Source organism: Lachnoclostridium sp. (assembly GCF_031997925.1).
Lineage (GTDB): Bacteria > Bacillota > Clostridia > Lachnospirales > Lachnospiraceae > Lachnoclostridium.
Genome location: NZ_DAMADT010000002.1, coordinates 216101 through 273771, shown reverse-complemented (window position 1 = coordinate 273771; position 57671 = coordinate 216101). Strand labels below are relative to the sequence as shown.

The window sequence follows — 57671 nt, the reverse complement described above, 5'->3', positions numbered from 1 at the left end:
TAGAAAATATCACCGATTATGAAGTTATGACCCGCGACAATAGAATAGGTGAAATTACTAACGTTGCTACTAGTATATCAAATAAATATACGGATAACCCTGAAATAAGAAAACAATATTCGGATTATATAAGCCTATTAAGAATTTATCAAGGAAAAGAAATAGACTTTCTAAAGACTGGTTACCGCTGGCAGATGAGTAAAGCCCTTAGAAATCATTCCACCCAATTACCTTGGTTCTTATTATATAACTATCCTAAAAAGTTAGAAACCTATGAGAAGTTAAAAGATAAAAATAAAAATATCAAAAATCCCGAAGATAAGATCAAATTAAATTCTTACCATTCGCCATCACCAATGAACGAGTTATGTGAGTATGTCTGTGACTGGGAAAAGAAACGTTTATTATCGGATAACTCCATCGAGAATACGAAGCCACTAATTATCAACCATAACCTAAACCTAACAGATAAAAAAATAGTTCGTATTGTTAGACATTATATTAATAATTACGCCATGGATTTAAAGAACCACCTTAATATGAACCAAGAAAAGAAACTTAACGATTATAATCATGACGCATTAATTAATCAATATAAGAAAACACTGTTGGATGAATTATCACTAAACGAAGAACTAATTGCAAATTATGTAATTAGTGTTTCTTATAATAATCCTTCTATAAGTAAAAGCCTTGCATGGTCTGCCTTTGGTGACTATATAATTAAAAATTTATATGCAAACACACATGAAGAATATGAATTATCTATCGTAGAAATTCCTTCAGAGCTTGATAATTCTTATGAATATCTTGGTAAATATTATAATTTTAAGGAGTGTGAGGAAAATATATAACATAAGTAATAAATTTTTTTATGAAATTATCGAAGATTATAAAGAAGGTAACCTTATTATAAGGAATGAAATATTACAATCTTTCACGGCTTCCATATGGAGTAGTTCAAATAAAAGAAGAATTTATAAGAAAACTATCAATTTTAAAGTACGAGGTGATTTAATCCATTCTGAACTTGGACAAGTATTTGATATGTGGTCTGAGGTAGAATATACAGGTTATAAATCCATGACAGATAAAACTGATTATATCAGCTTAATTCGTCAAAAGATTAATAATCTTTATACAAGATTCTTTGATTCCGAAGTTATCTTACATAGTGAATACATGAATTTACTTAATACGCCTAAAAGGTTATATTATCGTTGGATATCGGGAGAAAAGTTTTCTAAAAATTATGTTACTGTTACTATTGATGATGCTATCAATAAATCAATAGAAGTTAAAGAAAAATATAGGAAACAAAAAATGAGCCTTTCATGGACTGACTATAAAGCACTTATCAAAGATCTACTAATGAAAATATTTCAAAATTGTATACTTCTTGATGATTATTCTAATGTATTTACTCAAGATATGAATATTGATAACTGGAATGAAGATAACTTCTATATTAAGTATGTTTGCAAATATTTAGAGAACGAACTTAAACAATATCAAAAAAAATACTATGGTGTAAAACAACATAAAATATATGGACGTTGTAAAGAGTGCGGTGATATGTTTGAAAAAACGGGAAGAAATCATATTTATTGCAATGGATGTAAAAGAATAAAGCAATTAGAATGGCAAAAAAAATCAATGAGAGAATACAGAAAAAGCTTATGTGAAGTTCTTTAAAAACAGCTCAACTATAGCTATTAACAGCATTTAAGCCACTTTTTTTGAGAACATATATACAGTAGTGAGAAATAAAGCAACTCACGATGCAATTTGTTAGTTTCAAAACATTTCTCATTTTTCATATCTTCTTTTTCATATCAAGCCTGTACAAATTGATGTACAGGCTTTTTCAAATCTAATAAAAATACTTAAAGAAAGCGAGTGTATCACTATTTTACTAATTAGAAAGCATGAAGCGGATTATTTAAGAAAATATGGCATTTATGTTCCGATGTGTAACAAGACCTATTCTGGCAAAGGAAAAAATTATTATTGTGTTGAGAATAAAAATAATTTATTGCTATTAAAAAAATATCGTGAATTAATTGCTACAGGTTCATAGAAGGGTGCAGCTCTTCTACTACTAATTAAAATGTAGGTGAAGCAAATGTATGAGGAAATAATAAACAATATCCCTATAACAACTGATGAGATTAATTTATTGATACAACTTCTAGAATATAAATTAGAAAATTGTATTTCAATTGGAGAAGAAATTGTTGTGTCTGAATTACTAACCAAACTAAACGTTGAGGTGTAGACACTTACTAATTTAAGATGATGTAATTTTGAACATCGTGTAACGTTATTATAAAAAATATAAATCTATTACAAGAAGGGGTTATATGAAATTAGATTATGGAACTTTACTTAGTTTTGATCCACTACCATTACAATGTGGATGTAGTATTATATCACCTACTTTAAAAGAAATATCAAAAATAGGATTCCAAACTTATAATAGTTATTTATCATTAATGATTCTTAATCTAGATAATTATTTTCAAGCTATCACTAATGAATCAGAGTATTTTAGTAGATATGAGAAAGAGGAAAAAGATATTATACTAAAAATAAAAAATGATTATAACTCATTATCAGATACTGAAAAAGAAGAAATTACACTCTTGGATATATTATCTTTTGATAAACAAATGATGAAAAATATAGTTGAAGCACTAGCTTTCTTTCTTTGCTGCAAATTAGATTACTCCTTTGACAATAGAGTATTTATTATTAAAAATAACAACCAAGATGATGAAGCATTTCCACATTATCTTTATCAATCAATTGCAGAATTAATACTACAACGTAATGGGATTACTCAAAAAACGAAAGATGAGAAACCAAAATTTAAAAATAAGCTAGCTGAAAAATTATATTATCGTTCCATGCAAGCAGAAAATAATTTTGACAGAGTTAAAAATGTAGATAACAATATGGAACTTGCAAATATCATTTCTGCTGTAGCCGCTTATCACCCTTCCATTAACATGATAAATATATGGGATATGACAGTATATCAGTTATATGACCAGTTTCAACGTCTCCAAAACAATAATGTTTATAAAATCCAATCAATTTCTGTTGCTACTTGGGGTGATGAGAAAAACAAATTTGATGCTACGCAATGGTTTAAGAATCTAAATAATCAATAATAATAAGGCTTCTTGAGACTTTTCTCTCATGAGTCTTTTTATTTTATAAAAAATAAAAATTAGGAGGAATAGATATGACAAATATTAACAAGGCAAATCGTACATGTTGCGATGTAGACATTAGGGTTTTAAAAACAATGGCTCCATACTTATTTTTTGAGGATGCAAAGGTAACAACTTTTGGTTTCACAGCAGATGAAACATATGCAATGTCGAAAGGTGCTAAGAAAATTGCCTTTACCAATCCAATGGATGCTACGATTACAATTGAAGCACAGATTAAACCATTTAAGTTATATGCGCTTATGTCTGATGGTACTGTAGATACTAGTGCTATTATCGCAGATAAACAAACAATTACTGCTACTACTGACGGTTCTTTAACTTTACCAACTGGTGTTAAGGCTGGAACAGTTTTTGTTTATGCAGATGGAGATTTTGGTGGTACTCCAATTAAAGGTTCTGTAGAAAGTACTACTTTTAAAGCAGCTGAGGCAGCAGATATCGTTAAAGGAGCTTCTTATGAAGTTGGTTATTTAGTAACTAAGACTTCCGGCGTACAAAAGATTTCATTTAACAATATGAAAAATCCACTTGATTATTATTGCACAATGAAGACAGTAGAAAAAGATGAGTCTGGAGTTATTACCCCTTATATCATCACAGGTTATAAATGTAAACCTAAGAAATCTATGGATTTAAGTTTTTCATCTGAAGGCGATGCTGCAACTGTTAAGATTGAATTCTCCTGTCTAGAAGATAGAGATGGAAATGTTGCTGATATTGTTGAATATACAGAACCAGAGGAAATCTAACAACATCTTTTTAATCAATATTTACTAAGTTTATTATTGTTAAATAAATTAGTTAGACATTAATTATATTGTAGTTTTCTAAGAACATAAAGGAATATTACTATACAATATAATTTGTACAGTGGTATTCCTTTTTTTACATAAAAAGAAGGTGACACTATTTCAAATTTAAAATTAAAAACGATAAACGATTTGTTTGATTGTTATGGGGAAGATAATCTTATTCCCATCGATGTTATAAAACAAATAATATTTTATACTTCCAAAGGCGTGCAGCCAGTATATACATGTGAATCAGAGTTCCAGGAGAAAAAAGGTAAATTAGTCTGCTGGTTTTTAAAATCAGAAACACAATGGGTCTATAGAAAATGGAGTGAAAATAAACCAAAGGTTGGATGATTTTCTTTATGAAAGGAGGTTGGCCATGAAAGAAGTTTTAAATTTACTGCCTGTACTTTTGGTTGCTATGTTAGCAAATATTGCTACAGGACTTTATTACAACATTGGTGTTAGAGATTACACCTTTGATAAGAAGAAGTTAATGAATGGAATTGCAAAAGCAGTTATCATCACTATTACTTTTATTAGCCTAGCATTTTGTAGCGAAGCTGTGAATCTAGTGAATGTTGGAGTTCAACCTTCTTTTGCTATCTATTCTGCAATAACCATATATGCAAGCAAAGCATTTATTTCCTTAACTAAAATATTAGGAATAAAGAGTAATTTTGAAACAAAATAATGGGGAACATTTATGGATGATAAATACTTAGATTTAGCGGTCAAATTAGAAAGTGTTGATTCAAGATGTAAATCAAATACGCGTAGAATTGAAAACCTTGAAATAAATATGAAAGAAACAAATAATATGCAGATAACACTTATAAAACTTGCTAATGGTGTTGAAACAATGGGTAATCAACTGATGAGTGTTAAAGAAGACATACAAGATGTTAAAACGGGGCAACGTGAATTAAGTGACAAAGTGACAGTTTTAGAAAATAAGCCCGCTCAAGAGACCAAAAAGAAATGGGATAATATTACTGATAAACTGCTTTGGCTTTTTATTGCAGGGGTGGCAGGTTTTCTATTTGCGCAAATGTTTCCTACTATATTCTAGCTAATATATCTTTAAAGGTATTTTATATAGATTATATTATACTAAAAACTATTATATTGTTATATATTGAAAGGAAAATTTAGATATGATTAAAAAATTAAAATTGCATTTTAAAATGAAGATGTTAACAAAACAAATGAAATATGAACTACTCTCTCATTTATACTTATTTATTTCTAAAAAAGAAGAGTATTTTAATGTTATTCATGAACTAGCAACTTTACCACCAGATGTTTTAAAAGACAAATTATTATCTCTTTTAGAAAATGATAATAACAAAGATTATGTAGAATAAATCATTTATATCTTTGATATTAGCAAATAATGATATAGCAAATTAATATATACCTTATAAAACTCTCTTTATGCTTATAAAACTTACTTTTACTTAACAATAATATTATTATGATTACTTTTTCTGAATTTAACTTGCATTTTTACAATCTTACTATTGATTTTTGTCGTATTATGGTTTATGATACCATCATAGGTAATTATTACTAGTTGGAGGTGTTAAAAATGCAAGATGAATTCGATTACATCATTTTAGAAAACGCATCTTATAAAAACAAAAATTTTTATATGTTAACTTCTGCTACAAATATAAAATTCACATACAGGCCATTATATGAAAGTTTTATTTTAGAGGCTTTATGTGGTTTTTTTTCCTTTTCCAGAAGAAGAAGAGCGAACGAACAAATTGGTTATAATCAAGTACTGCTTTTTCACTATATCTCAACTAATGAAATAAAAGAATTACCTTTTTACAAGTTTTGTGAAAAAGATTTTACTGAAGGAAAAGTATCTATTGATAAGCAAAAGATCTTTAGTGTTGAAAAGTATTTCGAAAAAAGAATAAATTGCAAATCTGAACTTTTAATTGATTTAATTAGGGAATATGAATATCAGCTTTGCAACCAATTTAATGAAACAAATCATAATATCCTAAAATCAGAGAGAATCTGTGGTTATAATGAGGAACTAGCATTTGAATACTTATGTAAACAACTAGACTTAAATAAATATCCTAAAGGTATTTTTGATCATTTTGTTATTGATAATTATTAATAGAAAAAATCTCTATTTAAAATCACGGCAATGATTTCAAATAGAGACCTTATTGTGTTACTATCATACTCATCGTTAGCATAGCACAATTAATAAGTAAAATCAATATACGAAAGGAGTTTGTGCTATGTCACGTATAATTGTTATCGATATTTCTGGTTGCTATGCATCTATAATCGATGAAGAGTATTGCGTTAACGAAGATGATATAAAAGATATACGTAGCAAATATCCATCAGAAAAATACTGCATAATAAAAGTTGCATATTAAAAAAGATCCTAATTATCAAGAGAGTTTCTATTATTAGAAACTCTCTTTTACTATATAATGGCCTCTGCTCTCCCACTGAGGGCCTTCACATTTCAAATGAAAGGAGAGTTTATGGGAAATAATGACTTAATTATTAAAGTGCAAGCAGTTCTTGATGAAAAAGAATCGATACAAAATATTGAGAAATCATTAAGTAGCACTATGGAAAAAATACAACCTAAATTAAAAGATTTATCAGTTTTTTTTAAAAATGCTATATTATATGAAATAAGTAATAGCTCATTAAAAGATGTCGGTAGGGCAAATTATACAGTCGTACCTCAACTATGAATATGCCGACAGTAATGTAATTCTTGTACAAAGTATAAGTTTAGGCATTACATGATAGTAAAATATAATACTATCTTAAACGAGAGATATGGCGTACTGAAACTACGCACACATTAACAATTTTGTGACTGGGAAATGCGTAAACACTCTACTACTCTCCTATTATGGCGACATAATAGGCTTTAGTGACAACGTAGAACTTCGCATGGTCAGCAGGTGACAGTTCTTATTGAGAACTAACCCCACAGACTGATAGGCTCGCACCTTTACCTTTAGGTGAATAGACAGTCGGAACTGAACTGAATGTGACAGGAAATTGTTAGTAGATTTCTTATCATCTACTTTCACATTGTTTGGAGCTCATATTATCAGAGTTAAGATAAGAAGATAATAACAAAATTTAAAACAGACTTCTCGCATCTGTTTTATTAATTTACTTATAAACATACCAAATACAAATACATCCAAACATTAATACTACAGTTTGATATTCAAATTATTAGATGATAACAAAAAAAGAAATGCTAATAATATTCAATTAATTAATAAACCTTATAAAGATATAAAAAGAGATTATAAGAGCGGGCATGGTCCATTATCATCTTTATTTATTAATCAAATAAGTAAAAATGATATTGAATATATTGAACAGTATACTCAATTATTATCAAAAGGAGTACCAACCGGACAAGCATGGAGTAAAACCATAGCAAAATGTTCTGTAGCTGCAAAACAACATGTATTGTCAAGTAAAAACCAAATCAGTTCCCTTACCAAATTAACTACATCTATGAAGGGTACTACCTTAGCTTCAAAAGCTGGAAGTGTAGCCTTGAAAGCAATGGCAGGAATAGGTGGTATGCTTGCATCATTTGCTATTGACGCAGCTATTTCTAAAATATCAGAAGCTATTTATAAAATGGTACATGCAGAAGAAATAGCAATGGAAAAATCAAAAGAATTAACAGCTACTTATATTTCTCAGAAAGATTCTTTAGATGATTATATTACTAGATATAAAAATTTAATAGATGAACTTGATAATGAATCTTTATCTACTACTCAATTAAAATCAGTCAAAGAAGAATTATTGGTTTTACAGAAGGATATAACCAAATCATATGGTGATGAAGCTCGTGGCATAGATCTTTTGAATGGTAAGTATGAAAATCAACTATTATTATTACGTGATTTAGACAGGGAAAACGCCAAAGACTATGTTGCTCTAAATGAAGAACATGTAGAAAGTGACAAAAAATATCTTAATAAAAAAATTAGTGGCACTCTATCATACGCTATTGATCTATCACCCCAAGTAGAATCACTTCTAAAAACTAAAGATTATTTATCGGTAGACGATGTATATGACACTTCATATTTCAAAATCAATTATAAGACGTCTAGACTAAATTCATATGAACAGTTAAAAAATTTATATCATGAACTCGATAATAATTTTGGTGATGATAAAACTGCTAAAGAACTAAAATCTTTTATTAGCAAAGAATTGAACACCTTCAATAAGGAAAAAATTGAGACAAGTATATCAAATGTTAAAACATATACAGAAGCTTATATTAAAGCTAATGATGCCTCAGCTGAACTATATTACGGAGCTTTAGAAGCTGTAGAAAAGTATAATCAAGCAGTATACAGTGGTAAAGGAGTTAAAGAATCTTATAATAAATTTAATGAAATAAAAAACAAAGTGTCAGAGCATATAGAACTTTTCCCTGATTCAATAGAAGTATTTGACAATATTTTTAATCAAGCTATAAATATAAAGCCTGATATCTCTAACATAGATAATTTAAAAGAAGATATAAGAAATACTTATGATCAATTGGCTACATTAGATTCTATAATTAATGGTGTCCAAAATAATCAAAGCTTATCAACTTCTGAGGTTAGAAATCTTATTGATCTATACCCACAACTAGCAGACTCAATAATTGAGACATCTGATGGCTATTCAATAGAAATATCTAAATTAGAGGAATTAAGAGAGCAGATTCATAAAACTAAAGAAGCGCAAGTTGATGCTCAAATAGATGAAACATTATTAACTATCGAAACTACAAAAGATAGAATTACAGCTTATAAATCTGAAATTGAATCTCTAAAAGATTTGCAAACTAAAACATCTAATGGTATATTAAGTAAGCTTTTAGGTAGCTTAATACAAAAATCTATTGATGATAATACACTTTTGCTAGATGAAGCAACAGAAGATCTTGAAGCTCTTGAAAAAAAATATGCTGGCTTATCTGTAATTAAAAAATTATTAGGACTTACAGATAAAGAGGATAACCCTAATAAACCTGGAGATCCAGATAGTTATAATGAAGACAAACTGAAAGAACCCAAACAGATTGATTGGACAGCCAACTCTATTCAAAACCTAAGAACTGAACTGGATAAACTTAATTCTGAATTAGATAATACCACATCTTGGTCTAAACAATTAAAAATTCAAAAACAAATTATTGACAGTACAAAAGAATTATCAAATGCTTATGCGGAGTCTTTAGGTGATTACAAATCATACTATGATAAAGTATCAAAAGGGTTACCAGGGAATTATAAAAAAGCCATAGAAAGTGGTAAACACTATTCTGTCGAAGATTTTAAAGGTAAAGATAGAGAAATACAATTTGAAAAAGTAGAAAAAGCTCAAAATGCTTGGAGAGACTATAAGCAAGCGGAATTAGATTATAACAATTCTATTTATAAACAACAAGAAGAGCAAGATAAACTACTTCAATTACAGATAAACAAATATGATGCTATTATTGATAAGAATAATTCCAAATTAAATAATAGTACACACTCATATAAAGAACAGAATAAAATTCAACGAAACCTTCTCGACGCTCAGAAAAAATCATATGAATTACAAATAAAGTTAGCCAAAACTGATGAAGAAAGAGTTAAATTACAATCAGACCTAAAGAATCTCATTAGTGAAAATGCTAAACAGCAATTTGATAATATCGAAAAATATTATTCAAATAAATTATCATTAAACAATTCAAAGCAACAACTTTTGCAATCACAAATAGATTCTGCTAGTGAAAAAGGCTATCAAGTAGGTAAAAGTTTTTATGAAAAGCAAAAGACCTTATACAAAGATTATAAGGACAAACTCTTAAGCGAAAAAGAAGCATTACAAGGAACACTTGATGACAAAGTAAAAACAGGCCAAATAAAAAAATATAGCCAAGAATGGTATGACATGGTTAATACTATTTATGGTGTTAACCATGCAATACAAGAAACTAGCACATCAATTGATAAATGTAATAATTCCTTGCGTCAATTATCATGGGATAGATTTGATAATCTATTGACTAAATTTCAATCTATAACCTCTGAATCTGATTTTCTAATTAACTTATTAAGTAACGAGAAATTGGTAAACGATGAGGGTGGCCTTAATGATAAAGGTCTTGCAACTATTGGGCAACATGGAATAAATTATAATACTTATATGGCTGAATCAGATGAGATAGCCAAAGAGTTAAAAACATTAGATAAAAACTCCTCAGATATAAATGTACAACAAAGAATACAAGACTTAACCAAATCAAGGTATGATGCTATCCAAGCAGCACAAACAGAAAAACAATCAATTCTTTCTTTGGTTAAAGAGGGGGTACAAGCTGAGATTGATGCTTTTTCTGAATTAATTTCTAAGAAGAAAGAAGCCTTGGACTCAGAGAAGAATTTATACGAATATCAAAAAACAATTGCTAATAGTAAAAAGTCCATAACACTAATTCAAAAGCAAATAAATTCATTATCTGGTGATGATTCTGATGAGGCTAAGAAAAAGTTACGAGAATTAAGGGCAAGTTTATCTGATGCACAAACTCAATTAGACGATACAGTATATAATAAAAACATAGAGAATCAAAAGGAATATCTAGACAATCAATTAAACTCATATAAAGATTCCATGGAAACCTATTTGAGTGATAATGAAACTATGTTTAATGATGCCATAAAGCAAATCAATAGTAAAAGCGATACAATCGCTGAAACAATTAATACTACTGCTAAAAATGTTGGCTATACGATATCCTCTGAAATAACAAATGCTTGGACAAAATCAGGTGAAACCATTAGTAATTATAATAAAACTTTTACAACAAATTCAGTTACCATCATAGAAACTATCAATAATATAAAAAATGCATGGCAAAAAGCTAATGAGGAGTATGATAAATATGCAAAAAATACTGTTAAATCATTAGATAAGTCAAATAGTTCCACTGTATCAGCAGAAAATCAAACTTATAAAGATATTCTTGGTTCTGATAAGGTTTCTACCTCTTCTAATGGTCAAACTGCTTTAAATCAGTATGTCACAAGCTTAGGTTATGCAAAACTTAGTTATCAAGATATGTATGAGCTCGGAAGTGTTTTAGGTGTCTCTGGAATAAAAACAATCAATGATGTTGATGGCAGTAAAAAAACAAATAGCACAAATCGAACAGCTCTTTTAAATGCATTAAAACATAAACTAATTGAAGATTTTTTAGGTAAAAAATCCTATTCGTATGATAAAAAATCAGATGATTTTATTAAGACAACAAAACTTAATCAATACTTAATGGAAAGTGGTTACAAAAAATTAACTCCAAGTCAGCAAGTACAACTGGCAAAATTATTAGGAATTCCTGACATAGATTTAGGTAATTATCTTCGAGATGTTAATTCAAAAAAAATAGTAGAAGGCTTAAAGAATTCCTCGTTTGTTACTGGTGGGATTGTATCAGAAATAAACCAAGTTGTTAAAAGTAATGGAGATGATGCTTTAGCAACAGTACAAAAGAAGGAATTAATATTAGATACTGCTTCAACCAATTATTTTAAAGAGTTTGTAAAAGTTACACCAGAATATTTAGATACTATGAATTCTGTTCTGTCGAATTCTTTTTATTTAAATCCAGTAAAACCAAGTGCCAGACTGATTGAAAGCATTATTCCTAAATCAATAGGTGATTTAAATTTGACAATTAACGCACCGAATGTAACGGATACGGATTCTCTAATTAAAGAATTAAAATCACCACGTATCCAATCAATAATACAACATACCGCATGGGATACTGCTCTTGGCAAAGGACAATTAAATGTTACTAAATATTAAAACCAAAGGCTATCTAGATCTTTCTAGATAGCCTTTTATTACAGGAGGCTATATGGATATTAATTTAAAATTAGAAATCTTGGAAAAAGAAAATGAAAAGCTTCAGGAAGAAAATAATTTATTAATAGAAGAGCTTAAGACAATTTCAGCAAATGGACCCTCTGCAACTGTTGAATTATTAAATCAATATAAGGAATCTTACTACGAACTTCTTTCAAAAATGAAAAGTTATGAAAATGATTATCTTGCATTGTTAAATGAACTTGCTGAAATAAAGGATGATTACAAAAATCAAATAGAGAGCTTAACTAGGTAAAAAATAGGAGAAAATTTATGGCAATTTATGCAGATAAAATTATCTATGACAACAAATCAAGTTCTGATTTTGGACTTTTGGTATGTACCTTCGAATCTAATCATGTTGAAAATATAACAAGTTCTGTTATCGAATTGTCTACTTACAAATCGCCATTATCAAATAAATGGTATAAGTCTGGTTACAATTATACTGAGCCACTTCAATTTACAATTGAATTTGTAAAGACTAACTCAAATGCTTTTACAAAAGAAGAAGTTAGTAATATTAATAGGTGGTTGGTACGTACCGATGGATATCATTGGTTACAATTCTACTGCAAGGAGATGGGGGATTTATTTTTCAATTGCACTGCAATAAAATCTGAAGAAATTAATATTGGTAATTCCATCTATGGTCTTAAATATTTATTTTTAACTGACTCCCCATATGCATATACAAACTTAATTACTTATGACCTGGAATTTTCAAAAATACAGCAAAGTTTCACTATTACTGATTATTCAGATGAAATTGGACATATTTATCCACAGTTAGTAATTGATATAATGAAAGATGGTAATCTTGAATTACATAATAGTATCGAAAATCGCACTATGATAATAAATAATTGTAAAAATGGTGAGCAAATTACTGTTGACGGGGAAAATAAAATTATTAAAAGTTCAATAGTAACACACAAGATCTATGATGACTTTAATTGGAAGTATTTCAGAATTGCTAATCGATTTATTTTAAGAGAAAATATAGTATCCTCTTCCTTAGACTGCAAAGTTCATATGCAATGGAGACCTATTAGGAAGGTAGGTGTTTAATGAATAACAATACTCTTCAGTTCGATATTAATAATAATATCGAAAGACCTGATGTTTATTTAAGAAATAGAAATTTAGTAACGATCGGATGTTTAAATTCTATCGAAGAATTAAAGGTAACCAAAAATCTTAATGCTTTTCATGAACTCTCATTCTCAATCCCTAAATTAGTCAATGATTTAGAAAATCCTTTTTGGGATAAGATTAATGATTTAAGTATTGTCTTTATTCCTCAATTCGGTAATTTTGAAATAACTGTTTCAAACAACACGACAGGAATAATCGAAAAAAAGAACATATCTGGTAAATCACTTGAAGTTGAATTAGACCATGTAAAATTATATGATTTACAGATTAATAGTTCTGATATAGAAGATGACGACTACTCTTCTATCAAACTTTATAATCCTTTTGATGTTAATCATAGTTTGCTTCATATCATCTTAAAGAAGGTTCCATCTTGGAAAATGCTTCATGTAGATGATAGCCTGAAAGACAAGCAAAGGACATTTGATATCAATGATGTTAGTATCTATAGTTTTCTAACTAGTACATTAGCAGCCGAACTAAATTGTATTTTCATTTTCGATTCATTTAATAGGTCTATATCATGCTATAGTTTAGATAACTATGGTTTTGACACTAATATTTTTATTGACTGCGAAAATTATGCCAGCGAAATTACTGTCAATGCTCCAGCAGAACAGATATTTAACTGGTTTAAGGTGTATGGTGGTGATGATATTATAAGTATTCGTGAAGTTAATCCCAATGGTACCGATTATGTTACTGTTTTAGGTGAGAATACTTTATCCGACATGACACCTGAGTTAGTCAATAAATTATCGGACTATGATAAAGTATATAAATCAAGACAAGATGAATTTATTGAAATAATGAAAAACATTCAAGCACAAGAAGATATCATCTGGGATCTAAAATATAAATATCCAGAAAATACTCCTTCTGATAACGACTACAGTTCTTATGGCCTTAATTATCTAGTGTCACTTCAAGATTCATTTCAGAGCGTAGAAGACTCTTACCTCACAATGGGTTATGGTAGTAAACAAAGTCAGCATTATCCCCTTTATGATAAAAACCATGATAAATTATTAGATATTAAAAGAGAGATTGAAATCAGAAATTCTGAAATTGAAGCCCAAAGTATTGTTAGAGATCAATATTTTATATACCGTAACGCTATTCAAGAGCAATTAGATCTAGAAAAATATTTGGGTACTACTCTCTTTTTAGAGTTAAGCAATTATAAACGTGAATCAACCTATAAAAATGAATATTTTACTGTCACAGACTATACTACTGACTCAGAACGCATCGAGATGGAAATAGAATTAATGAATCGTGCTATTGAAGACTTAAGGAAAGCATGTAATCCTCAACCTACTTTAACAAGTACGATTAGTAATCTTCTAGCAAAAACAGAATTTCAAGATATGGCTCTTAAAGACTTCCAACTCGGTAACTTCATTCATGTTGGCATTAATGATGACTATATCGCTAAAATTCGTCTGATAAAAATTGAGTATGATTTTAATAACATATCTGATATCAATGTGGAATTTAGCGATATGTTTACTAGCTTGATGAATGATGCACAGAAGATCTTACAGCAAGCACAAAGCGCGTCTGAAAGTTACAAAATAGTATCACAACAAATGAGTAATGCTTCTGACGAGCTGGGATTTGTTGCAAAGCTTAGAAAAGATGGTTTGGATACTGCTCTTACACAAATTACAGCTAGCACAGATCAAAGTACAACCATAGATGAACACGGAATTTTACTAAGACAGTGGAATAAAGACAAGTTAGATTGGGAAGATCAACAACTTAAATTAATTAATAATTTATTATGCTTCACAAATGATAGCTGGCGTTCTGTTCAATCAGCACTTGGTTATGTAAATGTGAATAACCAGATGGTATATGGCTTAATAACCGATGCATTTGTAGGTAAATGGATTTTTACAGAAAATGCTTTTATCGGAAACGAAGAAAATACTATGACCTTTGATAAATCCGGGTTCCGGGCATACAGTTCTGATTTTAAAACACTATTCTCGATAAATCCAAATAAAAAAGATGGGTTATTGGAAATATGGAATAATTTCAATACTCCTGCTGCTACCCGTACAGTATGGATTGATGCTTCTGGTAATGCATGGTTTCAAGGAAATATAACGGCCAGTTCTATCACATCTTCGAAATTCATATGTTCGAATAATAAAAATACTGTGATAATTGATCCTTCGGATCCTAGTAGTATATTTACCATATTAAAAGGCTCTGATAAACAAATTTACTTCGATGTTGAAGGAAATGCAGTATTTAAAGGTAGAATGACCATAGGATCTATATTTTCTGAAAATTGGATTACATCTGGTGGTTCAGAAACTGGTAAACCTGAAGGAAAAGAAGGAACCTATATCAATCTTAATGATGGGACCTTCCACTTTGGTGGTACACATCTTGAATTAACCGAAAAGTACCTACAATGTAATGGAGTTGGTGATTACACTTGGATGGGGAAAAATTTTGGAAAAGCAAATATATATACCAAGGTTACAGATGGTAGAATTTCGTTGAAGCACCTTGGAAACGAAGGGTATGATTTAAATATTACACCAACAGGGATAGCTACTACTATCACTGCACACCCTGACAGTACAAGTATTATTGATATGTATTCGCAAGTCTATGGTAAAGGTCGCTTTGGGCTAACACTACAAACAAACGGTAGTCCGATTGGATTAAAGAGTAGACACGGATCTATATTAATTAATCCACATGCTGAAACGTTTGGAAATGATCCAGCCTTGTTTTGGTTTTCGCGTGAAGGTGCAAACGGAATAATCAATTTAGGATATTACTCAGAAGATAATTATTCCACTTTTAGTGGGTTTAAATTTAGTGGTAATGGAGAGAAGAGTTTAGTAACGGTTCTAGGAGCTGGTAGTATCACGGGAGATCTAAAATGTAGAAATATCGAGATCGATTCTGGTACTTTGTCAGGGAAAGATATAGCAACACAAGATTGGACAAAAGATGAATTGGACAGGCTCGAGACCGAATACCTAAGAGAGATTAATTACTGGAAAGATCGATGTCAAACTGCAGAAAGTGATCTAAGAAATATGACTAGGGATAGAGATAATTTGCAATCAACAAATAAGAGTTTGAATTCAACGATTACTAGTTTGGAATCACAACTTGCTGCATGGCAACAACACCAATGTCCTACTTACCCTACTAAAGGGTAATCCCTGTAATTTCCGTCACAAAGGAGTAAAGTTGATGTATTAAAAAGAGTTTCAGAAAAAGAATGTAAAGTACTTTATTCGATGCGATTTATACTAATTCCTACAAATGATTAAAACTCAAAACGAGAACATTCTAAAATTATAATTATTTCTAGTATTCGGTCGGTAATATAACAAAATATATGTTTTAGGCTACTGCAAAGTGAAAGAACCATTTCTGATATTATAGATTCTCCTAAAACTATAATATAGATTACGGTCATCTTAATAAACAGTAGCCTTATTAGTTAAATAAATGAGAAATCAATATAAAGGAGAATTTATGGATAACGAATTATTAAATGCAATCGGTTATAAAAAAGACACAATTGAAACTATTGGGCAACTGCTAGATCTCTTACCGGTTAGATCATATACCGAAACTCAAGCGAAGTCTAAAATTTACGAATTACTTATGAATCCTGACTATAATTTTGAGTCAAAAGAAGATAATCAATAACTAACAATGGAAAGGTAGGTTGTAATGACTAACGATATAATAAAACTCGATGTACATAAGTCATATGGATATCAAATAATAACAGCGAAACAATATGATGCTAATAGTCGTTCAGTCACTATTGAGCTTTTTGATAATGATAATATACGAAATATTGATTCGAATGAAACTATCAAAATAAGATGTACAAAACCCGATGATACTTGGATTATAAATAACGCTAACAGCACGAAAGGTAATAAAGCTACCTTTATATTAACAAAAGAAATGCTTAGTGCTGCTGGAACAATTGCTGCAGATATTGGAATATATAAAAACGTTGGTACTAATAATCCTGAAGATGATGAATTAATTTCAACTTTTCTCTTTTTTATCCATGTTGAAGAATCTGGATATGATGAAAATAAAGTTATGTCATCTAATGAAACATTGTCACTCCTCGAGTTAATTGCAGAACAAAGAATATTAAATAAGAAAACAGTAGAATTAAATACTCGCTCTCAAGAATTAATCATACAAATGGAGCAGTTACTATCACTTAGAAAAATGATGGATAAAAAATATGATTAAATACATGCAATTAATTCATAAAGAACAAAGTTTTAAATATAAAGGGAGGTGTGTGATTAATGATCAATACAAAAAAAATAACTTATGATATTATCGATAGAACAATATTAGAGCCAGAAAATGCAACCACTTTTGCTGTTATGGGTGATAATGTATCTCATAAGATGATTTTTAGAATAGCACGATTTATAGATAGTGTCGACTTGTCACAAAAGCTAATTTATGTTTGCTATAAGAACAGCATCGGGGCAACCGGGGAATCCCCCGCCACTATTTCTAGATTAACTAATACTATTCTAGAGATAGATTGGAAAATACCAAATGAATTAACATCAACTCATGGGGATGTAGAATTTTATTTAGAATTTAGAAAGTTAGATGATCAAAATAATAAAATCTATGTATTAAAAACAAAGCCTGTTACTAGGCAAATCGAAAAGTCATTTATGGTAGAAAATACTGCAACTGAAGCTGATTTTTCTTTTGAAAAAGCATTTTTAGATGATAATTCCTCTCACCTGACACGTAGCGATTTAGTAGATAGTGAATTACCATTTAGAGTTGTTGACAGAGATATTATAATAAATTCATCCAGAGTAATTGCGATTTTAAATGATAATATGAGTCAAATTTTATCCTTTCGTCTCAAAAGAGTAGTCGATGGTATTGACCGCGCTGATAAAACATTCTGTTTTAAATATATTAATGCTAATGGTGAGTCTGATATCGCTATTGCAACTAATATTAACAATTTTGAAGATGATATCATTATTAGTTGGGCATTAGATCGAAAGGTTACAAGATATGCTGGAACGATTACCTTTTCAATCTGTATCCTAGGTAATTTATCTGATGGGACATTCTATTCATGGAATACGAAACCATCTACTTTTGAAGTTGAAACTGGTTTAGATATTGAATCACAATTAGTAACACCTGTTAATAGTTGGTTTGATTCTTGGGTAATAGAAGCAGACAACATTTTAAAGCAATCCTCTCAATTTGCTAATCAAGCAAAAGAATTTTTCCAGAAAGCTGAATTAGCCAAAAAAGATATTGAAGAATTAGTAAATGCAACAAAAGATCATGCAATAGCAGCTGGTACTTCTGCTAAAGAAGCAAAGGAAACTATCTACGAAATTGTAGGTCTATATGTAACTAGAAGTGATAAAGATATTGATAACTCTGAGATTTTTAAAAAAGTTAACTACTATCGTCCTGATAGAACTTTATATATGAGTAGTACATTAAGTACAGCTAGAGATAAATTTGATCAACGTATTGAGGTTAAGTATGATATTGATGGTACCTCCGTTGTTAGTACAGATACTTACTCGATTCTCAGAGATGAAGATGATTCTGTTACTGGCCATTTTAGCAGCCTTAATCAGCTTCAATATCATGGCTTAGTATAATAGCAGAAAGAAGGGAGTTGCAAAATGAATAAAACAGAAAACCAATCTGCTATCGATGAGATTAGTAACGAATCAAACATTTTACATTCAAGTAATAACATTGGTAATTCATTCAGTACTGCTATAAATGATAACGACTTAATATTTACAATAGTCAATAAGACTATAAAAACTCCTGTTGGAATGCGTGATATCTTAGTACAGGGAGATAAAAATTCAAGAAGAATTCATTTTATTTTAAATCGATATTATGATGGAGTTGATTTGACTCAAAAAGATGTCTACATAAATTTCATCAACGCAAAATCAGAAACTGGTTCTGATAAAATACATGATATAACGATCAGTGAAAATAAGTTAAAGTTTGATTGGTTCATAGATAGTACTTTAACTTCCTTAGAAGGGAAAGTTTCGATTCAGGTTGAACTATGTGAGCATGACGATATCGGTGATATAATTTATAGATATCAAACTAAGCCATGTGATCTAGAAATTAGTAAAACAATAATTTCTAACGGTGATGCTGAGCAGATCGATTATTACTTAGACATAAAATTTCTAAATGAATATACTACTCCTATCATTTATGAAGAGATGGTTTCATCATCGGAACCTATCACGATAGATAATCGTACAATGATTATGCCTTCATTAAATGATATTGCTGTGACTCAGGATACTCGATGTAAGTTATTAACGTTTAAATTTAGTAGATACATCGATAATGTAGATTTATCTGAAAAGACGATTTGTATTAAATATAAGTTGAAGGATGGAACAGGTGATAGAAGCTTTGCATGTAACCAAAAAGTCACGGATACTATCCTACAATTTGATTGGCTATTGGATTCCAAAGTAACATCATTCGAAGGTGAAGTTGAATTTGCCATTCAATTTATTGGTTATAACGAAAAAAATGAATTCTATTGCTACAATACACTACCTTCTCCTCTATACATCTCCAAGGGTCTTGATGTTGATGGTATGATTGAGGAGCCTTCCCCTTCCTGGATTCAGAGTTGGAATATATTAGCTGATAATTACTTAAGAAGTTATTTAAAATATATTAAAGATATTCAGAACAATGTTGCACTTGCTCTAAAAAGTGCTGAAGAAGCCACTCTAGCAATGGAAAGAGCGAGGCTTAGTGAAATCTCCGCAGAAAATGATGCTAATATCGCATGGCAGCAAGCTGATAGAGCAGAACGTATGGCGGATATTACAGCAGGTTTTAACCAGACAGTAATCAATATAATGAAAGAATTCACTGAGAAATATAAAATCTTTTCAACTGAATATGAAAACATTCGCAAAAAGGATGAGCTTATTTCAGAAAATGATTTATCTGAATCATTAAAACAAACAATTGACGGTAAGGCGGACAAAGATCATCAACATAGTGCTTCCGATATCATTGTTGATGAAAACCATATGTTTGTAACTAACGCCCAACTATCAGATCTGAAAAATGCAAGACTAAAAACTATTCCTATTAAAGAATCTGATTTAGATGCTGATCTAGCAAATAAGATTAATAGTGGATCAGGCGGAAGTGGTGGTCTCCCACCTGTTCAAATAAATGGTGCTCAAATTGATGATACTAATGCATCCTTCTCAAAAGTGTATTCCAGTAAAACTACGGAAAATAAAATAGCTACTGCTATTGGCAGCGCTATCAGTGGCATGGAAGGCTTATCAGATAATAACTTTACAGATGCAGAAAAACGGAAGCTTGCTAGAATAGATGATAATGCTAACTATTTTACATTAACAACGATAAGCGCATCTATTGTGGAAGAAACGCAAGACAGAAAATTTGTAAGCCCAACTGAAAAGGCGGTATTCTCAGATAAATATACAAAATCAGAAGTTGATAATTTAATTTCATCATTATCATCAGGTATGGTATGGAAACCAGATGTTCCTACCTATGAAGATATTTTTAAAACATATCCCCACCCGATAAAGGATTGGGCGGTATCTACTGCGAATGGTGATACCTATTTATATGATGGAACAGCATGGATTAAGATTGGTAGTGGAAAAACACCTCTTGCTACTTCTAATTCGAATGGTTTAATGAGTTCACTTGATAAGAGTAAACTTGATAATATTGAGAAGAATGCAAATAACTATGTACATCCAAAAACACATAGTGCCGACATGATAGTTCCTACAAATGATAAACAGTTTGTATCTACTGCTGAAAAGCAAGCTATTTTAAATATGCAAACTACTATTAATGATTCATTAAAACCTTATAGAAAAAATTCCGTAAAGATTTTGGAAACCGATTTGGACCAGACTCTATTAGATAAATTAGCAAACGCTGGTGGAACTATTATTAATGATAATGTATCTTCATTAAGCCAAACCTATAGCTCTGCTATTATAGATGCTAAATTAAAAGCTGTTACAGACGATTATAATGAGAAAATGCTAAATATTGTTAATGATGTAGCAACAAAAGCTGATATTGATAAGTTATTCGTGTAGGGAAGAGTACTCTTCCCTTTTGTTATAAAAAGGGGTAGATAATGAACAATAATAAATGGATTGATTTAAACATATTAACTTATACAGTTAATAAATTAAAAGAGCTAATAAATAAAAAAGCTGATATGAAGCATGGACATTTAGCAAGTGAAATCACTGAAGAAACTAACAGGAAGTTTGTTACCACCTCTGAAAAAGAAAAAATCCATGTAATTCAAACAGATGGTGATGGAAGTTCTATTTTGTATAGTGATGGTACTTATAAAAAAGCTTCAAGTGCAAATGTAATTCATGATGGAATTGTAGCTGATGATACTACTTATAGTTCTAAAAAAATTGATACTGATTTCTCGAAAAAAACTCATACTCACAAAGAGTTCGACAAATTAAATGCTGATTCACATACTCATTCAAATAAGAATGTACTTGATGATATCTCACTTGAACGATTTAGTAGCTGGGACTACAAAACTCAGAAGATTATTACTGTTGGTCAGGGTAACATGTTTCTTGCAGATGATGGTGAATATAAAGAAATAAGTGGTGGAGGTATTGGAGAAGGGGGAGTATCAAGCTGGAGCGATTTGGCTGATAAACCTTTTGAGAGTATTGATCCTAAGACATTAAATGTCGATAGTCGAAGTAAAACACTGTCAGCAAATCGAGTCGAAATAACATTAGCTGAATATGATAAGTTGCTACAAAACAACCAGATCAATGAAAATATGATGTATTTAATTACTGATGATAATAATTATAGTAATTATATAGATGATTTCTGGTATGGGACTAGATTGAAATACGAAGAGATGAAAAAGGCTGGGACTCTAAATCCAAATACCACCTATTTCACGACTGATGATGGAGATTATTTATTAAAAAATAATATTTTATTTTCTGATGAACAAATTAATTTTATAAAAAATTTAGTCCAAACAATCATTAACAAACAAGCAAATTAAAGGATGGTGATTTCCAATGGGTATATTTAAAGGAAATAAACAGATTTCTGGTATGAGAGATGAATTAACTAAAATATCTGTTATAGATGATATTACACCATCTTTATATACCACATATTCCTCAAGAAAAACTGAAGATAGATTAATTGAGATAGAAAATGCTGTTATCTCAGATCAAACTAAAAATGCAAAGATGTGGCAAAAGACATTCTTAAATGTAGTTAATAATGATTCCTTATATATGGATTCTACTGAAGAATTCTCATTAGACAATTCTATCATACAACCATATAAATTTATTGAAGGCGAGAAAAATATTGTTGGAACTTTAAAACGGTTTGATAATGGAATGGCTGATAACTTTATATATGATACTGATTCAATAAATTTTGAAAATAAAATGCAAGTAAAGGATACGTATTTTTTAGGTTTCACTCAGAATCAAGATAACTGTGAGTCAGAAGATGTTATCACAGAAGATTTTTTAGATATTGATACTATTCTATTAGATCAATATAGCGCTAATGAAGAATATATTAGCTTCCCAAAAGCCATTAAAGCTAGTTCTAGTTATAGTAATATAGAAGCTTACGATCTAACCCTCATGACTGAAAGAGGTAAGTATACAGGGCCTTTAACAGGTTGGTGTGCAAAAGCTGTTCTTAATGCTAGTGCATATATTCAATTTGAGTATTCTCAGTTATATCAACTAAAATCTTTTGAGATTATTGCATCGATGGTGGCTGGTGGTTATGAGCCCATTAAAGATTTTAGAATTGTAGCTAGTCTAACAAATACTTTTGATAACGCAGTAACTTTATATAACGGTATCTATACAAAAACAGGAAGTTATGAGAGCTTTGCTATTCCTTCAAATAAAAAATATTATAAATATTATAGAATTTATCTTGATAGTTTCTACCCGAATAATGGTGGTAATGGTATGAATATAGGGGGGGTTTATGCAAGTGGGACTAGTATGCCATCTACTAAATTTCTTATAATGAAAAATGATATATACTATTCTATAAATGAAGAATTTTATAATACTTCTTTAAATAATTATAACCCAATATCAGAACCTGATTTTAATAATGGATTTATGATTAATGACCTATATCGTTCAATAACTATTGAAAATGAAACATTTCGGCCAATAGATAAATTTATCACTTTTAAATTAATTTCATTAGAAAATCTTTGTAGTTCATCTTTAATGATAAATGGTATAAAAAATGGTAAGAATCTTGTAGTTGCTAATGATGATATATTAACAAGTTTAGCTCATAGCATCAATTATTTTAAAATGTATCAAAATTCAGTTGGTATAGGTTCAATGAAAGTTGTCTTTTCTATTGATAAAGGTGTCACATGGAAAACATGGAAAATAGTCGATAATAGTTTTGAAAATTTAGATATTGTGATACCTAATAAGCGTTATACAGAAATGTCAGATGACGAAAAAAGTCAATATAATAAATCGACAGATATAATTTTTGAAAAAGGTATACCATCTGGATTAATACAAAACTTAGATTTTAATTCAACTCTTACATCAAACACAATTAGGTTCGCTTATGTATTATATCGACCTACATATAATGATTTTGTATCTACAGATAAGCTTGATTGGAGTTTTAATGCGAAAGGACATATGAAAGCAATGAACTACGAAGAGTTTGAAGCAGAAGTTTTTGAGAATCAGGTAAGAATTAAAACATTTATTGATTCACCACTAATAAAAGTTAATTTAATGGCATAATAGGAGGTTTTTTAATGGCAATTTTTCGTGGAAAAAAACTAATTTCCTCCATAAGTGGAGTTAGTTTAAAAATACCTCAAATAAAAGATGATATTATTAGTACAGCTTCCAATATCTCATCTACTGAATTAGAATGCAGATTTTATGATTTTGAATATTCCATTAATTCTTCTGAAACTGGATGTGTGTATTGGCAAAAGAATTTCATAGATGTCCTAGCTGACCAAACTCTTGCGATTACAATTAGCAATGGTAAGCTTAAAAAATATATTCTACAAATCTTTAAATTTGTAGATGGAGACACTAACATTGTCCAAACCATTAAATTATTCAATAATACTGATGCAAAAAACTTTAATTTTAATAAAGAAAATATTTCTTTTGATAACGGTATGAAAATCAAAGATAAGTATAGTTTATCAGTAAACCATAATGAGTCAGAAGATTTTTTTGAAAGTGAAATTATATCTTTTGATAGTTATAAAAACATACATTCAATGGAGGTAATTTAAATGGCTATATATTATGTAGATTCTGAGAATGGACAAGATGCAAATATTGGCTCTGATGAACAGCCCTGTAAAACTTTAATGTGTGTACTAAATAAAATAACAAAAATTACTGAAAATACCTCAATACATCTAGGAGCTGGTACTTATACTTGTGATGCAACAATTATTACTAAAATTAATGCTAATATATCTTTAACGATTATTGGAATGAATCAGGAGACTATTCTTAAACCTACAACTCCATGGGGTAATAATAATGTCATTGGTGTTTCAAGATCTACTATATCAATAAGAAATCTAATCTATGATATGAGTAACATACTTGGTACTAATACTCAATTTATGAACACTAACTTAAATATGAATAATGTAGTATTAATGAATATTCAACCAGAAACATATGCTACATTTATACCCTATAATACCGCAATATATAATTTTACTAATTGTATTTTTCTAGGAAATAACAGTGCATTGATGCGAACTACTAATGGCTCTATTAATTTATACAATTGCTATGGTAGAGTTGTAAATGGTTATAACACTACACAATCTACGTGGAATATATCTAATAATTATATTACTATGAATCCGCAAGTTGATTCTATGTACAATATTACCGACATTAGTATTCCTAATACTGTTGGTTTATATACTGGTAAATATGCATGGATACGCATATTGATTAAAAAAGATAATCTTTATTTTAGTATTTTGGATGAATTTTACGATACTAAAACCAAAACATATACACCACTGTCGGAGCTAGATTTTACGAAAAGTTTTAATGCTAATCTATTAACAAAGAAAATTATGATAAATAATGAATCTTTCTATCCTATGAATAAGTTCAATAATTTTAAAGTTATATCACCAAATATGATAAATCAAGTTAATATATTTGGTTTAAAAACACAAACTGAACTAATTGTTGCATCAGATGACATAAACATCTCTTTAGCTACTAATATAGATAATTTTAATTTACTTCATAATATTTCGGGTGATGGTAATATTAGAATTGCTTTATCTATCGATAAAGGAAATACGTGGTTATCATGGGATGGAACAAAATTTGTTGAATTAAATTGTAAAATTCCAAATAAGAGTTATGAGACATTTAATGAGGATGATATTTTAGCATGGAATAACGCAAGAGAAATTATAACTATATCTGGTATCTTACTGGAAAACTTCAATAGTTTAAATTTTAATTTATTGCAATCTAAAACTATTAGATTTGCTTATGTATTAATAAGACCATTATATAGTGATAATGTAGAAACAACACAATTAAAATGGCAATTTGATGCAAAAGGTTCATTAAAGTTAATGAAACCTTCTGAATATGAGATTAATGTTTATGAAAATAAAGCTGAAATAACGTCACTATTAGATAGTAAATTGATTAAAGTAAATATGATGATATAGAAAGGTGGTGCTTTTATGTCAATTGCAATAGGTAAAGTTAGAATTGCAAATACTGATGATGGTTCAAAAAAATATGAATTTTTAACTACCAATGGTACTGGAGACTACTACTTAGCCGATGATGGTTATTATTATAAAATTGATAATGTAGGCATTAATGATAATTTGCCAAATACAAAGGAAACATACAGCTCTGAAATGATTGAAGAAAGATTAAGGAGTTCAATTGATTCACTAGTTCTACCTACACAAAATGATGCCCCTACTGTATGGCAAAAGACATTTCTAAATGTAAAAGCTGGTGATATTCTAGAGATGACAACTTCAGACTCCTATAAGATGGATAAAGCCTTCACTCAGGTATATAAACATATTAATGGCCAAACTAATAAAACAGATATATTACATAATTTTAGTATTGATGAGATTGGTCAGTTTTTCTATGATGAAGATAATGTTGTTCTATCTAATGAAGATGGAGGAATAATGAAAATTAAAGATTCATTCCAAATATCTAATATCCTTAATCAAGATGGATATTATGAAAGCGAATTAATATCTAAGAATGACTTTATTGACTTTTATTCAATAACAGTTGAAGGAAGGTTGTAAGATGAAAAAGTATTATATCGATATTATAAATGGATCTGATGAGATTGGTGATGGTAGCCCCAAATACCCCTACAAAACATTAAATGCCCCATTATTAAATGAGGATACAACATTAGTTATTAAGAGTGGGACTTATGAGTTATATCCAACTTTTCTCAAAAAAATTTCACCCTATACTGTTGTAAATATTGAAGGGCAAGGCTTTGATACAATAATAGATATTGTAGGGAAATCTGATGATTGGAAAGCTATTGGTAAGAATACAACAGCTTTAATTTTTAATAGATTAAAATTTAGTAATAGAAAAATTATTTTAAATTATTATGGTGCTGAGATCACAACTTATACTAAATTATACTTTAATAATGTATTATTTTTTGATTTTAAAAGACAGTTAATTGACCATAGTGAACCTTGTTTTGGTTCTAGTAATAATGCAGTATATATGAATAATTGTACTTCGATCTCTAAGGAGTTTATATTATCGCCTAATTATAAAAATGAATTTATAATAAAAAACTCTTATGGTAACTTTTCCACGCATTATGCTTATGGTACACAGCCTACATTAATCAACTCTATTGTTACTACTTCTAAGTATGAACTAGATGACTATTATAATTTAACAAATGAAGATCACAAAGAACTTGGTATTGGTGTATATAAAGGTGACTATAGTTGGCACTTTACTAACTTTATATTGCAAATGAACAATAAATTTTATTCTTTACAAAATGAATACTTTAATTTCGAAACTGAAATGTACGATCCTATTTCAAAGGCAGATATTCTTAAGAATGGGTTAGATTACTATTCTATTTCAAGTATAAAAGATTTTACTGAAGAAAAAATCATTTCTGGTGATTATTCCAATATAACTCCGATCATGACTAGTAATGTACTACCTACCCCATATGTTATTTCAACTGATAGTCAGTATAGTACAAGTTATGCACCTTGGAAAGCATTTGTTGGTAATAGCACAACTGTAACTGATTACTGGAGATCAGCGAATGGTAAGATAGCGACATGGATACAAATTGACATGGGAAGTGCCACTATAACTAACGTAGTTAACTTATCATGTAGAAATGTTACAGACCTAAAAGCTCTTCCAAAAAATTTTACTTTGCAATGTTCTAACGATGGTACAAAATTTGAGGATATAAAATCTTTTATAAATGAGATAAATTGGACACTAGGACAAAGAACGTTTTACTTAGATACTGAAGTTAATTTCAGATATTATAGAATACAAATTTCAGAAAATAATGGTGCTTCCTATTCCGCAATTGGAGGAATTGAATTTGGATATGTAAATCACAAACCAATTATTATTAGACCAATTGATAAATTTGATAATTTTAAAATCATAGCAGATACAAATAACATTATCAAACTTAGAGGAATTAAATCAGATAAAGAATTAGTGATTGAGTCTGGTGATGTTAAAATTTCAATGGCTAAAGAGATTTTAGATGTCACTTTGCAATCAGAATATAAAGATACAAGCGATATACGAATCGCTTTTTCCACAGATAAAGGTGTCACGTGGTTTACCTATGATGGATCAAAAAAAGTAAACTTAGACTGTATTATTCCAATGAAGAGTTATAGTGATATGACTGTCGAAGAGAAGGTTTTATATAATATTGCTAAAGATACAATTGCTCAAAATGGTATGTCAGTAAACACGTTCAATTCGCTGGATTTCAATGATATAAAAACATACCAAATTAGATTTGCTTATGTATTTACTAGAAAGCAATATAATAACGCTTCAAAGCTGAAACATCTTGGATGTACTTATAATGAAAAGGGCTTTATGCAAGAAATGAAAGACAATGAATATGCATTACACGTCTATGATCATAAATTGAGGGTAATTACCAATGCCAAACAAGATATGGTAAAAGTAAGCATTTTAACTTAGGAGGGAAGTTACTTGGGAATTTTAATTAAAATGAACGATTTAATCTATGATGCTTCAGATATCTCCTATAACGTCGAATCTAAATCATATAATAGTATCGCAAACAGTGATTCAAAAATACCTGAATTACTAAACTCTTCTAAGCTAACATATCAAGGCTTAAATGAACCAAAAATAATCTCTAACTCAGAAACAAATGTTACACCAAAAATGACTAGTAATACTACTCCATCCCCATTCACGGTTACAGCAAGTAGTTCATATAATTCTACATATCCTCCTTGGAAGGCATTTAGTCATACAAACGTAGACGCATATGATTCTTGGGTGACCGCTAACGGTCAAACGACAGGATGGTTAACCATTGATATGGGGTCAAAGGTTAAAATTAATACATTCAAGATAACAAGTAGAAATTACTCTGATAGTAACCAAACATCGCCCAAAGACTTCTCTTTATTAGGGTCTAATGATGGGATAGAGTTTGCCACTCTAAAAGTTGTTACAAATGAAGTTACTTGGGGTATGAATATGTCAAAATCATATCTATTAAATGAAGATGTTGATTACAGATATTATAAACTAAATATAACCGCTATTAATGGTCGTAGCTATGTAGCTATTGGTTTACTAGAATTCTTATATAAGGAGGTTATAGAGCGATTTAGACCAATTGAGAAGTTTGATGATTTTACTATTATTAGTCCTACCGACGATAATTTATTGATTAATGCTATCAAATATGATAAACAATTAATCCTATCGAATAAGGATTATAAATATGATGAAGAATTAATAAATACTATAAATCAAATAAAATTAGCATGCTCAGGAAATTTGAAAGTTGTATTTTCAACAGATACCGGTTCAACATGGAAATCTATATATAATAATTCTATTATAAATTTGAATTGTAAAATCCCCAATAAGGATTATACATCGCAAACTCTTGAAGAGAAAGCATTATGGAGCAACGCAATATCAGAAATAGAATTAAAAGGTATGGATAAAAATTTACTTAGTATTATTGATTTTAATGGTATGTCGTTTGCCACAATAAGATTTGCCTTTTTATTAAAAAGTCCAACATATAAAGATAAGGCCATGTTTCAAAATATTAGTATCATCTATGATGAGAAATCTCATTTATTAAAAGCTACGAAACAAGAATATGATACTATGTTATATGATTATGGTGTAAAAATCAGGATGCTGATTGATAGTCCATTAGTAAAAGTTAATACTTTACTTAAGGAAATAAATAAAAATAATCATGAAGATACACGCATACTTTTAGATACACCTATATTATCTATACGTGAGAATGGTGATTTAATTGAAATGTCTTGGAACTCAATCCCTAACGCTAGTTATTATAACGTGTATGTTAATGGGAAATTAGTACAAACAACATCCGATCTTACTTATTCACATAAATTACATCATAAACAGGGTTTGGTATTATTCTGTATAAGAGCATATTCAAATGATACAAAATATAAACCATCAAATTATAGCAATATGGAAGCTTTAGATTACAGTGGTTATCTAGCAACATTACTTGATAATGGAACAAAATCTTATGTTGCTATTATAAAAGATGGAGTTAAATACAAATTCAAAGTTAGAAAATAAAAGAGGTTAGTTATCTAATCTCTTTTATTTTAATTAAAGAAAGGTGATTATTTATGGCGGATAGCTATGTTACAATAGGTGATTTACAATTACTCAATTCACTTGATGATAGTTATAAATTACTTATTGATGATTCTAAAAATGGAGACACTAAATCAGCGCTTGTCAGTGTTTTGAAAGAATACTTAATCAATGATATTAAGCCAAATATAAACAAAGATACAAATACGTGGTTTGTAGGCGGTGTAGATACCGGTATATCAGCTAATGGTATAGATAATATTGAAATTGTTAGTGATACCGATACGGAATACATACTTAAATTTACAACCAAAGGTGAAGAAATTATTACGCCAAATTTAAAAGCTAGTGGCGGAAACGCAGTTTCTATTGATATCAAAACTGATACAGAATCAGAATATGTTTTAACAATTAACGATAGTAATAAAGAAATAATAACTCCAAACTTAAAGCCTTATATTCCAAGCGAAATAAAAAAGGCACTAATTATGCCAGAATTTGATGATATTTTGTTGGCTTCTGCATTGTCGAGTCAAGGATTAATTAAACATCAAAAACCAATTTATATTTTCGATGCAAAAGAAAACTATAATATTACTAATGGTAAAATTTATAATGTCTACGGAGAACAAATTGTTTATGGAAACTATATTAAAGAATTAGATGCTATAAATAATCGATATTATGTTAATTTGGGACAGCAACAAAGAGCTATTGTAGTACCGAGATTATATCAAAAATATACCAATGAGTTTACCATTATGAGCTATACTAGATTAGCATCTGCAACTACAACCACTATCATATTTTCTTCAACTCAAAATGGTGGAATTAGTTTAAATTATTATACTTCTAACAATACATTTAAATTAAATTTTAGATTAAACGGATCTTATTATCCTGCTCTTTCTACAATTACACCACCGAAAGATTTTGACGTTTATAAGTGGCATTTGTATACAGTATCTTATACTGCGAAAAACAATGTAAGATTTTATATTGATGAAAAACTTGTTATTGAAGTAACGATCCCATATGTTATAGAACATGCAGCAACTACAAGTATTATGATAGGTGGTGAGCCAATTGAAAATGATGTCATAGACTCTACATTAAAATATGATCATATTATACATTGTTCTTACTTCTGTTTTTACAATAGGCAACTGTCATTTGAAGAAATTAAAATAATCAGTGATAACAAATCATTTCAAACAGTTTTAAATACAGATTATGACTATAAAGAAGAAATAAAAGTTGACAATGTTAAATTTTGTACACAAGAAGAGATTATGACCATGATTAATGCCTCAAAAGGAGTAACTATATAATGGTAAATAAAGCTATTTCTCAAGATAATATGCAACAGGTTTTGAATACTATATACGAAGATATGAAAAATATTAGTGGGGCTACAAGTTATATTTCACAAAAATCACCAGTTGGTTCAATTATTAGTTATATGGGGTTGACTGCACCAGATCATTACCTAATCTGCGATGGTAATACTTATAACATCATAGACTTTCCTGTCTTAGCAAAACATTTTTTGAATGAGTTTGGTAGTTATAACTATTTTGGTGGTGATGGTGTAACAACATTTGCAGTACCAGATTTAAGAGGTGAGTTCCTTAGAGGTTCTGGAACAGCTACAAGAGATACTGGTTCTGGTGAAAATGTAGGTATTCATCAAGATCCCACAGGACATCTAAGCATCTATGTAAATGAAGAGTCTCCACAGTTAAATTACTACGCAAATAAAACAGGTGTTCCAGACAATAGAGATAAACTTATTGGGGCTAGCACTAATGGAAAACGTATTACTAGTACCAACTATACAGCTAGTAACCGCTCTATGTATTACTCTTCTCGACCAACTAATACTTCAGTTTTATATTGTATTAAGTATAAGGAGTCAAGGGGTAGTAGTAGAGGAGGTACCCTAGATTCTGTAACGCTGTGGGAAGGTATAGCTAGCTCTGTAGGTAATTGCACTCTTTCCGAATCCACAAAAAACTTTAACTTTATAGCTATAGAAGCAAGAACTACACGAAAAGGTGCAACAATTGATTCGGACAGATTGAGGACAACAGAAATAGTCATATTAGAACCTACTTATCCTATAATGATAACAGTTGCAAAAGTAGTTTTTAGAGATAATACTACAACCTTAGATGGAGCATTTTCTTTTTGGTTGAGACTGAAAGATGAATTTACCCTTGATATTGAAAATATTAGATTTAATAGTACCTACTATGAAAATCCTAGAATAACTAGAATAGTAGGGTATCGGTAGATATGTTAAATATAAATTCGAAGTTGCAAAATAAAAGAGGTTACTTATGTAATCTCTTTTATTTTAAGAAAGGTGATTATTTATGGCGGATAGCTATGTTACAATAGGCGATTTAGAATTACTTAATTCACTTGATGATAATTATAAATTACTTATTGATGATTCTAAAAATGGAGACACTAAATCAGCGCTTGTCAGTGTTTTAAAAGAATACTTAATCAATGATATTAAGCCAAATATAAACAAGGATACAAATACGTGGTTTGTAGGTAATGTAGATACCGGTATATTGGCTAGTGGTATTGACTTTAAAAGCTTATTAAAGACTGCTACTATCACTGCTGTAAAAGATACCACAGATAAAATAGGTTTTAACTTAAATGTGTCTACAAAAAAAGGTAATTTACTAGAAGTTATTGAAACAACTTCTAATGATGAAAGTGAAACTATAAAAGGCTTATATGCTAAAGCCCCTGATGTAACTGTGTGTACTGAAGAGGAAATAATTAATATAGTTAAAAACATATTTGAGGAGGTGGTCTAAAATATGGCTCTAATTAATGATAATAATTTGCAAACCGCTTTAACTGAATTTAAGAATAGAGCGGACAATAAGTATGAAGGTTATCTCCATAAAATTGATGATATAAACTTAAGGAGTACGATTGGTGAAAAATTAGATTATGGTTATTTCATACTATCTAATAAACAAGTTATTTCAGGAATCCCAACATCTAAAGTTTTAATTAATATCGATAAACCTGTCGAAGTAAGAGGTATTGAATTTAATGCTTCTCTTCATTCAATTAGATTAAAGAAGGGCAAAACATATAGAATTGAAATAGGAGTCGCTTCGACATCTGTAACATGGGATGGTTATAGTTTATATAATGTTACCACTGACACACTGATTGATAGTATTAATATTATACCAGCAACCTCTACTGATGTTCGCTATTCTCATCTTCCCGTAAAGAATTGTATCTATACAGCTACTGGAAATGATGATATTGCACTTTTACTCGATGGTTATAATTCGTCAGGTAGAACTGTAAATAATGCTTATATCATTATTGAAGAAATTGGTCGTACTTTTATTGTTGATCCAATGGATGTGAAAGAAACACATAAACTTAAGTACGGAAGGTTTAAATCTAGTGGTCTTACTTTTACAGAAGGATCTAAAGTTTTAATAGATGGATCATTCAATGGAAATATTCCAGTAAACAAAGATGGTACTGTTACTTTAACTGGAGGTAAGACTTATGAAATTAATTTTTCTGGAAGAATAACAGATGATTCGGGTGCTGCAGATATTAGACTATATAACAATACAGATGGTTTAGGTATCGGTGCAGTCTATATGAATATATCTTCGCAAAACTATAACTCAAACTGGTCTCCCAATTCAACTGCTAGTGGAATCATAGAAGTTGCAAAAGATACTGACTTTTGTTTATTCTGTGAATTTACATCAAACCACAAAACAGTTAAAGGTTTAATAGTAAGCATAAATATTAAAGAAGTAACACAACCAGTCTTTGTGGAATACAACAAACAGTATGAAATAAAAAATCCATTGACTACAAGTGATATTTCACAGGAATCACCAGTAGGTAGTATAATTAATTACACTGGATTAACTGCACCAGAACATTATTTACTATGTGATGGAAGTGTTTATAATATAAGCGATTATCCTCAATTAGCTGAACATATTAAAACACAATTTGGTAGTTATAATTATTTTGGTGGAGATGGTATAACAACATTTAAATTATCATTAGAAGGATTAAACTATGACATCGTTTCTCCAATAATGACAGGTGATAAAACTCCTACACCATATATAACTAGCGCTAATGCTACGGAAAGTTCTAATTTTCCAGCTTGGAAAGCATTTAATGGAAATTCAAATACAATACAAGATTCTTGGTCTTCAGGAACGACAAGCGGTTGGTTAAAAATTGATTGTTCAAAAAAAATCTCATTTAATGCATTTCTTTTACAGGGAAGATATTCATCAAATCTTACAACATTCCCAAGAGATTTTATATTATGGGGGTCTAATGACGATATAACTTATGACAAAATTAAAGCATATACCAATCAAACTATATCTGCTCCATCTGAAACAAAGTTATATATATTAGACGGAATAACTTCTTATAGATATTTAAAATTGGAAATAAGCGCAGCAAGTGGAGGTACGTCTGTTTGTATTGGGGAATTATCGTTTATTCAAATTCGTGATATTAGATGCATTAAATACGAACCTACTCATTATGCAGTTAATCAATATGGTGGGTTTGAAAGCACTGTTTTATTTGATGGAAATGCTAATGCAGTAGGTAGTTATACTTTAACTGATAGTCTTGAAAACTATGATTTTATAATAGTTAATGGTTATATCGTTGACAATTCTTTTAGAACACAACAAATGTCAAATACTATCTTTCCTTCTGAGATAAGGTATGGTGAAGATACATTTTTATTTAGTGTGACTATTATTACGGCAAACAGACGAATAATATATTCTTTCACATCTGCAACTACACTATATTTATCTAAAGTTGAATTAAATACTCTTGCTATTAATAAAATCATAGGTATAAAAGGTCAATTACCATCACTAATGCAAGGAGGTACATTCTAATGGCGTTAATCGATATAACTCCAATAATGACAAGTAATACAACACCTGCTCCTTATGTAGTAAGTGCTAGTAGTATATATAGTGATAAATACGAAGCATGGAGAGCATTTGATTCATCAGAATATCTAGGGAATTGGACTGCTAATAGTACTAGTGTTGCCGCTTATTTGCAAATTGACTTTAATATTATTACAAAAATAAACGCATTTTCTATAGCTAGTTATACAGGCGGCTCTACTAGTGCTGCTTTCCCAAAAGATTTTATATTATATGGTTCTAATGATGGTATTAATTTTGAACAGATTATTGAAATCAATAATCAAATTTTATGGAAATATGGAACTGAAGCTGAACGTAGATTGTATCGGTTAAATAAATCTGTTGCTTTTAGATTTTATAGATTAAATATTATAACAAATAATGGTTTTGCTTATTCAGCTTGTGGTAATATTAAGTTCTGGCAAGATGATGGAATCACAGAAACCATTACAAACAAAAAAGCCTCACTAGCTTATTGCCTACCTAAAAATTCAACTTTAATTATGAAACAAAGACAGAGTGATCCAAGAGAAGGCTTATTAGGATATGCCGATGATTCAGATAATTATGGAACTCTATGGATGATTGGTAAAGACGGTAAAGCTATTATTCCAAAGGCTGCAATTGCTGACTATGATGTTTTGTTTGATGGGGTTGCAAACACAATAAGCACTCCGTATACCATGAGTAAATCATATAAAGAATATTCTTATTTGTTAGTCTTAGCTGGAATTGATGGTGGAACTAGAACTTTAAAAGTTTCGATTATCCCTACAAAATTAATTAATATTTCTACTACACAATTCAGTTTAAGTTATTTCTTTAAAACTAATTATTATTATGGCCTGCATTTTGGATTTGAAACAGAAACAAGTTTTACTATAGGAGGTCTTGATATTTGTACTAACTGGAAAAATGCAGCTATATCAAAAATTTATGGAATTAGATAAGGAGGAACCTGAATGTACAACATTAAACTTGATGTTAATGATTATTTCACTGGAACTTATGCAAAGGTAGGAAGAGTTGATGGAGGGATAGATCTTCCAACGCTTCCTCCAACTGAAGATAATATTAAAGCACTTGCCTATAAGTATTGTACTTATGAAAGACAAATAACTAAACAAAATCCAGTGGTAAATGAAGATGGAGATGTTGTTTTAGAAGAATATGAAGAAACTGTCGCGATAACTGATTGGGTATATGATGAAGCAAAGTATCAACAGATGCTCGATGAAATAAATTCTATTATACCGCCAGTACCAATTGAACAAGAAGTTGTTGAACTAAGAGAACGATGTGCAATGTTAGACCAAACTCTTGCAGTCTTATTAGAAGAAACATTGCCAGCTATTGTAGAAATGAAAATAGATTAGGAGGTCTTTATGGAAAACTTTATTGCTGAAAAAATTATAAATGCAAGACTTGTTTCATTAGAAGAAGGCAGAAGTAAATATTCTTTGTATTTTATAAAGTCTAGTGGTAATTTACTCTATGGAAAATATCAAAATAACGTGAATGAAATTCTTATTGAAAATGAATGCGAAAATTGTATCATAGCCCAATCATGACCACCGGCTTTGCCAATAGTAAGCTCTGCCCCTATAATGGGCTCAAACCTGCCGCTCAAAAGGCACCTGAAAGATTTTACCAACTTCATTTCCCAGGCTAACCCTAAGGGGCTTTTTTATGCTTTCTTACTTCTGCTGGTGTATCATTAAATATTATAATGATAAGTTATTCATATAGGGAAGAATTACTCTTCCCTTTTATTATAAAAAGGGGTAGATAATGAACAATAATAAATGGATTAATTTAAATATATTAACCTATACAATTAACAAGCTAAAAGAGTTAATTAATAAAAAAGCTAATATGAAGCACATTCATATAGCTAGTGAAATTACTGAAGAGACTGACATGAAGTTTGTTACCACATCTGAAAAAGAAAAAATCCATGTAATTCAAACAGATGGTGATGGAAGTTCTATTTTGTATAGTGATGGTACTTATAAAAAAGCTTCAAGTGCAAATGTAATTCATGATGGAATTGTAGCTGATGATACTACTTATAGTTCTAAAAAAATTGATTCAGATTTTTCCAAAAAAACTCATACTCATAAAGAATTCGATAATCTAAATGCTGATTCCCACACTCATTCAAATAAAAATGTACTTGATGATATCTCGCTCGAACGATTTAGTAGCTGGGACTACAAAACACAGAAGATTATTACTGCTGGTCAGGGTGATAAGTTTCTTACTGATGATGGTACGTATAAAACTATTGATGGTATATCAAATCCTATTAATGATAATGATTCTAACTCTTTGACTACCACCCTCTCTGCCTCTAAGATTAATTCAAATATTAGTAGTGCGGTTAATGGGGTAAATGAATCATTGGCTTTAAAATTAGATAATAAAGTAGATTCAGTTACAGGGAAGGGGCTATCCACAAATGATTATACAAATGGAGATAAAAATAAAGTCGCGCTAATTGAAGTGACAGGTAAGGGTAGTGAATTTCTTGCTAGAGATGGATTTTATTATCCAATAAATAATGTTGGTATAAATAATGATATCCCAACAGAAACCACAACCTATAGTGGAACAGAAATTGATAAACGAATCAATGATGGTATAGTAAATCTAGTATTACCAACACAAAATGATGCCCCTACTATGTGGAAAAAAAACTTCCATAATGTAACTTCTGGGCAAGTATTAGAGATGCAAACTTCTTTTAATTTTAATATAAACGATGCAATTATTCAGGTTTATAAATCCATTGCTGGTAATTCTAATGTTATTAAAACTATAAATGATTTTAATGAAAATGAAAAATATAATTATTATTATAATTCAGATAATATAGCTTTTTCTAATGATTATAATGGACAAGCAAAAATAAAGGATGCTTACATTATACCTGTAAGTATAAATTCTGAAGGCTATTATGAAAGTGAAGTTATTAAGACAAGAGATTATGTTGATATTAATAGGATTAACATAGCAATGAGGTGATTAAATGGCGTACACAGAAACAAAATATGTAGATGCTAATATTGGAGTTGATTCTACTAGTAGTGGGAGTTTTATTCAACCATACAAGACGATAGAGTACTGCATAAGTAGATTGACTACTACCAATCCTTTGATTTATATAGGGGATGGGGTTTATCAAGTAATAAGATTAAGTAACATGTCCAGCAAAAACAAAACTTTAACTTTTATTGGAAATAGTGATAGAACAATTATAGAGGCTCTTAGTGCCTCTGGTTCTACTAGCGAGCAGCAAGACTGGAAAGGTGAATCTAACATATACAATTGCATCATTAGGCGTAGTAATCATCGTTCTGACCAATCTACGCAGTATCTAAGTAGTACTAAAGATAAATTTGATGTTAAATTTTACAATGTTACTTTTACAAGATCTCTTGATGGATCACAGCCAGCGTCTGAATTTTTCCCACTTGACTACTATAATGCTTATAATAAATATTGGTATAATTGTGTATTTACGAGCAAAACCTGGCCAATTTATCCTAACGAAAGTAAGAAAAAAGCAGGAACTTTTTATAGTTGCGCTTTTGAAACTGACAAAACTGGTGGAACAGTTAATAATGCACAATATAATTGCAAATTTGATACAAGCTATTTTATTCTTGATAGTTCTAATAACATAGACCCTATTGCAAATAAAGCTCGAGGGGTATATAGTGGAGAAAATGCATGGATCGGGTTCTTGTTAAAATCTAAAGATGGTAATTATTACTCTGTTTTAAATCAATTTTATGACATCAACTCTAAAAGCTATATACCATTAAATTCATTGGATTTTACATATAAATTCAATGCTCAGAGCCTATTTAATAATATCACAATAAATGGTGAAACATTTAGACCTATTGATAAGTTTGAAGAGTTTTCTATTGTATTGTCTGTAGTTAAAGCAAATAGTTTATTAAAAGTTATGGGTATTAAATCTAATAGTGAATTAATTGCTCAATCATTTGACATAAATGTTAGTTTGTTTGAAAAAATCAACTCAATAATCTTAAATGATAATGTCGAAAATTCTTTGATTAAAATAGTTTTCTCTAGTGATAGAGGTGAAACATGGAAAACAATAGATGATTTGGGCAATTTATTGGAAACAGATTGTATAATTCCTAAAAAAAATTACGAAGGTATGACTGACATAGAAAAACTTCAACATATCGCTTCAAGAGAAACAATTAAAAAGATAGGGTTTACGTTGGATAAATTATCTAGTTTTGATTTTAATACAATTAAAATAAACAAAATACGATTTGCCTATGTATTATCAACTGATAGCTATATAAACAACCCTTATTTAGATAGTTTAAAAATAAATCATAACGAAAAGAAATATATGCAGCAATTAAAAGATACTGAATGTGATATAGAAGTATTTGATCATACGGTGAAAATTAAATCTAATATTGCAAATCCTCTAATTGAAACTAATATTATAATTTAAAGGAGGGGGTTATGCATTACTTACTAAAAAGCAATAATCTATATTACAATTTATCTGAAGACAGTTATGATATGACTAATCATAATTATATTGGAGTATCTGATGAAAATAATTTATCTGATTTATTATCTTCCTCTACTCTTTCACTTGATTATATTGGTACAGAAATCACAATAAACGAAGAAAAATTTCGACCTATTGATAAGTTTGATGAATTTTCTATTGTTTGTGATGAAAGTGTTAATATATCAATTGATGGTTTTAAATCTTGTCAAGAATTAATTATTCAAAAACAAGACTATCTGCTAGATAAATCGCAAATAGGACTTATAAATCAATTATCAATACAAGGCTTAAATGGAAAAGCGGTCTTCTCATTTGATAGCGGATTAACTTGGAATTCATATGCTAACAACAATTTTATTGTATTAAATAATATTCCACCAAATGAATTTGAAGCTTCTATTCAATGGAACAATTTTTTGGAAGAAGTTCAGAATGTAGGAGTAGATTTTGCTAATTTTAATACTATAAATTTTAATTCGATTTCAAGTGAAACTATTAGATTTGCTTATGTATTGCAGAAAGCAGATAATGACAGCATCTCAACGATAAATAGTTTGGAATTACATTACGAGGAATTAGCGCATTTAATAAAAGCGAAAAATAGTGAGGTAGATATAAGAAGGTATTCGCAAAATATACATGCCATACCTAAATTTGATTCGAACTATGTTGAGATAAGAGTATTTACTAGAGAGACATATAATGATGTTAGTGAAGATGTACGTGTACTATTAGATGCTCCTACATTAATTGCGGAACATATAGGTAAGCAAGTAATACTATCGTGGAACTCAATAAATAAAGCAGATTACTATAAAGTCTACGTAAATGGAAAAACAGTATATGAAGGCAATGATTTAAGTTATACCTATAATAATGCAAAATCTGATAGGTATATGTTTGCGGTAAGGGCTTACTGTAATAATCCTAAAAAATATATACAATCAGAATTTAGTAATATTTGTGTTTTTAATCTTTAGATTTTGAATGGGTATTTGACGGCGTTACTGAACATACAATAACTGGCGGAACCGATATAAAGAATATAATACTAAAAAGATAAACGTTTTATTGGTTCAAAGGAATTAAAACTATTATTAGAACAGGATTGCTGTGTTTATCGAAGCCACTGTTAATGGATTATTTCCAAAGAAAATTAACAACTAAAATAACCCCAAGGATAGAATATTTTCTATCCTTTTTTTGTTTAAGGAGGTATCAAATGTTATCTGAAAAAAAAAGAAATTTAGTAATATCAAATTACAAAGCGCTATTAAATAGAAACTTATATAGTCAATCTTTACGAGATTATTGTTTTAATAGATATAAAGACGGAAATTATTATTCCGATTGTTCTTCCTCTATCTCATATGCTTACCGCCAAGCTGGATTTGATTTTGGAATAATAAGCACTGTTGGAATGTACCAATCAAAGAAACTTATGAATGTAAATGTAAGTATCGCTAATGGTCAAATTGTGACTAAGGATGTACCAAAATTAAGAGTTGGCGATATGCTTCTTTATGCTGGTGTCGATCCGAATAGAGCTTATGCTAACTATGTTGGACATGTTGAAATGGTGTATTCAATATCTAATGGTAGAGTCGTTTTAAGTGGGCATCCAAGTGGTACTCCTCGCTTAATTGACATGGTTGAATACAATACTCATATGTTTAATTCAAAGACAACTAAAACTAAATTAGGCAGCAGAACGCTGTTATGTGTAAAGAGATTTATCCAAGATGATGATGACAATATCAATGACGATTTTGACAATCAATATTGGGCTATTAAACTTCAAGCTGTACTTAATTACTTACATAAGGATGATAAATCATTTACTAAACTTGATATCGATGGAAAGCCAGGAACAAATACGCTAAATGCTACACCAACACTACGTAAAGCATCAAAAGGCTATTTAGTTGAATTGGTACAGGACAAACTAGTAAACAAATACGGTTACGACTTAGGCAAGTGTGGGAAAAATAAAGATGGTATTGATGGTGAATGGGGTTCTAAAATGAACGACGCTATTATTGATTTTCAGAAAAAATATGTAGGACAAACTAATCCAGATGGAATCATAACTAGTGGTAAATCAACGTGGAAAAAGCTTTTAGAAATGTAGCAATAAAATAATCATAAATAAAAAAATGGTGAATAGGTAGTTAAACTATTCACCATTTTTTTAATTACATAGTTCAGTCGGTGAGTATTATAACGTATTACAAATATGAATTTGTTAACCGTGTAATCCTCTTGCTTGTCTGTCCATGTCTTCAATTACGATATCATATATTTCTCCCAACGATGAACAATACTCCAATACTTCCCATGGCTCATTAGTGTGAAAATGGATCTTAATAAGCTCTTCGTCTCCTACTGCCAAGAGACAATCTCCTTTAAAATTGTTTGTGAAATAATCATTGATAGCATCTTCATCAAGATTTTCTCCTTCAATCAATAATTGAGTATCATATTTAAATTCTAACATCTAACTTACCTCCATAAATTCCTGTTTATAAATTCCTAATACAATAATATCAAACTTAAAGATTCTTTACAAATTATATCAAGCAGGAAATGTAGCATAACATAAAAAAACCAACAATCGTACACTTTCCTGTGCGATTGCTGGTTCCGTACCCTGCTTGCTATAGAGATAATACATCATATCTCTATAAATGTGACTCCTTGATATCACTGGGTTCATTTTAAAAATATTTTTTGTTCCCCCATAAATTACTCTTCTTTAAGTCCACATATTCGTTGTATGCCCGTTCTAAAATTTGTTTTTCATTTGAGAATTTTAACATATGATAAGCTTCGTGAAACTTATAATACCCTGAGTCCATAAAATACTCTTCCCTTTGTGGTTTGCTGTAATAGCTATCAGACATCATAAGGTACCAATGAACATCCTTCAGTACAGTATTCTGCGGAGTATTAAAGGTGTATTGGCTCTTACCAATATACTTAATGATAGATGCCACTGCACCTGTTTCTTCCTTCACCTCTCGAATCGCAGTCTCTTTGTACTCCTCGCCTTCTTCTACGGTTCCCTTTGGTAATACCCAGCCTTCATACTTATTCTTATAATTCTTATACAATAATAAGATTTTTCCTCTGAAAATAACTACACCACCACAGCTAGTTGCTTCAATCATCGCAATGCCTCCTGTTTTCTGGTGTAACTCTACCTAATACTGTTGTCCACATTCATAGGATGCCAAAAAAGCATGATTTTAACATGGACGATTTATACATAGTATACAACATTTATGCAATGATTTCAATACTATTTCTCAACTAGAAAAATACTGATGTAGCTTTTTTTAACAATTCATCCTATCTATGTCAAACTTTAGTCTTTTGATGTTTCAGGTGTGATAATGCTTGCGTATATGGCATCTTTACACCTGAAACAGTATAGGAAACTTAGTTCAACTTATATATTCTGCATATCTTCTTGTTCCATGATAAACACTGCATTTAACCAATCTAAATCAACATACATCAGTGTTTCTAGTGCAAATTTAAGTATATATTAGTATAGTAATACCTACTTAAATACAAAATCAACTTACTTAAAATAAGCCTCAATTATCTTCTTAGCAACTGGTACCGCATACCTACTACCAGTTCCAGAACTTTCTACGATTACACTAATTGCTATCTGAGGATTTTCAACTGGAGCAAATCCAACAAACCAAGCATGAGAAGGTTTTCCTATTTCATAATCGGCTGTACCAGTTTTTCCAGCTACACTGACTTTCATACCGGATAATCTTGTACCAGTACCATTTTTCACAACTTCCTTCATATAATCCGATAGGATATCAGCTTCTTTTTTCGAGATAACTTGACCATAACTGTCTGGATTATATCTCTTTACAATACGGCCGTCAAAAGTTTCAACTCGGTCTACTAAATATGGTTTCATCATTAGACCGCCATTTGCAACAGTCGCTGCAATCATTGCATTATGAAGAGGAGAAATCTGTGTTTTCCCTAGACCTATCACTGTCTGAGGAAAATCATTTGGATCACTCTGACCATTTAAGACAAAGCTGCTTTGTGCAGTCTTAAAAGAAGTCGGAAGTGTCTTATTGAATAACATGGATTCACAAAAATTACGGAACGAATCCATATTTAAACTACTGCCAAGGTTAGCAAATGACGTATTACATGAATTTGCAAAAGATTCCTTCAGATTTTCTTTCCCATGACTAGAACCATTGGCACAATGGATGGTAACATGGTTAATTCGATCTTCGCTCTTGCATTGATACCTGTAATCTTCATAATTCGGATTCTCTCTCATGTATTCAAGTGTGGTTAGTATCTTAAATGTTGAACCAGGAGGATATAGTCCTTGCGTTGCACGATTTAATAATGGTGAGGCCTGATCCTTATTTAAGCTCTCCCACTTCTCTGTAATCGTATTCGGATTATAGTCGGGTTTTGATACCATCGCTAGAATTTTTCCTGTAGATGGCTCTAATACTACGACTGCTCCTCGATAATCTCCAAGTGCATCATATGCCACTTGCTGTAGTTTTGCATTTAAGGTTGATACAACATTATCTCCAGCGGTTTTCACACCATTTAGTGTATTTGTTAACTTACCAAATCCACTGACACTTGAGGTTAACATGGTAAAACTCTCTGATTGCTCAATTCCTGTTCTTCCATGTAAAACACGCCCTACGGCATGAGAAAATACATTACCATATGGATAAACGCGGATATCCTCTCCAGCATCATTCGTAATCGTCTGAGCAAGCACAGCGCCATCGGAAGATAAAATCTTTCCTTGCTCAATTTGCTGGGCTAATAAGTCCTGACGTTTATTATAAGCGTTATTGACAACTGTTTTACCTTGCGCTACTAGGAAATAGCTATAATACCCGATGACCAAAAATAAAAGAAAGGAAAAAATATAAGTTAAACTGTATATCGATCGATTGTAAGCCTTTTTATCTCGATACACTACATTAACTTCTGCTCCTTGATTATCTTCTTTATTAGTGGAACGACTTCTAGTAACCTTTGATGTGTTTTTTTCGGAATTTTCAGTAGAAGATTCTTTTTTACTACTCTTACTACTTAATTTTTCCTGTTCCCTTTTTCTCTCTGAAGCAAGTTTACGCTTTGCAAGACGCCTCGCCATCATTTCCTGAGCTCTCTTAAGCTCCTCCTCACTTCTCATGTGAAGAACATACATACCCTGTATAATACTGAACACAATGATACTGCTAATTACAGAAGAGCCACCGTAGCTAACAAGCGGTAACGTTACACCAGTGGATGGAATACATTTGATTGCACCACCGATATTTAAAAATACCTGTGAAATATACATTGTACTTAAACCTAGTGCTGTCAATTTATAAAATGGATTTTCAAACTTCACGCTGATATTAACAAACATAATAAAACAGCTTAAACATATTAATATTAAGCAAATTCCTATAATTGCACCAAACTCCTCTGATAATGCAGAGAAGATAAAGTCACTTTCCGCTACCGGAATACTGGTAGGTAACCCCATGTTTAACCCCATACCAGTAAATCCACCGGTACCAATGGCAAATAAGGACTGTGCCACCTGATACCCTTCCTTTTCTATCACCGCAAATGGATCTAAGAAGGCCGTGACACGAACACGAACATGACTAAACATCTGATAAGCAACCACCGATGCCAGAGCACCGAAGGATAGCCCTGAAACTAAGTAAAACAATTTTCCGGTTGCACAATAAAGCATAATTATATAAGTAAAGAAAAATAACAGTGCACCGCCCAAATCCTTTTCCAATACTAGTACTAAAACATGAGCTGCAGCAAGGATAGTTACAAATACAACTCGCTTAAAATCATGCCGCTTACTTAACACAGAAGCAACAAAGAAAATAAATAAAATCTTCACAAACTCCGAGGGTTGGAAACGAAAATTACCAATAATAATCCAGTTTTTCGCACCATAAACAACATCACCGAAGAAAAGAACAAATAATAATATTGCTAAACCGGCAAATCCATAGAGGAAGGATAATTTCCCCCATAACTGAACGCGGTCAATTAACATAGGAACTACCAAGCATACTGCTAGCGCAATGCTTGCGATTATAAACTGCCTTACTCCCTTTTGAAAAGATAATCTGGTAATCATTACAAAACCAAACATTAATAATGTCATCATATTTCGATAAACTAACTGCGACATTCGCTTGTAGCTCGTCTTATACAATAAACCTGTAATGATAAATACAATTAATTGCGTCAAATATAAAAAAATGATCTCGATATTGTTACTGGTAATGTAAAGTGTAATAAAGCTAACTCCATGCATTAGATACATTAACAAGCTCATCATCCTATATCGACTTTCTCTTGCTTTCGTATTCTTCATGACTAACACGCGAAAACTTAAGAATGTATAGAAAGTCATTAAAAGAATAAGCGAATATTTCGTTATTTCAACTATTATATTGGTCATAGTACCTCATTTCTACGCTACACTTTGCACCTGAAATCATTTCTGATCGTAGGCTGGACATTTGCGACGAGGACAACGCAGACTCAAATATCCGTTTTCTTAAAAACACGCATTCTCAGTAGGTTGGAAGTTTATGCCGAGGACTTCTTATAGGATACCTCGTTTAAAATGCCCTTTGGAATACTCCTCACCTGGTAAACTTCCTGATTCTCCATAACAATAAACACGAACGAATTGCCTTAATACCTTGGCTACTTCATTCTCATCCTCAAATGTAAAATCGAGTCTAAGACTCTTTGGTGCCAGAGATAATACTTCAGATTGACTAGACAGTAACGATAAACACTTCGAATTGTAAATGGTATTATAACAGTAGTTACAATTAGTTTTCACACGAAACTTCATATGCATACGGTCTTCCAGAATGGCAGGTTGGTTTAGATTTCCCGGTTTACATTCTGTTGTATTCTTTCTAACACATTGTGCAGAAACCATAAGCGGTAAATATCCATACACCAAAAGATCAAAATTCTTACAACCTAATTTTATTAACTCTGATTGATTAAGTTCAATAGATGCAGTAAAATTATTGATTCCAAGATCTTGATAAAACTTCTCTGCTTCATGATTTAATACATACATATTATAATCCAAACGGATTTCTTTGCTCGTTTTTAGTTCGGTTCGAAGAAGGTAAAGTTCTTCAAAGTTTTTAATCACATACCCATCTATAGTATCGACCATCCACAACTCTTTATTCTTTAAATATTCATCATATGTGGGTGCTCTCATAATATGTGGAAGTAAAAGATATACTATTTTTCCTCTCTCTTTGCACCTAGCAACTAAATTCGGCAATTCTTTCCTTGAAAGCTCCGCTAGATCAAGATACACGATTTGTACCTCTGGACAATCCAATACTGGAGATAGCTGATTTTTGTTTCGAATGGTTGTTATTAATCCAATATGATCCCTAGTTTCTGTTGTTCCAATTTGATTCTTAGTTTCTGTTGTTCCAATTTGATTCTTAGTTTCTATTGTTCCAATTTGATCCATGGTTTCTACTGTTCCAATTTGATCCATGGTTTCTGAATCAACCAGTTCTGATAATTTGTCTACTTGATTGTTCGAATGATCCCCAACTTCACGTCGAAAAGCAGATGCCATTGCTTCTTCTAACTGTATAAGAGCAGTTCTTCGAAGTTCATTTAGCTTACTAACGGGTAAAAATACATTTCCCTCCAAGTATATCGTAAGGTTATCAAACTCAAACGGTGTATCCTTGGTCTTCATTAATTTTTCCCTGATATTTTCTTCCGACATCGGTTGGTTCTTAGCTTCCATTACAATCTCACCATATTCGGTAATCGTAATCGGTTCCGTCTTATCCGCTAAACTATCGCTTGAAATATCTGCCCAAACAGTGAAACTCATTGGTTCTCCAACCTTTGCATAAAAACTTCCATAAGCTAGGACTTTCTTGTCAGTGTCATAGTATTTCTCCGATAATTCTGATAGCAATGCCTCATTCTTGGTACGGTAAACCTCATCACCAATCTCTATTTTACTTCCAGGCTTCACATTGGTAGTTAGAATATGACCTTTCCCTACCCCGTCCTTTACCGTAAAATCATAGGTTTTTTCTCCTGAATTACGAAATTCTAAGATATCTTGTGCATTTACATCCTCTTTTAATAGAATTTCTGCTTGAATACCTTTTTTTGATTTTACACTACCAACTAAGACACCACTGTGATTAGGGCGATGCATTGACATCATTTCTTTACCGTTATGGGAGTTGTAATATCCCTGATTAAAACCACCACGGTTATATAAATCCTGTAAACGAAGCATTTCATCTCTTAGTACTTTAGGATTGTTTTTATGAAATTCTCTATACTTAATAGAACCCAGTTCAAGATAGCGATCAATTTCTCTTCGATATGCTTCCACGACACCTGCACTATACTCGTATCGTTTCATACGGCCTTCAATTTTAAAGGAATCGATTCCTGAATCCATTAAATCTGCTACATTAGAAAGAGTGCACATGTCCTTAGGACTTAAGATATAACTCTCCTCGGAACTTGATACACGTTTTCCTTGTTCGGATACTCGATATTCCATACGACAAGGTTGTGCACAACGACCTCTGTTACCGCTTCGCCCACCAATCATGCTACTCATAAAACATTGACCAGAATAGCAATAGCAAAGTGCTCCATGAACAAAGGATTCTATCTCAAGTGATGTTGTTTCTCGAATTCGTTTTATCTCCTTTAAATCAAGCTCTCTTGATGTAACCATACGGGTTACACCATACTCCTTTAGTACTTCAGCCCCCTGTGCCATGGTTAATGTCATCTGGGTACTAGCATGGATCGGAAGGTCTGGAAAATTTTCATGAATAAACCTCATAACTCCAACATCCTGTACAATTACTGCATCTAAACCATGTTCATAGTACTTTCGAATATATTCATATAAGGAATCTTCTAATTCCTCCTGTTTTAGTAATGTATTTACTGTTAGATAAAGTTGCTTCCCTCTCACATGCGCATAATCAATTGCATCTAACAGCACATCTTCCGTAAGATTATTTGCATAAGCTCTTGCACCAAATTTCATGCCACCGATGTATACAGCATCACAGCCAGCATTGATCGCTGCTCTCATGCTTTCTACAGAACCCGCAGGTGCCAATATTTCTACTTTTTTCATTCATAACCTCATTTCTGTAAAGAAAGAAAAGGCCGTCAATGAGATGACAGCCTAATTCTAATAAGTTTTATTATGTTATCTATTTTTTCTACTCTCATTAAGTTCTGTTTCTAGACGAATCACCTTTTTTTGTTCTTCTAAGTACTCCGATTTTGTCGCTGCCAATTCATTCTGAGCACTCTCAAGTTTCGTCTGTAACAAAATAATCTCATGCTTTAAGTCAAAGATTTCTTCGCTCTTTTTATCTGATTCTGCTTCTATCTGTTGTTCCTGCTTTTTTAATTTAAAAAAATCATCTGCAATGTTAATATTCATCAGCACATTTCTCATCTCAGTATCAAGCGAACGGTAAAAATCCTGTTTTTTAAATTCCGCATATTTATTATTAATATAAGTCGCTACTTTTTGTAAATATTCTTCACTCTCATACCCTCTGAGAGTGTATCGTTTGTTATTAATAATTACCTCAATATCCGTCCTCTTGTTCATACCGTCCTCTTTTCTAGAATCATAAATAATTCTTATACGTCTGGCAAACTCAGATTAATTATCTTTGGTAGCTGATTTCATAAGCAAATGTGTGATATTGGAACCTAATCCAATATCCTAATTATACGCATAAGTCGATTGCTTGACAATAGCTTTCTTTATAATTCCTTATTTTCATACGGTAAACCACAATGTAAATAAGCTTCCTGCGTCACAACTCTTCCACGTGGTGTACGAAGGATTAATCCATTCTGGACCAAGTATGGCTCGTAAACCTCTTCAATCGTACCAGAATCTTCTCCAATTGTCGTAGCAATTGCATCAATTCCAACTGGACCACCAGAGAATTTTTCAATCATCGTAACTAAAATCTGACGATCAATATGATCTAACCCCAACTTGTCCACTTCTAATATATCAAGTGCAAAACGTGCCACCTCTTCGGTAATACGTCCGTCATATTTTACTTGAGCAAAATCCCTAACTCTCTTTAATAATCGATTTGCTAATCTTGGAGTTCCACGAGAACGCCTTGCAAGTTCTGTAGCACCACAATCATCGATCTCAACCTGTAACACCTTCGCAGAACGAGTAATTATCTGTTTTAATTCCTCCGTTGTATAAAACTCCAAACGATTGACCACACCGAAACGGTCACGAAGCGGAGCTGTTAACATGCCAGCTCTAGTTGTTGCACCAACTAACGTAAATCTAGGTAAGTCCAAACGTATCGATTTTGCAGTTGCACCTTTTCCAATTACAATATCGATGACGTAATCCTCCATCGCAGGATATAATAACTCCTCCACCTGTCGATTCAAACGGTGAATTTCATCGATAAATAAAACATCTCCCTCTTGAAGATTGTTTAAAATTGCTGCCATATCTCCTGGTTTTTCAATTGCCGGTCCAGCTGTAGTTTTTAAATTAACACCCATTTCATTTGCTATAATACCAGCTAATGTTGTTTTACCTAGCCCAGGAGGTCCAAAGAATAATACATGATCTAAAGACTCCTTTCTTTGTTTCGCAGCCTCTATGTATACCTTTAGATTCTCCTTTGCCTTTTTTTGTCCGATATAGTCCTCGAGCATCTGGGGACGAAGGCTACTTTCTAACTTAACGTCCTCCTCCATCAGCTCAGTTGTTATCATTCTCTTTACCATAGTGTACCTCTATCCGTCTATTAAAAATTGCGCAAACTTAACTTAAGCACATCCTCTGACGTCATATTTGATGTAATTTCTACTGCCTTAACAGCCTTAAGAGCGTCCGTAGCAGAATATCCGAGGGCTACCAATGCTTGGACGGCTTCCTCTCGAATTCCATCATTATTGCCCTTGCCTCCACTAGATACCATCTGATTTGACTGGAAACTAGCTTCAAAAGCATCATCTAACTTAAACTTATCCTTTAATTCTAAAATCAATTTACTTGCAGTCTTTGCTCCAATCCCCGGTGCTTTTGAGATAGCCTTCACATCTTCTGCTAACACAGCAAAACGTAAATCATCGGTTGATATCGCTGATAAGATTCCTATTGCACCTTTTGGACCAATACCATTTACTGTAATCAGCAATTTAAACATAGCTAAATCTTCACGATTTATAAAACCAAACAGCGCCATGCCATCTTCCCTTACCTGAAGATACGTATGAAATTTCACTTTATCTCCAATCGCAGGCAAATGAGAATGGACCGTATGTGGAATAAAAATCTCATACCCCATTCCATGGTTGTCTACGACAACATAATTTTCTTTAACCTCAGCTAATTCGCCTTGTACAAATGCTAACATTCATTCCTCTCATTCTATCATCCATTCTAGTGCCCTATTTTCTAACAATGACCATCCTTTGCACCAGCTCAAATTCCCAGATGAAAAGTATATTTCTTATCTTAATCATTTAACTGTTCAAATTCTCCTTCAACCATAGTTAACCGACCTTCATCTATAAAGGAAATTACCTTAAACGGTTGTATTTTAAGTGCTTCCGCTATTTGGAGTGCATTACTATTTGGATATTCCAATAAATATTTCTCGATTTTTTCAAATAACTTGTCATCAATTACTTTACACTCCTCACAAACACTTTTTTTCATTCGATGCCAAAAAATCTTATGGCAGTGTCGGCACATACATAAATCCATGATAATTCTTATCTCCTTCTACATTAATGTAGCGAATAAATTTAGTATCTGCTGCACTAATTTCGTATGCCAAGGACGATTTTTCCATTCCTTATATGTTACCTCACGGCACTCTTCCATAGTTTTAAGCAAGTCCTCTTTGATGGTAGAAATAACATCGCTATTACACATAAAAACACCACATTCATAATGCAAATAAAAGCTACGATAATCCATATTTATAGTCCCTACAATACCACAATCTTCATTTATAATAGTCTTCGCATGAATAAATCCAGGTAGATACTCATAAATTCTTATTCCAGCCTCTAGCAGTTTCCCATAATTATAATTCGTAACGATCTTAACACTCTTTTTATCTGGAATGTGTGGAGTAATAATACGGACATCAACTCCGCTTTGCGCTGCAGCCACTAACGACTCCTGCATATCAGGTTCTAATACCAGATAAGGAGTTGTTACATACAGATACTTTTTTGAATAATGAATCATCTGCTTATAAAACGACTCAATTGGATTCTGTGGATTATTTGCAGGACCATCAGACATAACCTGACAAAACACCTGGTTCTTTGGAAATATTTTTGTTGGACGATATGGAGTATAATCCATAAGTGTACTATCCGTACATACCTCCCACATCTGTAAGAAGGTTACCGTTAGACCCCATACTGCATCTCCTTCGATACGAATTGCGTTGTCCTTCCATCTTCCAAAGCGATCCACAAGATTTACATATTCATCAGCAAGATTCATACCTCCAGTATAGCCTATATTCCCATCAACCACAATGATTTTTTGGTGACTTCGATAATTCATATATAATTTATCAGTATATTTATGAATCGGGTTGAATACCTGAACTTTAAACCCCTCAGACTCAAGGATACGTCTAAAATTCTTTGGTGTTCTTAGCATCGCACCGAAATCATCATACATAAACATGACTTCAACACCCTCTGAAATCTTTCGAATCAACAGGTCATGAATTTGATTCCAAAGAATTCCTTCACCAATGATAAAGAAATTAAGCATAATAAACTTCTTAGCTTCCTCAATATCCTTTATAATTGCTTTAAATGTATCCTCACCCATTGGGTAATAATCCACCTGATTGTTTTGATACAAAGGAAACGTGTGTGCTTCTAGGTATTTCACCATTCGGGTTTTGGTTGGATACCTACTCTGAAACTCTTTCATTGTCTCTTTACTATATTCATAAAACGTGGCACCATGACGAAGTTTTCCAAGTACCTTTTTCTCAATTTTCTTTTTTGAACCAGATTTCCCCCATAAAGCATACATAATGTGACCTGTTAAAGGTAGTACCAAAATAATACAAATCCATACTATCTTATAGGACGGACTTCTACTATCATTAATTAAGCTTAAGATTATAATAATACTTAATACTTCAATTACGGTATAAATGTAGAAAGAATATCCTCTTAGCCATATGGATAGAAAAACAATCCCAACGAATTGTATCATTACTAACAATGCAACAACAGCTCCACGTAGAAATCCACTAAGATAGCTCTTTACAATCCCCTTTTTGTCTTTAAAATCGTTCCCCATCCCTACTCTCCATTCTATGTAGTAAGTAGATATCCCCTATCCAAACTTACTTATGTTTAAGAATCACGTTTGGTTCCCACTACCAAACTTACCTATTGTTCATAACAAGAAAAAGTTCGCAAAGCGTGCTTTTTCTCGTACACTATTATACCATAAAGTAATATTTATTACATTATAAGTAAATTAAAAACAACACTTATGGTATCATTCCTTCTATTGAATCTAATCTATGAATTTGCTACAATACTCTATGAGAAAGGAGCCGTATTATGCAAATTATAGAAACCCCAATAAAATCATCGTTTGACTATGACTTAACATTATTATCCTCTAATCATGTCTCAAATCAGGAGATTTTATTTTTTGATATAGAAACAACAGGTTTTTCCGCTGCGATGTCTTATGTTTATCTCATCGGGTGCGCTTATTTTGACCAATCTACTTTCATACTTCGTCAATGGTTTATGGAGGATATAAGAGAAGAGAAGGAACTTTTAACCAACTTTTTTGAATTTTTAAAATCCTATCGGTTGTTAGTTCACTATAACGGCTCGGGGTTTGATATACCATATTTGTTACAGAAATGCTCTACTTATCAATTATCTTATAATTTTGAACATATGATTAGTTTTGACATCTATAAACATTTAATTCCTTATAAAAAAATATTGCCTAGCAAAAATTTAAAACTAAAGACAATAGAAGATTTTTTAAAGGTTGAGCGTAATGATCAGTATTCTGGTGGTGATTTAATTCCTATCTTCACTAAATTCCTTGCACTTTATACCTATGAAAAAAAGCACACATCTGGTGCTTCTCATTATCAAGTATCTCCTGTTTCTGGACTACCTAGTATAGAAAAAAACGATTCAGGCATTTTAAGACAATTGCTGCTCCTCCATAATGCTGAGGATATTTCAAATCTGCCACGAATCTTACCGATGTTATCCTATGTCAAACTGTTTGAAGGGAATATTACATTAAATAAATGGGATGTCACTGAGATGACAGTGAACTTTTACTTTAATATAAATAACCAACTCCATACATCGCTTACGTTAGAATCTAACTATGAAGTTATGGATAGTTTATATCCCATTACTCTAAATGCCAGCGAAAACGAGGGGCGTATCTCCATAGCTCTCTTTCATGGAACTTTAAAATTCTATTTTGATAATTACAAAGACTATTATTATCTTCCTTTAGAAGATACTGCTGTTCATAAAAGTGTTGGGGAATATGTAGAAAAAGAATATCGACAAAACGCAAAGCCTGATACTTGCTATATCAAAAAAACAGGGTACTTTTTACCTCAACCCTACGCAATGTTTACACCTAGTTTTCGATTGGAAAGGAAACAAAAGCAACAATTTTTTGAAGTTACAGAACAATTGTTAGAACAGCACAGTGATAAGATAGCTAGTGAAATCATTCGTTCGTACTTTTAATCCATGGAATCGCTTTTCTCCAGCTCAAAGTAAGCCTAGAAAAAATAGCTCCGCACCTAAATCGAGGCTAGGTTCCATGGAACCTAGCCTCTAAACTTACGCAGAGAACGTGCACCCGATGGTTGCAACGTGAAAAAAAGGATGTCTCAAGTATTATTGAAACATCCTTGTATTATACTACAAAATCATAAGTAAATTATTCAGCTGTAGCAATGATCTCTTTCTTATTATAAGATCCACAAGCTTTACAAACTCTATGAGGCATCATAAGTGCACCACACTTGCTGCATTTCACTAAGTTTGGAGCAGTCATCTTCCAGTTTGCACGACGACTATCTCTTCTAGCTTTGGAATGTTTATTCTTTGGACAAATAGCTCCCATTGATTACACCTCCTTAAACTTGTTAAAAATATCTCGGATAGCAGACATTCTTGGGTCTAGTTCTGTACGGTCACACCCGCATTCCCCTTCATTTAGGTTAGCACCGCAGACCTTGCAGATTCCTTCACAGTCTTCTTTGCACAGAACCTTCATTGGGAAACCAATCAAGACTTCTTCATAGATAAGCTTATCTACGTCTAAATCATATCCGGAAACAAAATCTGTTTCATCTAAATCCTCGGTACGCTGTTCCTCTGTTTTCGAGAAATCAATCTCTGTAGCCACGTCGATGTCTTGATGGATTGTTACATCCTTTAAACAACGATCGCAAGGAACGGCTAACGCTAAATTCGTTTTCGCTTCCACCAGAATCTTTCGGTTACCAAGATTCGTTAATCTAAGTTTAACCGGTTCTTTATGGGTTATAGAATAACCAACACCATTTAATTCGAAAATATCAAACTCAATCGGTGCAGTGTATTCTTTTAGACCATTCGGAACATTCATGACTTCAGACATTTGTATCAGCATAAGTAACTCCTGTCTAAAAAAACGCATAATGTAAGCGCCCAAAAATTCACACTGTTAGTATTATAAACGCTTGGAAAAGGTTTGTCAACTCCTAACTGTATAAAATGTCAGAATTGTGTAACCACATTTACTCTTCATTATCGTTTTTTCTTATGATAGACAATCCCGGCTCCCCTTTTACAAGGGTTACCGGAATTTACAATATACTACACTAATTCAACAACTTCTCTACAGATTGCTAACTCTTCGTTTGTTGGGATAACCATAATCTTAACCTTAGAATCTGGGTTAGAGATGATTATTTCCTTACCTCTTTGAGCATTCTTCTCAGCATCTAAAGATACACCAAGGAACTCAAGGTGTGAGCTTACTGCTGCTCTGATGTTCTTATCGTTCTCACCAAGTCCTGCTGTAAATACAACGGCATCTACACCATTCATAGCTACGATATAAGAACCAACATACTTAGCAACACGATATGCAAAAACAGCTAACGCTTCTTTTGCATGCTCATTGCCTTCGTTTGCTGCTGCTTCGATATCTCTAAAGTCAGAAGATACTCCGGACATACCTAATACACCAGATTTCTTATTTAAGATATTCATTACTTCATCTAAGGATAAGTTTTCTTTCTTCGCAACGAAATCAATAATTGCTGGATCAAGATCACCACTTCTTGTTCCCATGATTAAACCTTCAAGTGGTGTAAGACCCATACTAGTATCTACAGACTGACCATTTTTAACTGCGGAGATTGATGCACCATTACCAAGATGGCAAACGATAACTTTTGAGTTATTTGCATCTAAGCCAGCAAGTTCAATGGCTCTTTTAGAAACATAGCTGTGACTTGTTCCGTGGAAACCATATCTTCTAACCTTATATTTATCATAGTACTCAAAAGGAATACCATATAGGTAAGCTTCTTTTGGCATTGTCTGATGGAATGCAGTATCGAAAACAGCTACCATAGGTACGTTTGGCATAATTGATTTACATGCATTGATACCGATAAGGTTTGCTGGGTTGTGTAAAGGTGCAAGATCGTTACATTCCTCAATTGCCTTTAATACTTCATCATTGATTACTACGGAATGAGCAAATTTCTCACCACCATGTACTACTCTATGTCCTACAGCATTGATTTCATCTAAGGACTTAATCACACCATAATTTTCATTCATAAGAGCAGCAATTACATTTTTAATAGCAACCTCATGGTTTGGAAGTGCATCCTCAAGAACTACCTTCTCACCGTCAGCAGACTTATGAGTAAGACGGCCATCAATACCGATTCTTTCGCAAAGACCTACTGCTAATGCTTGTTCTGTTACAGAGTCGATTAACTGGTATTTAAGGGAAGAACTTCCGCAATTAATAACTAAAACTTTCATTGTATTTCTCCTTATAATGTTCTTAATTCATTTATCACGGGGCAACTTTATATATCCGAAAATTGGTTCTTCTATATCGTTCCCCCAGTATAATAAATATTATACTATTTATTCTTCAACTAAACAATTGTAGTTTCCTGTTAAGAAATAATAATTTAATGTCAAATCACAATCCGCTTACGCTACTTGCTCTTATTTACTCTGTGCCTGAACTGCAGTGATTGCAACAACACCAACGATATCATCAGAAGAACATCCTCTGGATAAGTCATTTACTGGAGCTGCAATACCCTGAGTTAATGGTCCGTAAGCTTCTGCCTTTGCAAGACGCTGTGTTAACTTATATCCAATGTTACCAGCATCAAGATCAGGGAAGATTAATACATTAGCTTTTCCAGCAATATCGCTGTCAGGAGCTTTTGAAGCACCTACGCTAGGAACGATTGCTGCATCTAACTGGAACTCACCATCAATCTTATATTCTGGGTATAATTCCTGAGCAATTTTAGTTGCTTCTACAACCTTATCAACATCTGCATGCTTTGCGCTGCCCTTTGTTGAATGAGAGAGCATAGCTACAACAGGTTCAGAACCAACTAATTGTTCAAAACTCTTTGCTGTGGAGCCTGCAATTGCTGCTAACTCTTCTGCATTTGGATTCTGATTTAAACCAGCATCAGAGAAGAGGAATGTTCCATTTGCACCCATATCACAAT

General features: G+C 31.5%; 50 protein-coding genes (1 of these 50 cut by a window edge). 37 read left to right on the top strand and 13 right to left on the bottom strand.

The annotated features are described in order from the left end of the window. The 36 genes from RTP52_RS02795 to RTP52_RS02620 all read left to right on the top strand — a co-directional run. Window positions 1–854, top strand: partial view of an RNA dependent RNA polymerase gene (locus RTP52_RS02795; protein WP_312369101.1) — the final stretch only. The gene continues 1750 nt to the left of window position 1, outside the view; only the last 854 of its 2604 coding nucleotides appear in the window; its start codon lies beyond the left edge, outside the window; the stop codon is at window positions 852–854. After that, window positions 838–1695, top strand: coding sequence for a hypothetical protein (locus RTP52_RS02790; protein WP_312369099.1), 858 nt, complete (start codon window positions 838–840; stop codon window positions 1693–1695). Before RTP52_RS02795 ends, RTP52_RS02790 begins: the two co-directional genes overlap by 17 nt. 668 nt (window positions 1696–2363) lie before the next feature. Then, entirely contained in the window at window positions 2364–3176 is an 813-nt protein-coding gene (locus RTP52_RS02785) for a hypothetical protein (protein ID WP_312369098.1), read from the top strand. A gap of 74 nt (window positions 3177–3250) precedes the next feature. Beyond that, on the top strand, window positions 3251–3991 hold the full coding sequence (locus RTP52_RS02780) for a hypothetical protein (protein ID WP_312369096.1): 741 nt from the start codon (window positions 3251–3253) through the stop codon (window positions 3989–3991). Between the two features lie 424 nt (window positions 3992–4415). Then, the gene (locus tag RTP52_RS02775; protein WP_312369094.1) at window positions 4416–4730 is read left to right on the top strand and encodes a hypothetical protein; all 315 of its coding nucleotides are present in this window, start codon (window positions 4416–4418) and stop codon (window positions 4728–4730) included. 12 nt (window positions 4731–4742) lie between these two features. Further along, a complete protein-coding gene (locus tag RTP52_RS02770) occupies window positions 4743–5108 on the top strand; it encodes a hypothetical protein (protein ID WP_312369092.1) in 366 nt (121 codons plus the stop codon). Between the two features lie 85 nt (window positions 5109–5193). Continuing rightward, window positions 5194–5403 carry a hypothetical protein gene (locus RTP52_RS02765; RefSeq protein WP_312369091.1) on the top strand — a complete coding sequence of 70 codons (210 nt, stop codon included), beginning with the start codon at window positions 5194–5196 and terminating at the stop codon, window positions 5401–5403. Between the two features lie 224 nt (window positions 5404–5627). After that, the gene (locus RTP52_RS02760) at window positions 5628–6176 is read left to right on the top strand and encodes a hypothetical protein (protein ID WP_312369089.1); all 549 of its coding nucleotides are present in this window, start codon (window positions 5628–5630) and stop codon (window positions 6174–6176) included. Window positions 6177–6303: 127 nt separating this feature from the next. Next, entirely contained in the window at window positions 6304–6447 is a 144-nt protein-coding gene (locus tag RTP52_RS02755) for a hypothetical protein (protein WP_312369088.1), read from the top strand. 111 nt (window positions 6448–6558) lie between these two features. Beyond that, the gene (locus RTP52_RS02750; RefSeq protein ID WP_312369086.1) at window positions 6559–6777 is read left to right on the top strand and encodes a hypothetical protein; all 219 of its coding nucleotides are present in this window, start codon (window positions 6559–6561) and stop codon (window positions 6775–6777) included. Window positions 6778–7261: 484 nt separating this feature from the next. Beyond that, a complete protein-coding gene (locus RTP52_RS02745) occupies window positions 7262–11932 on the top strand; it encodes a hypothetical protein (protein WP_312369084.1) in 4671 nt (1556 codons plus the stop codon). Between the two features lie 52 nt (window positions 11933–11984). Next, a complete protein-coding gene (locus tag RTP52_RS02740; RefSeq protein WP_312369082.1) occupies window positions 11985–12248 on the top strand; it encodes a hypothetical protein in 264 nt (87 codons plus the stop codon). A gap of 17 nt (window positions 12249–12265) precedes the next feature. After that, the gene (locus tag RTP52_RS02735) at window positions 12266–13063 is read left to right on the top strand and encodes a phage tail domain-containing protein (RefSeq protein WP_312369080.1); all 798 of its coding nucleotides are present in this window, start codon (window positions 12266–12268) and stop codon (window positions 13061–13063) included. Next, on the top strand, window positions 13063–16344 hold the full coding sequence (locus tag RTP52_RS02730; protein WP_312369078.1) for a hypothetical protein: 3282 nt from the start codon (window positions 13063–13065) through the stop codon (window positions 16342–16344). Before RTP52_RS02735 ends, RTP52_RS02730 begins: the two co-directional genes overlap by 1 nt. A 322-nt stretch (window positions 16345–16666) precedes the next feature. Further along, complete coding sequence (locus RTP52_RS02725) at window positions 16667–16843, top strand: hypothetical protein (protein WP_312369076.1); 177 nt, start codon at window positions 16667–16669, stop codon at window positions 16841–16843. 24 nt (window positions 16844–16867) lie between these two features. Further along, window positions 16868–17413: a BppU family phage baseplate upper protein gene (locus tag RTP52_RS02720; RefSeq protein WP_312369074.1), complete on the top strand. Its 546-nt coding sequence runs from the start codon at window positions 16868–16870 to the stop codon at window positions 17411–17413. A 59-nt stretch (window positions 17414–17472) separates the two neighbouring features. Further along, entirely contained in the window at window positions 17473–18828 is a 1356-nt protein-coding gene (locus tag RTP52_RS02715) for a hypothetical protein (protein WP_312369072.1), read from the top strand. A 24-nt stretch (window positions 18829–18852) separates the two neighbouring features. After that, on the top strand, window positions 18853–21324 hold the full coding sequence (locus RTP52_RS02710) for a hypothetical protein (RefSeq protein ID WP_312369070.1): 2472 nt from the start codon (window positions 18853–18855) through the stop codon (window positions 21322–21324). A gap of 41 nt (window positions 21325–21365) precedes the next feature. Then, window positions 21366–22286 (top strand): hypothetical protein, encoded by a 921-nt coding sequence (locus RTP52_RS02705; protein WP_312369068.1) that lies wholly within the window; start codon window positions 21366–21368, stop codon window positions 22284–22286. A gap of 16 nt (window positions 22287–22302) precedes the next feature. Beyond that, entirely contained in the window at window positions 22303–24048 is a 1746-nt protein-coding gene (locus tag RTP52_RS02700; protein ID WP_312369066.1) for a hypothetical protein, read from the top strand. A gap of 14 nt (window positions 24049–24062) precedes the next feature. Further along, window positions 24063–24560 (top strand): hypothetical protein, encoded by a 498-nt coding sequence (locus RTP52_RS02695; RefSeq protein WP_312369064.1) that lies wholly within the window; start codon window positions 24063–24065, stop codon window positions 24558–24560. Further along, window positions 24561–25991, top strand: a complete 1431-nt coding sequence (locus tag RTP52_RS02690; RefSeq protein WP_312369062.1) for a hypothetical protein — start codon at window positions 24561–24563, stop codon at window positions 25989–25991. Between the two features lie 15 nt (window positions 25992–26006). Beyond that, window positions 26007–26603, top strand: coding sequence for a hypothetical protein (locus RTP52_RS02685; protein ID WP_312369060.1), 597 nt, complete (start codon window positions 26007–26009; stop codon window positions 26601–26603). Window position 26604: 1 nt separating this feature from the next. Continuing rightward, window positions 26605–28536, top strand: a complete 1932-nt coding sequence (locus RTP52_RS02680; protein ID WP_312369058.1) for a discoidin domain-containing protein — start codon at window positions 26605–26607, stop codon at window positions 28534–28536. Between the two features lie 12 nt (window positions 28537–28548). Next, on the top strand, window positions 28549–30171 hold the full coding sequence (locus RTP52_RS02675) for a discoidin domain-containing protein (RefSeq protein ID WP_312369057.1): 1623 nt from the start codon (window positions 28549–28551) through the stop codon (window positions 30169–30171). A gap of 53 nt (window positions 30172–30224) precedes the next feature. Next, window positions 30225–31523, top strand: a complete 1299-nt coding sequence (locus tag RTP52_RS02670; RefSeq protein WP_312369055.1) for a LamG-like jellyroll fold domain-containing protein — start codon at window positions 30225–30227, stop codon at window positions 31521–31523. Then, window positions 31523–32488 carry a phage tail protein gene (locus tag RTP52_RS02665; protein ID WP_312369053.1) on the top strand — a complete coding sequence of 322 codons (966 nt, stop codon included), beginning with the start codon at window positions 31523–31525 and terminating at the stop codon, window positions 32486–32488. Before RTP52_RS02670 ends, RTP52_RS02665 begins: the two co-directional genes overlap by 1 nt. 82 nt (window positions 32489–32570) lie before the next feature. Next, the gene (locus RTP52_RS02660) at window positions 32571–33032 is read left to right on the top strand and encodes a hypothetical protein (protein WP_312369051.1); all 462 of its coding nucleotides are present in this window, start codon (window positions 32571–32573) and stop codon (window positions 33030–33032) included. A 3-nt stretch (window positions 33033–33035) separates the two neighbouring features. Continuing rightward, a complete protein-coding gene (locus RTP52_RS02655; RefSeq protein ID WP_312369049.1) occupies window positions 33036–35144 on the top strand; it encodes a discoidin domain-containing protein in 2109 nt (702 codons plus the stop codon). Then, window positions 35144–36133 carry a discoidin domain-containing protein gene (locus RTP52_RS02650; RefSeq protein ID WP_312369047.1) on the top strand — a complete coding sequence of 330 codons (990 nt, stop codon included), beginning with the start codon at window positions 35144–35146 and terminating at the stop codon, window positions 36131–36133. The genes RTP52_RS02655 and RTP52_RS02650 overlap by 1 nt, the downstream gene beginning before the upstream one ends. A gap of 12 nt (window positions 36134–36145) precedes the next feature. Continuing rightward, window positions 36146–36559 (top strand): hypothetical protein, encoded by a 414-nt coding sequence (locus tag RTP52_RS02645; RefSeq protein WP_312369046.1) that lies wholly within the window; start codon window positions 36146–36148, stop codon window positions 36557–36559. Window positions 36560–36568: 9 nt separating this feature from the next. Continuing rightward, a complete protein-coding gene (locus tag RTP52_RS02640) occupies window positions 36569–36754 on the top strand; it encodes a hypothetical protein (protein ID WP_312369045.1) in 186 nt (61 codons plus the stop codon). Between the two features lie 220 nt (window positions 36755–36974). Then, a complete protein-coding gene (locus RTP52_RS02635; protein WP_312369044.1) occupies window positions 36975–38210 on the top strand; it encodes a hypothetical protein in 1236 nt (411 codons plus the stop codon). Window positions 38211–38214: 4 nt separating this feature from the next. Next, a complete protein-coding gene (locus RTP52_RS02630) occupies window positions 38215–39690 on the top strand; it encodes a hypothetical protein (protein WP_312369043.1) in 1476 nt (491 codons plus the stop codon). An 11-nt stretch (window positions 39691–39701) separates the two neighbouring features. Beyond that, the gene (locus RTP52_RS02625) at window positions 39702–40736 is read left to right on the top strand and encodes a hypothetical protein (protein ID WP_312369041.1); all 1035 of its coding nucleotides are present in this window, start codon (window positions 39702–39704) and stop codon (window positions 40734–40736) included. A 242-nt stretch (window positions 40737–40978) separates the two neighbouring features. Further along, window positions 40979–41887 carry a peptidoglycan-binding domain-containing protein gene (locus RTP52_RS02620; RefSeq protein WP_312369039.1) on the top strand — a complete coding sequence of 303 codons (909 nt, stop codon included), beginning with the start codon at window positions 40979–40981 and terminating at the stop codon, window positions 41885–41887. Between the two features lie 114 nt (window positions 41888–42001). Here the strand turns inward: RTP52_RS02620 and RTP52_RS02615 are convergent, their stop codons facing one another. The 9 genes from RTP52_RS02615 to cls form a co-directional block, all read right to left on the bottom strand. Further along, window positions 42002–42253 (bottom strand): kinase to dihydroxyacetone kinase, encoded by a 252-nt coding sequence (locus tag RTP52_RS02615; protein ID WP_312369037.1) that lies wholly within the window; start codon window positions 42251–42253, stop codon window positions 42002–42004. Between the two features lie 220 nt (window positions 42254–42473). Then, window positions 42474–42926 (bottom strand): NUDIX hydrolase, encoded by a 453-nt coding sequence (locus RTP52_RS02610; protein ID WP_029505233.1) that lies wholly within the window; start codon window positions 42924–42926, stop codon window positions 42474–42476. Window positions 42927–43342: 416 nt separating this feature from the next. Further along, on the bottom strand, window positions 43343–46261 hold the full coding sequence (locus RTP52_RS02605; protein ID WP_312369036.1) for an FtsW/RodA/SpoVE family cell cycle protein: 2919 nt from the start codon (window positions 46259–46261) through the stop codon (window positions 43343–43345). 147 nt (window positions 46262–46408) lie between these two features. Then, window positions 46409–48982, bottom strand: coding sequence for a U32 family peptidase (locus RTP52_RS02600; protein ID WP_312369034.1), 2574 nt, complete (start codon window positions 48980–48982; stop codon window positions 46409–46411). Window positions 48983–49057: 75 nt separating this feature from the next. Beyond that, window positions 49058–49471, bottom strand: a complete 414-nt coding sequence (locus RTP52_RS02595; protein WP_312102274.1) for a cell division protein ZapA — start codon at window positions 49469–49471, stop codon at window positions 49058–49060. A gap of 158 nt (window positions 49472–49629) precedes the next feature. Continuing rightward, a complete protein-coding gene (gene ruvB / locus RTP52_RS02590) occupies window positions 49630–50637 on the bottom strand; it encodes a Holliday junction branch migration DNA helicase RuvB (protein ID WP_312369032.1) in 1008 nt (335 codons plus the stop codon). Between the two features lie 20 nt (window positions 50638–50657). After that, on the bottom strand, window positions 50658–51269 hold the full coding sequence (gene ruvA / locus RTP52_RS02585; protein ID WP_312369030.1) for a Holliday junction branch migration protein RuvA: 612 nt from the start codon (window positions 51267–51269) through the stop codon (window positions 50658–50660). 101 nt (window positions 51270–51370) lie between these two features. Beyond that, the gene (locus RTP52_RS02580; protein ID WP_312102267.1) at window positions 51371–51622 is read right to left on the bottom strand and encodes a hypothetical protein; all 252 of its coding nucleotides are present in this window, start codon (window positions 51620–51622) and stop codon (window positions 51371–51373) included. An 18-nt stretch (window positions 51623–51640) separates the two neighbouring features. Continuing rightward, window positions 51641–53200: a cardiolipin synthase gene (gene cls / locus RTP52_RS02575; RefSeq protein ID WP_312369029.1), complete on the bottom strand. Its 1560-nt coding sequence runs from the start codon at window positions 53198–53200 to the stop codon at window positions 51641–51643. A 269-nt stretch (window positions 53201–53469) separates the two neighbouring features. Here cls and RTP52_RS02570 point away from each other — a divergent pair, with 269 nt between their 5' ends. Continuing rightward, window positions 53470–54648 (top strand): ribonuclease H-like domain-containing protein, encoded by a 1179-nt coding sequence (locus RTP52_RS02570; protein ID WP_312369027.1) that lies wholly within the window; start codon window positions 53470–53472, stop codon window positions 54646–54648. A gap of 196 nt (window positions 54649–54844) precedes the next feature. Here RTP52_RS02570 and rpmF read toward each other — a convergent pair whose 3' ends face one another. The 4 genes from rpmF to RTP52_RS02550 form a co-directional block, all read right to left on the bottom strand. Then, on the bottom strand, window positions 54845–55030 hold the full coding sequence (rpmF, locus tag RTP52_RS02565) for a 50S ribosomal protein L32 (protein WP_012199359.1): 186 nt from the start codon (window positions 55028–55030) through the stop codon (window positions 54845–54847). Between the two features lie 3 nt (window positions 55031–55033). Next, on the bottom strand, window positions 55034–55561 hold the full coding sequence (locus tag RTP52_RS02560; protein WP_312102253.1) for a YceD family protein: 528 nt from the start codon (window positions 55559–55561) through the stop codon (window positions 55034–55036). Window positions 55562–55767: 206 nt separating this feature from the next. Next, window positions 55768–56955, bottom strand: coding sequence for an acetate/propionate family kinase (locus RTP52_RS02555; RefSeq protein WP_312102251.1), 1188 nt, complete (start codon window positions 56953–56955; stop codon window positions 55768–55770). Between the two features lie 192 nt (window positions 56956–57147). After that, the coding region (locus tag RTP52_RS02550) for a phosphate acyltransferase (RefSeq protein ID WP_312369024.1) at window positions 57148–57671 on the bottom strand (524 nt) is incomplete at its 5' end.

Excerpts from the sequence above, each read along its gene's own strand:
- RTP52_RS02785 (WP_312369098.1), top strand. The coding sequence starts at position 2,364 with ATGAAATTAGATTATGGAACTTTACTTAGTTTTGATCCACTACCATTA.
- RTP52_RS02780 (WP_312369096.1), top strand. The coding sequence starts at position 3,251 with ATGACAAATATTAACAAGGCAAATCGTACATGTTGCGATGTAGACATT.
- RTP52_RS02775 (WP_312369094.1), top strand. The coding sequence starts at position 4,416 with ATGAAAGAAGTTTTAAATTTACTGCCTGTACTTTTGGTTGCTATGTTA.
- RTP52_RS02770 (WP_312369092.1), top strand. The coding sequence starts at position 4,743 with ATGGATGATAAATACTTAGATTTAGCGGTCAAATTAGAAAGTGTTGAT.
- RTP52_RS02765 (WP_312369091.1), top strand. The coding sequence starts at position 5,194 with ATGATTAAAAAATTAAAATTGCATTTTAAAATGAAGATGTTAACAAAA.
- RTP52_RS02760 (WP_312369089.1), top strand. The coding sequence starts at position 5,628 with ATGCAAGATGAATTCGATTACATCATTTTAGAAAACGCATCTTATAAA.
- RTP52_RS02755 (WP_312369088.1), top strand. The coding sequence starts at position 6,304 with ATGTCACGTATAATTGTTATCGATATTTCTGGTTGCTATGCATCTATA.
- RTP52_RS02750 (WP_312369086.1), top strand. The coding sequence starts at position 6,559 with ATGGGAAATAATGACTTAATTATTAAAGTGCAAGCAGTTCTTGATGAA.
- RTP52_RS02740 (WP_312369082.1), top strand. The coding sequence starts at position 11,985 with ATGGATATTAATTTAAAATTAGAAATCTTGGAAAAAGAAAATGAAAAG.
- RTP52_RS02735 (WP_312369080.1), top strand. The coding sequence starts at position 12,266 with ATGGCAATTTATGCAGATAAAATTATCTATGACAACAAATCAAGTTCT.
- RTP52_RS02730 (WP_312369078.1), top strand. The coding sequence starts at position 13,063 with ATGAATAACAATACTCTTCAGTTCGATATTAATAATAATATCGAAAGA.
- RTP52_RS02725 (WP_312369076.1), top strand. The coding sequence starts at position 16,667 with ATGGATAACGAATTATTAAATGCAATCGGTTATAAAAAAGACACAATT.
- RTP52_RS02720 (WP_312369074.1), top strand. The coding sequence starts at position 16,868 with ATGACTAACGATATAATAAAACTCGATGTACATAAGTCATATGGATAT.
- RTP52_RS02715 (WP_312369072.1), top strand. The coding sequence starts at position 17,473 with ATGATCAATACAAAAAAAATAACTTATGATATTATCGATAGAACAATA.
- RTP52_RS02710 (WP_312369070.1), top strand. The coding sequence starts at position 18,853 with ATGAATAAAACAGAAAACCAATCTGCTATCGATGAGATTAGTAACGAA.
- RTP52_RS02705 (WP_312369068.1), top strand. The coding sequence starts at position 21,366 with ATGAACAATAATAAATGGATTGATTTAAACATATTAACTTATACAGTT.
- RTP52_RS02700 (WP_312369066.1), top strand. The coding sequence starts at position 22,303 with ATGGGTATATTTAAAGGAAATAAACAGATTTCTGGTATGAGAGATGAA.
- RTP52_RS02695 (WP_312369064.1), top strand. The coding sequence starts at position 24,063 with ATGGCAATTTTTCGTGGAAAAAAACTAATTTCCTCCATAAGTGGAGTT.
- RTP52_RS02690 (WP_312369062.1), top strand. The coding sequence starts at position 24,561 with ATGGCTATATATTATGTAGATTCTGAGAATGGACAAGATGCAAATATT.
- RTP52_RS02685 (WP_312369060.1), top strand. The coding sequence starts at position 26,007 with ATGTCAATTGCAATAGGTAAAGTTAGAATTGCAAATACTGATGATGGT.
- RTP52_RS02680 (WP_312369058.1), top strand. The coding sequence starts at position 26,605 with ATGAAAAAGTATTATATCGATATTATAAATGGATCTGATGAGATTGGT.
- RTP52_RS02670 (WP_312369055.1), top strand. The coding sequence starts at position 30,225 with ATGGCGGATAGCTATGTTACAATAGGTGATTTACAATTACTCAATTCA.
- RTP52_RS02665 (WP_312369053.1), top strand. The coding sequence starts at position 31,523 with ATGGTAAATAAAGCTATTTCTCAAGATAATATGCAACAGGTTTTGAAT.
- RTP52_RS02660 (WP_312369051.1), top strand. The coding sequence starts at position 32,571 with ATGGCGGATAGCTATGTTACAATAGGCGATTTAGAATTACTTAATTCA.
- RTP52_RS02655 (WP_312369049.1), top strand. The coding sequence starts at position 33,036 with ATGGCTCTAATTAATGATAATAATTTGCAAACCGCTTTAACTGAATTT.
- RTP52_RS02650 (WP_312369047.1), top strand. The coding sequence starts at position 35,144 with ATGGCGTTAATCGATATAACTCCAATAATGACAAGTAATACAACACCT.
- RTP52_RS02645 (WP_312369046.1), top strand. The coding sequence starts at position 36,146 with ATGTACAACATTAAACTTGATGTTAATGATTATTTCACTGGAACTTAT.
- RTP52_RS02640 (WP_312369045.1), top strand. The coding sequence starts at position 36,569 with ATGGAAAACTTTATTGCTGAAAAAATTATAAATGCAAGACTTGTTTCA.
- RTP52_RS02635 (WP_312369044.1), top strand. The coding sequence starts at position 36,975 with ATGAACAATAATAAATGGATTAATTTAAATATATTAACCTATACAATT.
- RTP52_RS02630 (WP_312369043.1), top strand. The coding sequence starts at position 38,215 with ATGGCGTACACAGAAACAAAATATGTAGATGCTAATATTGGAGTTGAT.
- RTP52_RS02625 (WP_312369041.1), top strand. The coding sequence starts at position 39,702 with ATGCATTACTTACTAAAAAGCAATAATCTATATTACAATTTATCTGAA.
- RTP52_RS02620 (WP_312369039.1), top strand. The coding sequence starts at position 40,979 with ATGTTATCTGAAAAAAAAAGAAATTTAGTAATATCAAATTACAAAGCG.
- RTP52_RS02615 (WP_312369037.1), bottom strand. The coding sequence starts at position 42,253 with ATGTTAGAATTTAAATATGATACTCAATTATTGATTGAAGGAGAAAAT.
- RTP52_RS02610 (WP_029505233.1), bottom strand. The coding sequence starts at position 42,926 with ATGATTGAAGCAACTAGCTGTGGTGGTGTAGTTATTTTCAGAGGAAAA.
- RTP52_RS02605 (WP_312369036.1), bottom strand. The coding sequence starts at position 46,261 with ATGACCAATATAATAGTTGAAATAACGAAATATTCGCTTATTCTTTTA.
- RTP52_RS02600 (WP_312369034.1), bottom strand. The coding sequence starts at position 48,982 with ATGAAAAAAGTAGAAATATTGGCACCTGCGGGTTCTGTAGAAAGCATG.
- RTP52_RS02595 (WP_312102274.1), bottom strand. The coding sequence starts at position 49,471 with ATGAACAAGAGGACGGATATTGAGGTAATTATTAATAACAAACGATAC.
- ruvB (WP_312369032.1), bottom strand. The coding sequence starts at position 50,637 with ATGGTAAAGAGAATGATAACAACTGAGCTGATGGAGGAGGACGTTAAG.
- ruvA (WP_312369030.1), bottom strand. The coding sequence starts at position 51,269 with ATGTTAGCATTTGTACAAGGCGAATTAGCTGAGGTTAAAGAAAATTAT.
- RTP52_RS02580 (WP_312102267.1), bottom strand. The coding sequence starts at position 51,622 with ATGGATTTATGTATGTGCCGACACTGCCATAAGATTTTTTGGCATCGA.
- cls (WP_312369029.1), bottom strand. The coding sequence starts at position 53,200 with ATGGGGAACGATTTTAAAGACAAAAAGGGGATTGTAAAGAGCTATCTT.
- RTP52_RS02570 (WP_312369027.1), top strand. The coding sequence starts at position 53,470 with ATGCAAATTATAGAAACCCCAATAAAATCATCGTTTGACTATGACTTA.
- rpmF (WP_012199359.1), bottom strand. The coding sequence starts at position 55,030 with ATGGGAGCTATTTGTCCAAAGAATAAACATTCCAAAGCTAGAAGAGAT.
- RTP52_RS02560 (WP_312102253.1), bottom strand. The coding sequence starts at position 55,561 with ATGCTGATACAAATGTCTGAAGTCATGAATGTTCCGAATGGTCTAAAA.
- RTP52_RS02555 (WP_312102251.1), bottom strand. The coding sequence starts at position 56,955 with ATGAAAGTTTTAGTTATTAATTGCGGAAGTTCTTCCCTTAAATACCAG.